Source organism: Pseudomonas sp. LB3P81 (assembly GCF_054897965.1).
The window spans coordinates 4230822-4288492 of record NZ_JBUBVG010000001.1 but is presented as its reverse complement, the minus strand read 5'-3'; the positions used below and the strand labels follow the sequence as shown (position 1 = coordinate 4288492).

Below are 57671 nucleotides of genomic sequence, written 5' to 3'. Positions count from 1 at the left end.
AGCAAGCTCGCTCCTACCGAGGTTTAACGGTGATTACGCTGTGCGCCGGACATGTCCTTGGCTAAACTGCAGAATCACTCGTCATAAAGCAGCTCACCATGCTTCGTTTATTGTTCTGGATCGCCCTGATTGCCGCTGCGGTATGGTTCTGGCGCAAGTTCAAGGGCCAGGCTTCCGTGCCCAAGTCCTCTGCCGAACTGGAAGCCGCGCCCATGGTCCGTTGCGCCCATTGTGGCGTCCACCTGCCCCGCGACCGCGCGCTGAGCCTTCAACAACAGTGGTATTGCAGCCAGGCTCACCTTGAGCAAGGCCCGGGCACCAGTGATCGCTGAGACGTCCAGTCGCGGCAGCAAACAGGCTCAGCGACTGCTGCGCCTTTATCATCTCTACCGTTTAACTGTCGGCATCACCCTGGTGCTGTTGATCTCCAGCGACCTGGACAACCAGTTGCTGACATTTTCCAATGACGATCTGCTGCGCAGTTGCAGTTGGTTGTACCTGGTGCTGAACATTCTGCTGGTGGTCTTCCTTGAGACCCCCCGTCGTCCCGCGCAGCTGTTCAGCCTGTCCCTGATCGATGTCCTGCTCCTGTGTGGCTTGTTCTATGCCGCCGGCGGTGTCGCCAGCGCCATCGGCAACCTGCTGATTGTATCGGTGGCCATCAGCAATGCCTTGTTGCGAAGTCGTATCGGCCTGTTGATTGCCGCCGTTGGCGCACTTGGCATCGTCGGGCTGAGTTTTCTCCTGAGCTTCAGCCATCACGCCAGCCCTAACGATTACCTGCAAGCCGGCACGCTCGGCGCGCTGTGTTTTGCCGCGGCCTTGCTGGTGCAAGGGCTGATCGAGCGTGTGGAGGTCAGCGAAACCCTCGCCGAACAACGGGCCAGTGAAGTCATGGGCCTTGAAGCCCTTAATGCGTTGATCCTGCAGCGCATGCGCACCGGCATCCTCGTGCTCGACGACCAACGCCGAGTGCGACTGGCCAATCACAGTGCCCGGGCCCTGCTGGGCCGGGACAACCTTGAGGGCCAACGGATCGACGACTGCTCCCCCACTCTCGTCGAACGCCTGCACCTGTGGCTGAACAATCCGACGCTGCGCCCCAAAAGCCTGAAAGTCACCAGCAGCGGCCTGGAATTGCAACCGAGCTTCATTTACCTGGACCAAAGCCCACACCACCAAACCCTGGTCTTTCTTGAAGACCTCGCGCAAATCGCCCAGCAGGCGCAACAACTGAAACTCGCCGCCCTTGGCCGCCTGACCGCGGGCATCGCCCACGAAATACGCAATCCACTGGGCGCCATTAGTCATGCCGCTCAGCTATTGCAGGAATCAGAGGAACTGAACAGCGCGGACCGACGTCTGACCCAGATTATTCAAGATCACTCTCAGCGCATGAATCGGGTTATCGAAAACGTCCTGCAACTGTCCCGCCGCCAGAAAACCGTGCCGCAACGACTCGATTTGAAGCCGTGGCTGGAGCAGTTGGTCGCCGATGTCCGGGAAGGGGCGTTCGAACGCCAGCAGATTCACCTGCGTATCGGTTCAGGCGACTTCAAAACCCTGATGGATCCCAACCAACTGACCCAGGTTCTCGACAATCTGATGCGCAACGCCTGGCGCCACAGCGCTCAAAACCACGATCAGGCGCAGGTCTGGCTTGATTTGTTCATCGACTCCGACACCCAGCTGCCGATCATCGAGGTGCTGGACGATGGCCCCGGCGTGGCGCCGGATCAGCAAGTGCATCTGTTCGAACCGTTCTTTACCACCAGCGCCCAAGGCACAGGCCTCGGGCTTTATCTGTCCCGTGAACTGTGCGAAAGCAACCAGGCCCGCCTAGACTTCAAACCACGCCAAGGCGGCGGCTGCTTTCGCATCACTTTTGCTCACGGACGGAAACAACGTTGAACATAAGCCCACAGCAAAAAGTCCTGATAGTCGACGACGAACCGGATATCCGCGAACTCCTGGAAATTACCCTGGGACGAATGAAACTCGACACCTTCAGCGCCCGCAACCTTGACGAAGCCCAGGCGCTATTAAAGCGCGAAACGTTCGAGCTGTGCCTGACCGACATGCGCCTGCCGGACGGCACCGGCCTTGAGCTGGTGCAACACATTCAGCAACGCTACCCCCAACTGCCGGTGGCCATGATCACCGCTTATGGCAGCCTCGAAACGGCAATCAACGCGCTCAAGGCCGGTGCTTTCGACTTTCTGACCAAACCGGTGGACCTCACCCGCCTGCGCGAACTGGTCACCAGCGCACTGCGCATGCCCGCGCCGGGCGCCACCGTCGATCGTCGTTTGCTGGGCGACTCGTTGCCCATGCGCAATTTGCGTAAACAAATCGACAAGCTGGCCCGCAGTCAGGCGCCGGTGTACATCAGCGGCGAATCCGGCAGCGGCAAGGAATTGGTCGCTCGGCTGATCCATGAACAAGGGTCGCGCGCCAACCAGCCGTTTATCCCGGTGAACTGCGGTGCGATCCCGTCGGAACTGATGGAGAGCGAATTTTTCGGGCATCGCAAAGGCAGCTTCAGCGGCGCCATCGAAGACAAACCCGGGCTGTTCCAGGCAGCCCATGGCGGCACGCTGTTCCTCGACGAAGTGGCTGATTTACCGCTGGCGATGCAGGTCAAACTGTTGCGGGCGATCCAGGAAAAAGCCGTTCGCAGCGTGGGCGGGCAACAGGAAACCGTGGTCGATGTGCGTATCCTCTGCGCCACCCACAAAGACCTCGCCGCCGAAGTCGCCGCCGAACGCTTTCGCCAGGATTTGTACTACCGACTCAACGTCATCGAACTACGGGTTCCGCCCTTGCGCGAACGCCGCGACGACATCGAATCGTTGGCTACTTATGTCCTCAAACGTCTGGCAGCCGGCAGCGGCCAGCCCGCCACGAAGCTCCACCCGCAAGCCCTTGAATCGCTGAAGAGCTATCGCTTTCCGGGCAACGTGCGGGAACTGGAGAACATGCTCGAACGGGCTCACACCTTGTGCGAAAACAAGCAGATCGAAGCCAGCGACCTGCGACTGACCGAAGGCAACTGCACCGCAGACAGTGGAGTGCCGGACCTGACGCAGATCGACAATCTGGAAGACTATCTCGACAACGTCGAACGCAAACTCATTCTCCAGGCCCTGGAGGAAACCCGCTGGAACCGCACGGCGGCGGCTCAGCGGCTGAATTTGTCGTTTCGGTCGATGCGTTACAGGCTCAAAAAATTCGGTTTGGATTAAAGGCCCCTTCGCGGGCAAGCCCGCTCCCACAGGATTTGTGTCGATCACAACACTTTCAATCGACTCAAATCCTGTGGGAGCGGGCTTGCCCGCGAAGACGATCTGACAGACTCCGAATATTTCGTGACTAGATCCGCCCGGTCGGCGCATACGGCGCCGGATCAATAATCGGCGCCCTGCCCAGCATCACATCCGCAAACAACTGACACGACGCCGGCGCCAGCACCAAGCCGTTTCGGTAATGCCCGCAGTTGAGCCACAACCCGTCAAAACCCGGCACCCGGCCAATGTAGGGAATCCCTTCCGGCGAACCCGGCCGCAGCCCGGCCCAATGCCCGACCACCTGGGCATCCGCCAGCGCCGGAATCAACTCCACCGCAGAGGCCTTCAGACTCTCCAGCGCAGACCCGGTCGGCGTCTTGTCGAACCCTTCGTGCTCCAGCGTACTGCCAATCAGAATGTGACCATCGCGCCGGGGAATCGCATAACGCCCCTTGGCCAACACCATGCTCGGCAAGAAGTCCGCCGCGCACTTGTAGAGAATCATTTGCCCTTTCACAGGCTCGACCGGCAGTTCCAGACCCAGGCTTTTGAGCAAATCACCGCTCCAGGCGCCAGCAGTCAGCACCACCTGATCACCGTGGACAGCGCCCGCCGAAGTCTGCACGCCGACGACGTTATTGCCTTCACGGATAAACCCGCTGACCTCGCACTGCTCGTGAATCGTCACGTTCGGTAGCGCCAGCAAAGCCGCCTTGAGGGATTTCACCAGCCGCGGATTGCGTACATTGGCCACGTCGGCCATGTAGATCGCCCGGGAAAAACCGGAGCCCAATACCGGCACGGCATCGCGTGCCGCCGAGATATCCACAGCCCGCAGCGGACGGTTTTCCCGCTCGGCCCAGGCCAACGCCTCGGCCTCATCATCCAGATCCAGCCAGTACAGGCCGGTGGTGTGCACCTCGGGATCAACTCCGGTCGCGGCAAACAGCCGCTCGCCCAGCTGTGGATAAAAATCCTGCGACCAGTGGGCCAGTGCGGTGACCGCCGGGCTGTAGCGCCATGGGTAGAGTGGAGAAACGATGCCGCCACCGGCCCAGGACGATTCCTGACCGACATTCGAACGGTCCAGCAGCACAACGCTCTGTACTTCGGACGCGAGATTGAACGCCGTCAGCAGGCCAATCACACCGCCGCCGACAATCACCACTTGCTGTTGCATGGTCATGTTCCGATCCAACCGTTAAATAGACAGAGGGCGCAAAAGGCGCCCGAAAAAGGAAACTCAGCGGCCCCAGCAATCCTTGGTGGTCAGCCCGGTCTTTGCACCGACCATGCTTCTGACACCGGTGTTGGTGATGGTGAAATCGCCACACTTGTCAGTCGCCATGCTGCCGGCCTTGCGTGCAGCGGTCAGCAGGAAGGTCTGGTCGGTCAGGGTCGGGGTGATGGTGTAGTAGTCATTGCCGGTGCTCAGGCCGGTAGCACCGGTGTAGACATTACTCTTCGAGTAAAACCGTTCGAGAATTTGCGCCTGCTCGGAAAGCAGACCGGCCACTTCAGTCCGACGCCCCTTTTTCACGTATTCGGTGAGGCTCGGGTAGCCAATGGTGATGACGATCCCGATGATCGCAATCACGATCATGATTTCAATCAGGGTAAAACCTCGGTTGGATCTGCGCATGCCTCAACTCTCACTTACTGAATTTGTCGCCACATGATGCGACGGCTGCCGCCGCCGGCTTTTTCCACCAGCGTAGTGGGCGTTCCGCTGGAATCGTTCACGATCTTGCGGGCTCCGCCGTTGACGATGGCGTTCAAGACCGGCATCCCTCCAGTAAATATCACTCCACTGGATATCGTGTCCGCACTGTCGACCACCCCGTCGCCATTAGTGTCGAGCACCGCGTAGTTGAGCATCTTACCGCTGAACGCATCCAGTTCGACCAGTTTGCCGGTGCCGAAACTGGCACAAGGATCCGTGGTGTCCACAATGGCCGTGGTAAACACGATTCGCCCAAGCACCAGCGCCGCCTGGTTAATCACCCGCTCACCGGTCAATACGCTGTTGTAGACCAGTGGCAAGTACCAGCCCTTCTCCGCCGGATAAGTCGTTTCGTTCTGGCTCGTAGTAATGAATTGCCCCGAGCTTCCCGAGAACACGCCCGTCACCGACTGGGCCTGCAAACTGGACGTGGTGATCTGTCCGGAGCCGCCGTCCGCGTCCCATACCGCATAGAACGCCTGCAGGTCCTTGTTGGTCTTGTCGACGGTCTCGTTGAACTTGCCGGTGCCGAAAAACACCACTTTACCGCCCAGTGAATTGTCCGCCAGTAACGGCTGCGCAGTGATCGGCTGGGTGGCACCGCCAGCCGTTGTGAACAACGGCTTACCGGAAAACGCCACGCCCCAGGTGTCGGTGGTGGCGCCGCTCAGATCAAACTTCCATAACCGCCCTTTCAGATCTCCGCCATATGCAGCCTGCACCACATTCTGCGAATTGACCTTGAGTTCCACCGAAGACAGGCCGTTGGTGGTCTCCGTGCTGTCGATGACGATTTTCTTGATCAGCGACCCATCGCGAATATCGACCACATACAACGCCGCCACGCCCGATTTGCTGCCATAGCCGTTGGAGATAAACGCCGCCCAACGACCATCGGCCAAGCGTGCCACTTCCGGACGGGCGTAGGCATAACCCAGATCATTGAAAACGTTCGCCGTATTGGCCGTGGCGGGTGCACTGAATTCCCACAACGCCTTGGTCACGTTGCCGGCCGAAGCGTCAAACAGCTGCAGCGCGTAAAACGTCTTGCCACCCGCCCCTGTCCCGCCGATCGACAGGGTTTTCCAGGCACTGTTGAATTGTGCATCGAATACACCGACCTGCCCGTCGACCAGAAACTTGTGGCTGACGCCGTTGATGTAGGCGGTATCGGCGATATAGCGCAACGATGGCAGCACACTGGACGGCATGTAGGCATAGCGCCTCGCGCCGTTACCCGAGTTGATGACGCTGACAAAACCGTCGTTGGCGTTGACCACCAGGCTGGAGTTCATGTTGGTGGCTTTAGTGGCCAGATAGGTGCTGTAGCTGGTGTCACCCACCAGATCGGACGCGGTTTTGTCCGTCGGCGAGGCCAGCACCAAAGGCGAGTTGATAATGTCACCGAGCAACACGCTGCGCACTTTCAACCCGGTCTTGTTGGTGCCCTTGCTCCACTCCACCAGATCGCTGCCGGTGATGCCGGTGGGCAGCCCCTGACTCAACACCGTTTGCTGCGCCGGGGCAAAGTTGGTGTAAGCCAGTGTCACGGGGGCGTTGCTCACGTTGTTCCAGGACTGGTAAATCGGCGCCGTGGCGCCGGGGACGATGGCCGTGTCGGTGGTCCAGAGCAGCGAGGCGGTATTGACCGCGCCAGTGGCGGTGAACCCATAGGATTTTATGGTGCCGCGCCAGTCCTTGGGGTCGTAACTGGTCTGGTAGTAAGAGGAACCAGCCCCGACGATTGCGCTGCTGGTGGTGCCGCTCCCCCCTGAACCGGCTTTCGACGTGATGTCGCTCAGGGCGGATGACAGCGCAGTGTTGAGGCCGGCGCTGTCAGTTGCCTGATAATACCTGCCCTGCCCGTAGCTGGCGGTGTCCGACAACATCTGATTCGCTACAGCGAAGCCTACAGTGTAGGTGTTCATGTTCTGCTTGGGGAAATCTGCGGCGTTCCAGCTTTTGCCGCTGGCGTCGGTACCGGTGGTGCGCATGTCGATGTCGAAGGCGAATTTGGCAATGTCGTCCAGGTACAACGTGTCACCCTCGCCATCACCGGAGAGGTTGTCGCCATCGTTCGCGCTGTTGCCGTCCCAGTTCGGCAAACGGCTGCCACCGAGCGGATCGTTGGTCGGGAAGGTCCGGTCGAACGTAGGCAGGCCATCGGTGACCACCACGCCGTAGTTTTTCTGGCAGCGATACTGGATCGGGCTGGTGTAAGTGGTTGGCGTCGAGTTGTAGTACGGCGCCATGCCGCGCATGTACCGCGTGATCTCGTAATAGGTTTCCGCCAACGGTGTATTGGCGATCGCACTCAAACCATCGATCAATGAAATCAGGTTGTCAAAGTTGGTTTGCGCCTGTCCCTGAGTGGTACTCCCGCCAGCAGATAGATCACTGACAGCGCGGGCGATAAACCCGCCGGGACCGGAATTACTGCCCGAGGGCGGGTTGAATGTCGCAAGCCCGATACGCAGCGCGCGATTACTGGTAACCAGAGTCGTAGAAACATCCTTCGCTACGTTCATTCGGTAATCGTTGGGGATGGCACCAGTGCCAGTGGTGAAGTCCCTGCTCGACCCATTCGCCAGACTCACCAGATAAGACAGATAGCCAGCCGTATAACGCGTGCTTTCATTGCCCACCGGATCGGGCAACTTCAGGCATATCGACGACACCCCCGATCCCCGAAAAAAACCGTACCAGTTACCGTTGTTGGAGCAACCGCCGCGATTAAGGCTCGACAAGGCGATATTGGTATCGCTCATGTCCAGATTCTGACCGCTGGAACATGACGAGTTGGAGCTGCAAATCGCAATTTGTGCACGGTTGATTGTCGGATCGAAACCCGGCGCCCAAATGATGTTGTTCATGCTTCCTGAATCGTCGATCAACAGCATCACGTTTGGCGGCACCGCCGCAGCGCTCAGCAGGGGCGAGTCCGAGGGTGTGAACGCGTACGCAGGGGCTGACAGGTACAGACCCAATGCAACGCCAGAAAGCAACTGCCAGATCCCGGAATACCTATCAGTACTTGGCATAGATGCTCTCCACCACACTGCGAACGTTATTACCCACGATGGCCACTGCCGTGACCCGATAAAGCGTCGCAGAGGTGTTGCTCGGTACATTCACGGCGTTCAACGTGGTGCCGATGTTCTGCACCCCGTAGAAACCGTTCGCGGCGGCGATCCAGGTGACACCCGAAGTGGAGTTGAGCCCCGCGGCGGTGATCGACGACGACTCGACCGGCGGCGCGCATTGCGTGGTGCCGCTACAAACCGCCAATGCATAAGTACTCAGTTGCACTGCACTTTCGCCGATGCGCAACGCAGCTTCGGCGATCTGGAACGACTGATTTCGCAGGGTCACGCTGCTGGCCATTTTTTCCTGCAGAGTGGCGTTCTGCATCGATGAAATGCCGATCAGTGTCAGCAACAGCAGAAACACCAGGCTGACCAGCAATGCCATGCCGCGCTGGGCATGAGAGGTCTTGGAAGAAAAACTCATCGGCCCTCCCTTATGGCAAGCGGTTGCGCAATGCGGCAACCACGTTGAAGGTTTGATCGCGAACGCGACTGTTCGGATCTCTTAGCGTTAGCGTCAGGCGCACGCTACGGATTCGCGCAGGGTCGGACGGGTTGGTGCTGTAACTGGAAGCAGCCGTATCGGTGGCCGACGCAGCCAGGCCGAAGCTCACGTTGAAAGCACTTACGTTGTCGATCAGCACCGCCTGAGTCGGCGTCCCGATGCCATTGCCCATTGTCAGTTGGCCGTTCTTGAGGCTGTAGATCAGTCGTCGAATCGGAAACGCCAATTGTCCTGTGGCGGGAGCCTGCACATTGGAGTAAGCCGTCGCCGTGTTTCGGCAATCCGAAACCACCGTCCAGGTCGGCGTACCTCCACCCGCTCCGACATCGGCGGTCACCAGGGTCAGCTTGAGGTTGGCATTGTCCCAGCTGATCGGCGTTACCTGGCTGGCAGTGAAACTCGCCCCGGCGCTTGCATCAGTAATCGTCCCCAGACAACCAAACATCCCCACCATGCGGATTTCCTGAATCATCTTGCTCAGCACGAAACGCGCATCTTCCTGCAGGTTCGCCGCCGCGCTCTGACTGACGTAGGTGTTCTTGGCCGCGATAAAAATCTGCGCCACGCCAAGTACCACGACCAGGCTCAATGCCAGGGCGATCAGCATTTCGATCAGGCCGAAACCTCGATTGAGACGGATCATGGCGTCGCCACCGGATCGATGGCGGCGCGACTGGTCAGCACAAAGCTGCGACGGGAGTTGGCGGTGTTGGCAGCCCGCGAGTCGTCCCAGGTGATGGTGATCGTGTACACCCGTTGATTAAGGGTGACGCTGCTTGTGGCGGTGCTGCCGAGAATACTGACAGTGTTGGACGTGAAGTCGTACAGGTCCTGATCTCGCGCGACATTCAGGTTGCCCGTCGTCGGTGGCGTGACGGTGTAATCGGCACCGGAGTTGGCGCGGATGCGGTCCATCATGTCGTAGGCAATAAAACTCGCCTGGCTGGTCATTCGCGAGCTGTCGGTGTACTTCAGCGCATTGAGCTGAAACGCCGCCGCCCCCAACAGGCCCACGCTCAGAATCAACAACGCCACCAGAACCTCGATCAGCGTCATGCCTTCCTGTGCACGCTTGCTCCATTCCCTCATCCGCAATTTCCACCCAATAGAATTCGTCCGTTCAAACACACCGTCAGCGTCCTGCTTTGCGCCCCCAGTACGTAGCTGATAACCACCGCCGTGGACGGTGCCGACAGACCGCCCAGATTGTTGAAATCGATGGAGGTCACTCCTGAGGTTAGCGTCAGAGTCGCTCCGCTGCTCATCGCTGGAACAACCCGCAATACATTGGCCGGAGTGCCAGTACTGTCATAAACCGTCAGTTCCCCGGTCCAGACAGTGCCGCCCGCCGTCGGTCGCACCCGGGTGGTAATGCCCCGATCAATGGCTTCAAGCCTGGCGAAATTCAGGCCGCGCTGCAGGTCGCTGATTTCAGTGTCGGCCTTGGTGCCTTGCACCGAACGGGTAAACGCCGGCACCACCAGGGTGATCAGAATCAGAAAGACCGCGAGCGTAATCAGCAACTCGATCAGCGTGAAACCTTTTGTACGATGATCCATCGGTGCCCTCCGTTGCCGTCGGCTATACCTGCTGTTACACGCTAGAACATTCGATGGACAGATGTACGGTTGTTTTGCCATTAGTCGCGCAAGGATTGTGCGAGCTACCGCATTCCAGGGAGGTGATTGCATGCGTCAGCAGGGTTTCAGTCTGGTTGAACTGCTTATGGGACTGACGATTCTCGGGATTGTTCTGTTACTGGTCAGCCCGGCGCTCGCCGCGCTTACCGAGTCGAACCATCGCGAGGAGGCGGCGAAGTCGCTTGCCAGCGGCATGCGTAGCGCCAGAAGCGAGGCGATCACGCGAAACCAGACTGTCGTCATTCACGGGATAAACGACGATTGGGGCCAAGGTTGGCGGATGATTCTGGATTTAAATGGCAAGGGACATGAGGACAGCAGCAATCCGCTGCTGGTCGAGCGCCGAAGTGGCGCTCGGGTGCCGATTGTCGGCAATCGACCGGTCAGGAGTTTTGTGCGATTCAGCGGTCTGGGCGAGCCGCTGTTGCCCAGCGGCGCCTTCCAGGCAGGGACATTGCACATTTGCGCTACCCGTGAGCCGGTGAGTCAACTCCAGGTGGTGCTGGCCCGGACCGGCCTCGTCAGCCTGCGCAGCAAAAAGACTGAACAGACACTGTGCGTGGGAGGAGAAGACTCAGAGCAGCGAACGGACGCGTAACTCTTTAGGCATGGAAAACGTGATGTTCTCCTCGCGACCGGCCAGCTCATCAGCACCGGTAGCGCCCCAGGCCTGCAACTGCTGGATCACGCCACGCACCAGCACTTCCGGCGCAGAGGCACCTGCGGTAATGCCAATGCGCTCGACACCATCGAACCAGCTCTTTTGCAGGTCTTCGGCGCCGTCGATCAGGTAGGCCGGGGTGGCCATGCGTTCGGCCAGCTCGCGCAAGCGATTGGAGTTGGAGCTGTTCGGGCTGCCGACCACCAATACCACATCGCATTCGTTGGCCAGTTGTTTGACTGCGTCCTGACGGTTTTGCGTCGCGTAGCAGATGTCGTCCTTGCGCGGACCACCGATCGCCGGAAAGCGCGTACGCAGGGCGTCGATGACGCGGCTGGTATCGTCCATGGACAGGGTAGTCTGGGTGACGAACGCCAGTTTTTCGGGATTGTGTACTTGCAACGCGGCAACGTCTTTCTCGTCCTCGACCAGATAGATCGCGCCACCATTGCTGCCATCGTACTGGCCCATGGTGCCTTCGACTTCCGGGTGACCGGCGTGGCCGATCAGGATGCATTCACGACCGTCACGGCTGTAACGCGCGACTTCGATGTGCACCTTGGTCACCAGCGGGCAAGTCGCGTCGAACACTTTAAGGCCACGGCCGGCGGCTTCGGTGCGCACAGCCTGGGAAACGCCGTGGGCACTGAAGATCACGATGACGTCATCCGGCACCTGATCCAGTTCCTCAACGAAGATCGCGCCGCGAGCACGCAGGTCTTCAACGACGAATTTGTTGTGGACCACTTCGTGGCGCACATAGATCGGCGGCCCGAAGACTTCCAGGGCGCGGTTGACGATTTCGATCGCCCGGTCCACACCGGCGCAGAAGCCACGGGGGTTGGCGAGTTTGATTTGCATGCTGTGCCTCGTGTCTTGCCCTGTAGGAGCGAGCTTGCTCGCGAAAAACGAGCAGGCACCGCATTTATCCAGGATATAAGCGTTATCGTTAACGACCATCGCGAGCAAGCTCGCTCCTACAGTAAGCCGGTTTGTCAGTTACAACGATTTGACGTTGATGATTTCCACGTCAAAGGTCAATGTCTTGCCAGCCAGCGGATGGTTGAAGTCGATGGTCACTTGCTCGTCATCGAACTCTTTCACCACGCCTGGCAGCTCAGTATTGGCCGCATCGTTGAAGATCACCAGCAAACCCGGTGACAGTTCCATGTCCTTGAACTGCGAGCGCGGGATGATCTGTACGTTTTGCGGGTTAGGCTGACCGAAAGCATTTTCCGGCTGAATCGTCAGCGTACGCTTGTCGCCCGCCTTGAAGCCGAACAGTGCCGCTTCGAAACCTGGCAACAGGTTGCCGTCGCCGACCTGGAAGGTCGCCGGGGCTTTGTCGAAGGTGCTGTCGACGGTGTCGCCGTTCTCCAGGCGCAGTGCAAAGTGCAGGGTGACTTCCGTGTTCTGGCGGATGCGTTGCTCAGCCAATACCTGTTCAGTCATGAACGGCTTCTCCAGTCTTCTTTGATTTGAACATGTCCAGCGCCAGCATCACGGCACCGACAGTAATTGCGCTGTCGGCAAAGTTGAACGCCGGGAAATACCAGCGGTTCTGCCAATGCACCAGAATGAAATCGATCACATGGCCCAGGGCGATGCGGTCATACAGATTGCCCAGCGCGCCACCGAGCACCAGGGCCAGCGCGATGGCAAGCCATGTTTCGTTGCGCCCCAGACGCTTGAGCCACACCACCAGTACCGCACTGACCACAACCGCGATCAGGGCAAACAACCAGCGCTGCCAGCCCGAGCTGTCGGCCAGGAAACTGAACGCCGCGCCGGTGTTGTAGGCCAGGGTCCAGCTGAAGTAATCGGGGATCACCACGATTTGCTGGTACATCGCAAGCTTGCCTTCAAAGTAGAACTTGCTGGCCTGGTCGATGACCAGGACCAGCAAACTCAACCAGAGCCAGCCCAGCCGTCCGAAACGGCCAATGGCATTAGGCATAGTGACGAACCTCGCCAGCGCCGCTGATGTTGTCGACACAACGACCGCAGATTTCCGGATGCTCCGGGTTCACGCCAACGTCTTCACGGCAGTGCCAGCAACGGGCGCACTTGGCGAAGGCCGACTTGACGATTTTCAGCTTCAGGCCGCTGACTTCGGTGACCACCGCATCGGCCGGAGCCTGCACGAACGGCGCAACGCTGGCGGTCGAAGTGATCAGCACGAAACGCAGTTCGTTGCTCAGCTTGGCCAGGTCGGCGCTCAGCGCGTCCTCGGCAAACAGTGTCACTTCGGCTTGCAGGTTGCCACCGACGGCCTTGGCCGCGCGCTGGATTTCCATTTCCTTGTTCACAGCGACCTTCACCGCCATGATCCGCTCCCAGTAGGCGCGGCCCAGTTCAACGTTTTCCGGCAGTTCGGTCAGGCCTTCGTACCAGGTGTTGAGCATCACCGATTCGTTACGCTCGCCCGGCAGGTATTCCCACAATTCGTCAGCGGTGAACGCGAGGATCGGTGCGATCCAGCGCACCAGAGCTTCGGAGATGTGGTACAGCGCGGTTTGCGCCGAACGGCGGGCCTTGCTGTTGGCGCCAGTGGTGTACTGACGGTCCTTGATGATGTCGAGGTAGAAACCGCCCAACTCCTGCACGCAGAAGTTGTGGATCTTGGAGTAGACGTTCCAGAAACGGTACTCGCCGTAGTGCTCTTGCAGTTCGCGTTGCAGCAGCAGCGTGCGGTCCACGGCCCAACGATCCAGCGCCAGCATTTCTTCGGCCGGCAGGATGTCGGTGGCCGGATTGAAACCGGTCAGGTTGGAGAGCAGGAAGCGCGCAGTGTTACGGATGCGCCGGTAGGCGTCCGCACTGCGTTGCAGGATCTGCTCGGACACCGCCATTTCACCCGAGTAATCGGTCGAGGCTACCCACAGACGCATGATGTCGGCGCCCAGGGTGTCGTTGACCTTTTGCGGCGCGATCACGTTGCCCAGGGATTTGGACATCTTGCGACCGGACTCGTCGACGGTGAAGCCGTGGGTCAGCAGCTCGCGGTACGGCGCGTGATTGTCGATGGCGCAACCGGTCAGCAGCGACGAGTGGAACCAGCCACGGTGTTGGTCCGAACCTTCCAGGTACAGGTCGGCGCGCGGGCCGGTCTCGTGGCCCATGGCGTGCGAACCGCGCAGGACGTGCCAATGCGTGGTGCCCGAATCGAACCAGACGTCCAGGGTGTCGCTGATCTTGTCGTACTGCGGCGCTTCATCACCGAGCAACTCGGCAGCGTCCATCTTGAACCAGGCTTCGATGCCTTCGACTTCAACGCGCTTGGCGACCTCTTCCATCAGCTCGGCGGTACGTGGGTGCAGCTCGCCGCTTTCCTTGTTCAGGAAGAACGGGATCGGCACGCCCCAGTTGCGCTGACGGGAGATGCACCAGTCCGGACGGTTGGCGATCATCGAGTGCAAGCGCGCCTGGCCCCAGGCCGGGACGAACTTGGTGTCCTCGATGGCTTTGATTGCGCGTTTGCGCAAGGTGTCGCCAGTGACCGGCTCTTTGTCCATGCCGATGAACCACTGCGCGGTGGCGCGGTAGATCAGCGGGGTCTTGTGACGCCAGCAGTGCATGTAGCTGTGTTCGATGACGGTGGTGTGCAGCAGCGCACCGACTTCGGTCAGTTTATCGACGATGGCAGGGTTGGCTTTCCAGATGAACTGGCCGCCGAAGAACTCCAGCGACGGTACGTAAACGCCGTTGCTTTGTACCGGATTAATGATGTCATCGTTGACCATGCCGTATTTCTTGCAGGTCACGAAGTCGTCTACGCCATAGGCCGGCGAGGAGTGAACCACACCGGTGCCAGCGCCCAGTTCGACGTAGTCGGCCAGGTAAACCGGCGACAGGCGATCGTAGAACGGGTGACGGAAGTTGATCAGTTCCAGCGCTTTACCGGTGGTGGTCGCGATGACCGAGCCTTCCAGGCTGTAACGGGTCAGGCACGATTCGACCAGCTCTTCAGCCAGTACAAGCAGTTTGTCGCCGACGTCGACCAGGGCGTAGTTGAATTCCGGGTGAACGTTCAGCGCCTGGTTGGCCGGGATGGTCCACGGGGTGGTGGTCCAGATCACGATCGAAGCTGTTTTGCCCAGCGATGGCAGACCGAAAGCGGCAGCCAGCTTGGCGTCATCGGCAATCGGGAACGCCACGTCGATGGTCGAAGACTTTTTGTTCTCGTACTCGACTTCCGCTTCAGCCAGAGCCGAACCACAGTCGAAGCACCAGTTCACAGGCTTCAGGCCCTTGAACACGAAACCGCCCTTGACGATTTCGGCGAGCGCGCGGATTTCACCGGCCTCGTTCTTGAAGTCCATGGTCTTGTACGGGTTGGCGAAGTCGCCCAACACGCCCAGACGGATGAATTCGGACTTCTGGCCTTCGATCTGCTCGGTGGCGTAGGCACGGCACAGTTCGCGGGTCTTGTCCGCGCCCAGGTTCTTGCCGTGGGTCACTTCGACTTTGTGCTCGATCGGCAGACCGTGGCAGTCCCAGCCTGGAACATAAGGCGCGTCGAAACCCGACAGGGTTTTCGAGCGAATGATCATGTCCTTGAGGATTTTGTTCAGCGCATGACCGATGTGAATCGTGCCGTTGGCGTACGGAGGACCGTCGTGAAGTACGAACTTCGGACGATCCTTGCCAATTTCGCGCAACTTACCGTACAGGCCAATGCTGTCCCAGCGCTGCAGAATCTGCGGTTCGCGCTGAGGCAGGCCGGCCTTCATTGGGAAGGCGGTGTCCGGAAGGTTTAGCGTGGCTTTATAGTCGGTCATTTATGGCTCTTCATTAGCGATTGGCGCTAGGTGCGACAGGGCACGGGCGGCGGCGACATCCGCATTGATCGCCGTCTTAAGCGCCTCCAGAGAGGCGAAACGCTGCTCTTCACGCAGCTTGTGGTGGAAAACCACCGTCAAACGCCGGTCATACAGATCGCCGGCAAAATCTAAAAGATGCACTTCGAGGTGGGCTTTGCCATCCCCTTGGACCGTTGGCCGCACGCCGATATTGGCGACGCCTGGCCTCGTCTTGCCGTCGATGTCGATGTCGACCAGGTAAACCCCGGTCAACGGCACGCGACGACGCTTGAGTTGTATGTTGGCGGTTGGCGTACCCAGTTGACGCGCCAGCTTCTGGCCGTGCAACACACGCCCGGTAATCTGGAACGGACGACCGAGCAGGCGTTCGGCCAAGGCAAAATCTGCAGCGGCCAGGGCATTTCGCACCTGGGTGCTGCTGACGCGAATGCCGTCCAGCTCAACGGTTTGCGCCGCTTCGACGGTAAAGCCCTGCATGACGCCGGCCTGTTGCAGGAAATCGAAATCCCCTACCCGGTCGCAACCGAAACGGAAGTCGTCACCGACTTCCAGGTGCTGCACGCCGAGGCCGTCCACCAGAATCGTATCGACGAATTCACTGGCGCTGAGCTTGCTCAGGCGCTGGTTGAAGGCCAGGCACAGGACCCGGTCGACACCTTCGTCAGCCAGCAGCTGCAGCTTGTCGCGCAGACGGGCGAGGCGCGCCGGCGCGGTCTCCGGGGCGAAAAACTCCCGGGGCTGCGGCTCGAAAATCACCACGCAGCTGGGTACGCTCAACTCGAGCGCTCGCTCACGCAGCCTCGCCAGGATAGCCTGGTGGCCACGGTGAACACCGTCAAAGTTGCCAATAGTGGCGACACAGCCCCGATGCTGGGGGCGCAGGTTGTGGAGGCCTCGAACCAGCTGCATAACACGCTTCTTGCTCATAAAGTGGTCGATTATAACCACACCCGGCGGCCGACGACAGGCAACACCGTAACCCAAAGTGATCGAGCCGACAAAACTGCCGGCCCGCCCGTGTTTATCGAGGCAAAACCCTCAGCTCAGCGCCTTGCGATTGAAGTCGCGCAAACGGAAGCCCATCAACAGCAACATGCCGAAATAAGAGACTACGCCGGCGCCCACCAGCGCGCCCAGACGCAGGAACCGCTCCAGCATGTGCCCCTGATCCCAGGCCGGCATAAAGTGCATCCCGACCAGCAACACCGCTGACATCACCAACACCGCGATCACCAGCTTGGCGCCAAACTTCGCCCAGCCCGGTTGTGGCTGGTACATCTGCTGCTTGCGCAGTTGATAGAACAGCAGCCCCGCGTTGAGGCAGGCACCGGCGCTGATGGCCAGCGCCAGCCCGGCGTGGGCCAACGGACCGATCAGCACCAGGTTGAACAACTGCGTAACGATCAATGTGAAAATCGCGATTTTTACCGGCGTGCGGATGTTTTGTTGCGCATAAAAGCCCGGCGCCAGCACTTTGATCACGATAATCCCGAGCAACCCGACCGAATAAGCGATCAGCGCCCGTTGAGTCATGGACGCATCAAAAGCGTTGAACTGGCCGTACTGGAACAGCGAAACCGTCAGCGGCTCGGCCAGAATCCCCAGCGCCAGCGAGCACGGCAACACCAGCATGAAGCACAGGCGCAGGCCCCAATCGAGAATCCGCGAATACTCGGCGCGGTCCTTGCTGGCGTAGGTCTTGGCCAGGGTCGGCAGCAGAATCGTGCCCAACGCCACGCCCAGCACCCCGGATGGCAATTCCATCAAACGGTCGGCGTAATACATCCACGACACGGAACCGGCGACCAGGAACGACGCAAAAATGGTGTTGATGATCAGCGAAATCTGGCTCACCGAAACGCCGAGAATTGCCGGCAGCATCTGTTTCATGACCCGCCAGACCCCACTGTCGCGCAGGTTCAGGCGCGGCAGCACCAGCATGCCGATCTTTTTCAGGTGCGGCAGCTGATAGAGCAATTGCGCGAGGCCACCCGCCAGTACCGCCCAGCCCAGCGCCATGACAGGCGGATCGAAGTACGGTGTCAGGAACACCGCGAAGATGATCATGCTGACATTAAGCAGGGTCGGCACGAAGGCCGGCACCGAGAAGCGGTTATAGGTGTTGAGGATCGCCCCGGCCAGTGAAGACAGGGAGATCAGCAAGATATAAGGGAAGGTTACCCGCAACAGGCTGGACGTCAGCTCGAATTTTTCCGGGGTGTTGGTGAATCCTGGCGCTGTCGCCCAGATCACCCATGGCGCCGCGAGCATGCCCAACGCGGTGACCAGCGCCAGTACCAGCGTCAACAGACCGGAGACATAGGCAATAAAGGTGCGCGTCGCCTCCTCGCCCTTCTGGCTTTTATATTCGGCAAGAATCGGCACGAACGCCTGGGAAAAGGCCCCTTCGGCGAAGATCCGGCGCAGCAGATTGGGCAGTTTGAAGGCGATGAAGAAGGCGTCCGTCGCCATTCCCGCGCCAAATGTACGCGCAATGAGGGTGTCACGGACAAACCCGAGAATCCGGGAAAGCATCGTGATAGAGCTGACGGCGGCCAACGATTTGAGCAGATTCATTGAAAGAGTTTGTGCCTGTCGATAAACAGCAGGCGAACAAAGCGCCCACTTATGCGATACTCCGCGCCGCAGCAGCACAGAGCCAAAGCTCGCGAGTTTACAGGTCAAGCGCCGGAAATAAATATCCCGCCTCTTTATACCTACCACTTAGCGGAACGTCTCAACCGCCCTTGACAAGACATCAACTCATCGGCATGATTCGCGGCCTATTTTGTTTGCTATTTCCTAAAAAGTCTTTCGAGGAGCTCGACGGTGGCCAACACACCTTCCGCCAAAAAACGTGCAAAACAGGCTGAGAAGCGTCGCAGCCACAACGCCAGCCTGCGTTCCATGGTTCGTACCTACATCAAGAATGTAGTTAAGGCCATCGACGCAAAAGACGCTGAAAAAGCTCAAGCTGCTTACGTTCTGGCCGTGCCAGTTATCGACCGTATGGCCGATAAAGGCATCATCCACAAGAACAAGGCTGCTCGCCATAAGAGCCGCCTGAATGGCCACGTCAAGGCTCTGAACCTTGCCGCTGCCTAAGTAACACGCTTGTTAAAAAACCGACCTCAGGGTCGGTTTTTTATTGCCTGCGATTTGGTGAAAACACCGCAAAAAAATGTGGGAGCGGGCTTGCTCGCGAAGGCGGCGTGTCAGCTGACATACATGTCGCCTGATACAACGCTTTCGCGAGCAAGCCCGCTCCCACATTTGGATTTTCGCTAGCTTATTGAGCGTGCGCCCACGGCAAAATCGGGATTGCCGTCACCGCGTTTTGCGGGCTGCCTTCGATCAAGCGATCGCTGTAAACCAGATACACCAGCGTATTGCGCTTCTTGTCGAGGAAGCGCACCACCTGCATGGTCTTGAACACCAGCGAGGTACGCTCCTTGAACACTTCCTCACCATCCTTCAACTCACCCTTGAAGTTGATCGGACCGACCTGACGACACGCAATGGACGCCTCAGCGCGATCTTCAGCCAGGCCCAGACCACCCTTCACCCCGCCAGTCTTGGCCCGGGACAGGTAGCAGGTCACGCCTTCGACCTTCGGATCATCAAACGCCTCAACGACGATACGGTCATTCGGGCCGACGAACTTGAACACCGTCGACACCTGACCAATTTCCTCGGCCGAGGCCAGCAGCGGCATTGCCAACAGCAGACCCAACAATCTTTTTGCCACACGCATTCAGGTATTCCTTCAGACCAGGATCAGGTTATCGCGGTGAACCAGTTCCGGCTCCGCCATGTAACCCAACAGACCGACAATCGCCTCAGACGACTGACCGATGATTTTCTGCGCTTCCAGCGCGCTGTAGTTGGCCAGGCCACGGGCAATCTCACGACCATCCGGCGCCACGCACACCACCATTTCGCCACGGCGGAAACTGCCCTGGACCAGCTTGACGCCGACCGGCAACAGGCTTTTGTTGCCTTGGGACAACGCCGTCACCGCACCCGCATCCAGCACCAGCGTACCGCGGGTTTGCAGATGGCCGGCCAGCCATTGCTTGCGCGCTGCCAGCATGCCGCGCTCAGGCGACAGCAAGGTGCCGATGCGCTCGCCCGCTTTCAGGCGGTCCAGCACACGCTCAAGGCGCCCACCAACGATGATGGTGTGCGCACCTGAGCGCGCCGCCAGACGCGCCGCACGCAATTTGGTTTGCATACCGCCGCGCCCCAGCGCACCACCAGTACCACCAGCCACGGCGTCCAGCGCCGGATCATCGGCACGCGCCTCGTAGATCAGCTTGGCATCGGGGTTGTTGCGCGGATCGGCGTCGAACATGCCGTCGCGATCGGTGAGGATCACCAGTAAATCAGCTTCGACCAGATTGGCCACCAGCGCTGCCAGCGTGTCGTTGTCGCCGAAACGGATCTCGTCAGTAACCACGGTGTCGTTTTCGTTGATCACCGGGATCACTTTCAACTCGACCAAGGCACGCAAGGTGCTGCGGGCGTTCAGGTAGCGCTTGCGGTCGGACAAGTCGTCGTGCGTCAGGAGAACCTGCGCAGTGTGCCGACCATACTCGGCAAAGCTCGACTCCCAAGCCTGAACCAACCCCATCTGACCGATGGCGGCAGCCGCCTGCAGCTCGTGCATCGCACTGGGTCGTACGGTCCAGCCCAGACGGCTCATGCCCGCTGCCACCGCCCCGGAGGACACCAACACCAGCTCGATGCCCGCTTCATGCAAGGCCACCATCTGCTCGACCCAGACACCCATTGCCGCGCGATCCAGACCCTTGCCGTCCGCCGTCAGCAACGCGCTGCCGATTTTCACGACCCAACGCTGCGCACCTGTCACCTTGCTCCGCATCATCTTCAACCTTAGCTTGAGGACAGCGCGACCCAGCGCTGTCCGTAACGTTATTCGTGACTACCGATTTCCAGATACCAAAACGCCGCTCGATTGAGCGGCGCTTAAGTTTACTGCAACGAATCAGTCGCGCACGTAAATGATTTCCGGACCATCTTCATCATCCACGTCTTCTTCGTCCCAATCATCGTCGCCGATGTCATGGACCGACTTCACGCCACTGCGACGCAGGGCACGCTGGTCATCCAGCGCCTGCAACTGGGCGCGGGCTTCGTCTTCGATGCGCTGATCGAGCTCGGCCAGCTCTTCTTTGTAGGCCGGATCGTTAGCCAGACGGTCAGCACGATCTTCCATGTAACGCATGATGTCGTGGCACAGACGCTCGGTGCCGAGCTTGGAAATGGCGGAGATCACGTAAACCGGACCAGTCCATTCCAGGCGATCGACGATTTCCTTGACGCGAGCATCGTGCTCTTCTTCGAGGATCTGGTCGCACTTGTTCAGCACCAACCAACGATCACGCTCAGCCAGAGACGGACTGAACTTGGTCAGTTCGCTGACAATCACTTCAGCTGCATCCGGGGCGCTGGTGTCATCGAGCGGCGCCATGTCGACGAGGTGCAGCAGCAAACGGGTACGCGACAAGTGCTTGAGGAAGCGAATCCCCAGGCCCGCGCCATCGGAAGCGCCTTCGATCAGACCCGGAATGTCCGCGACCACGAAGCTTTTCCAGCGATCGACGCTGACCACGCCCAGGTTCGGCACCAGCGTGGTGAACGGGTAGTCGGCGACTTTCGGCTTGGCAGCCGATACCGAACGAATGAAGGTACTTTTGCCAGCATTCGGCAAGCCCAGCAGACCGACGTCCGCCAACACCTTCATTTCCAGCTTCAAATCGCGCGCCTCACCCGGTTTACCCGGAGTGGTCTGACGCGGAGCGCGGTTGGTACTGGATTTGAAACGGGTGTTGCCCAGACCGTGCCAGCCGCCGTGAGCCACCAGCAGTTTCTGACCCGCCTTGGTCAGGTCGCCGATCACTTCTTGAGTGGCGGCGTCAATGACCGTAGTGCCAACCGGAACACGCAGCACCAGCTCTTCACCTTTCTTGCCGGTGCAGTCGGTGCTTCCGCCGTTGGAACCGCGCTCAGCATCGAAATGCCGGGTATAGCGGTAGTCGACCAGGGTGTTGAGGTTTTCGTCGGCGATCATGTAGACCGAGCCGCCATCACCACCATCACCGCCGTTCGGACCACCGTTCTCGATGAATTTCTCGCGACGGAAGCTCATGCAACCGTTGCCGCCGTCACCGGCCTTTACTCGAATCGATACTTCATCAACAAACTTCATAACAAAACGCCTCTCGCCATACGGACGAGCCGAAAAAATCCAGACATAAGACTCTTGCAAAAATGAGCGCAGCGACCTCAATCAACGACCGCAAATCCAGCGCTGGAGCCCATTACAAACAGCTTTGCAAGAGACTCACCCCACAAACGAAAAAGCCCCGTCGCAAGACAGGGCTTTTCCAGCATCTACGTAATTATGCCGCGACGACTTCAGTCTTCGGGACAATGCTCACGTAACGGCGATTGAAAGCGCCTTTTACTTCGAACTTGATCACGCCGTCGATTTTAGCGAACAGAGTGTGATCTTTACCCATGCCAACACCGTAACCGGCGTGGAATTGGGTGCCGCGCTGACGCACGATGATGTTGCCCGGAATGATAACCTGGCCGCCATACATCTTCACGCCAAGGCGTTTGGCTTCTGAGTCGCGACCGTTACGGGTACTACCACCAGCTTTTTTGTGTGCCATGAGTCAATTCTCCTAGTGAGGAATTAGGCTGAAATTAAGCCTGAATACCGGTGATTTTGATCTCGGTGTACCACTGGCGGTGGCCCATACGCTTCATGTGGTGCTTACGACGACGGAACTTGATGATGCGGACTTTATCGTGACGACCTTGGGAGATCACTTCAGCCACAACGGTAGCGCCGGCAACAACTGGAGCGCCGATGTTCACGTCATCGCCATTGGCGACCAACAGAACGCGATCAAAAGTAACGGATTCGCCAGTAGCGATTTCCAGTTTTTCGATCTTCAGGTATTCACCTGGGGCGACCTTGTATTGCTTGCCACCAGTAACAATTACTGCGTACGACATGGTATTTCTCCGATAATCCTGCTCACCCAGCTCTTTATAAGAAGAGGTATTGGCTGGCATGGCTGCATAGGGCTGGAAGGCCTGTTTGCAATTGCGTAAGGCAGGTGCTGCCCAGGAAGTTCAGGGTGCGCGATTGTACGCAAGCTGCCGGAGCGATGCAAGAGGCCGTCCATCGCGCCTTGACACCCGCCGACGTGGGTCCTAGCATGCCGCGCAACCCTTCTGGAGCAACTGTCGCTGATGCAACCCCAAGCTTTCTACCGCGCGGTGGCGGACGATTTTAGCGCCGTCGACGGCATCATCAAGAAGCAGCTGACTTCCCGAGTGCCGCTGGTATCGAAAATCGGCGACTACATTACCTCGGCTGGCGGTAAACGCCTGCGTCCTTTATTGGTGCTGCTGTGTGGCAAGGCCCTTGGCCGCGAAGGCGACGACCTGCGTCTGCTGGCCGCGACCATCGAGTTCCTGCACACCGCCACCCTGCTGCACGACGACGTGGTCGACATGTCCGGCATGCGCCGTGGCCGCTCGACCGCCAACGCCATGTGGGGCAATGCGCCAAGCGTACTGGTGGGCGACTTCCTGTATTCGCGTTCCTTCGAAATGATGGTCGAACTGGGCTCCATGCCGGTCATGAAGATCCTTTCGCAAGCCACGCGCATCATCGCCGAAGGCGAAGTGTTGCAGCTGTCGAAGGTTCGCGACGCCAGCACCACCGAAGAAACTTACATGGAAGTCATCCGCGGCAAGACCGCGATGCTCTTCGAAGCCTCGACCCACAGTGCGGCGGCCCTGTGCGAAGCGACGCCGGAACAGGTCGAAGCCCTGCGCACCTTTGGCGATCACCTGGGCGTGGCCTTCCAACTGGTCGACGACCTGCTGGACTACAAGGGCGACGCGGAAACCCTGGGCAAGAACGTCGGCGACGATCTGGCCGAAGGCAAGCCGACCCTGCCGCTGATCTACACCATGCGCGAAGGCACTCCGGAACAGGCGGCACTGGTGCGCAAGGCGATCCAGAAAGGCGGCATTGAGGACCTGGAAAGCATCCGTGAGGCCGTTGAGGCTTCCGGTTCCCTCGAGTACACCGCGCAACTGGCCCGCGACTATGTGGCCCGCGCGATCAAATGCCTCGATGCGCTGCCGGCCAGTGAATACCGCGACGCATTGGTGGAATTGAGCGAGTTTGCGGTCGCCCGCACGCACTGATATTCAAAGCAAGATCAAAAGATCGCAGCCTTCGGCAGCTCCTACAGGTGTACACAAAACCTTGTAGGAGCTGCCGCAGGCTGCGATCTTTTGCTGTCAGCCCCTCATTCGAATAAAACCCTATACAATGTGCGCTTTTTAGCGATCCTGAATCCAAGGAGCCTTAGTGAGCACGTTGCCACCCTGCCCGAAATGCAATTCCGAATACACTTACGAAGACGGCGCGCAGCTGATCTGCCCCGAGTGCGCCCACGAGTGGTCCGCCAGCGGCGAAGCTGAAGCAGCGTCCGATGACACCGTGAAAAAGGATTCCGTAGGCAATGTCCTGCAGGACGGCGACACCATCACCGTGATCAAGGACCTCAAGGTCAAAGGCACGTCGCTGGTGGTCAAGGTTGGCACCAAGGTCAAGAACATCCGTCTGTGCGATGGCGACCACGACATCGACTGCAAGATCGACGGCATCGGCCCGATGAAGCTCAAGTCCGAGTTCGTCAGAAAAGTCTGAACCTGCTGTACTCCATCCCGCGCCCGGCGTGGGATGGCGCTTATCCCTCCCCCGCTTCATCCAGCATTTCCTCGCAGTAGCCAAACGCCAGCCGTTTTGACCCTACGCAATCTTTACCCGGAAAAAATCACAAACCGCCAATAGGCCCTTGCTATTTAATGAATAAGAATTATTCTCATTGAAATCCATCAATGGAGATGAGACACATGACTTATTTGATCGATGCCTGGCTGGACCGCCCACACCCTTACCTCAGGATTCTGCATCGGGAAACCGGGGAAGTCTGTGCGGTGCTTGAAGAAGAAGCCTTGAACGAGCTGCAGGATCAGGGTGATCTGGACGTCAACGGCTTGAGTTCCAGCGAGCCGGTGGTGCTCAAGGAACTGGTGCGCAATCTGTTTCTGTTCTGCTATGCCCGGGCGCTGCGCCCGTCGAGTGAACTGCACCACAAGATCGAAATATGAAGCGTACACGCAAGATGTCGGAGCAGGCCCTGTGGGAGCGGGCTTGCTCGCGAAAGCGATCTGACATTCAACACTAATGTTGCCTGACACTCCGCCTTCGCGAGCAAGCCCGCTCCCACATTTACCGGGCCACTCCCACACTCGGGCCTTACAGAACGTCGAGCAGCTCGACGTCGAAGACCAGTACGCTGTGCGGCGGAATGCTGCCAACGCCTTGAGCGCCGTAAGCCAGTTCGCTCGGCACGTACAGACGCCATTTGCTACCGGCGTTCATCAGTTGCAGGGCTTCGGTCCAGCCAGCGATCACGCCGCCCACCGGAAATTCTGCTGGCTGACCACGATCGTAGGAGCTGTCGAACACAGTGCCGTCGATCAGGGTGCCGTGGTAGTGAGTACGCACGGTGTCTTCACGGGATGGCTTGGCGCCTTCACCGGCGGTCAGCACTTCGAATTGCAGACCGGAAGCCAGGGTGGTGATGCCATCGCGCTTGGCATTTTCAGCCAGGAAGGCCAGGCCTTCGCCCGCGGCTGCTTCAGCTTTGGCAGCGGCTTCGGCTTGCATGATTTCGCGAATGACCTTGAAGCTGGCGGACATTTCTTCCTGACCTACGCGGCTTTCCTTGCCGGCGAACGCGTCGGTCAGGCCTGCCAGGATCGCGTCCAGGCTAACGCCCGGTGGCGGGTTGTCGCGCAGTTGGTCGCCCAACTGACGGCCAATACCGTAGCTGACGCGGGTTTCGTCGGTGGACAGATTTACTTCGGACATGACACTGCTCCGCTGTGCGGACGGCCCTGGAACTTGCCGTGCGTGCACAGCGCGTCCCGGAGCGCCCGGAACCAAAAGGGCCAGCAGACTAGCACAGATGTCGTTGCGCTGATGAGGGGCGTCAGTGTCGCCAGGCAGAACCGATGTTGATCGGCACCTTCAGGCTTTCCTCTGCATTTGCACCCAACCCGCACATTTCATCATGAACCGAGGTGTGCACAAGGTTGAACGGCAAGGTGGGAAAGGCATGAAGCACTTCACGCGCATGCTCGACCGAACGCAGGTGAATGGCCTGGCCATGGGCATCATTCAAGGGGTACGCAGAACCATGCATGCGCGCCTCCAGCAGGTAGATTCCGCCTTCCATGGAGATCAGGTTCAGCTCATCGACCTTCCCGGCGATGGCGTAAGCACGTAACTCTACGAAGTTCATGGAACGCACCTCACACAGTGGCGAGACAACATGCTTACAGGCATAGGCCTCAGCGCATCAAAGTACAAGCCAAAAACGGCACCGCCCGTCTGTTTCACAAACGTGTGGGAGCGGCGGTGGGACGATTCGACTTGCTCGCGAAGGCATCACCTCGGTCTGACGGTAAACCGCGGTGCTGCCTTCGCGAGCAAGCCCGCTCCCACAGAGACAGTGCGAATCAGTGCTTGGTGAGTTTGTCCAGGTAACCCATGGCAAAGGCCGACACCACGAAGGTCATGTGAATGATCACGTACCACTTCAAATGCTCGGGATCGATGTTCTTGGCGTCCATGAAAACCCGCAGCAGGTGAATGGACGAAATCGCCACGATGGACGCCGCGACCTTCATCTTCAACGAAGACGAATCCATGGTGCCCAGCCAGTTGAGCTTCTCTTTGCTGTCGTCGATATCCAGCTGAGAGACGAAGTTCTCGTAGCCGGAAATCATCACCATCACCAGCAACCCGCCCACCAGCGCCATGTCGATCAGCGACAGCAGCACCAGGATCAGGTCCGATTCAGCCATCGAGAACACGTTGGGAATGACGTGGAAGACTTCCTGGAAGAATTTCAACGCCAGAGCCAGCAGACCGAGGGACAGGCCGAAGTAGATCGGCGCCAACAGCCAGCGGGAGGCGTACATTGTATTTTCGATAAAGCGTTCCATTGAATCTCACACGTGGACTGGAAATGGCCGCGAGTATACCAGCCACCTGTTGCACCCAGAAACCGTCGGAAAATCCGTCACCTGCGCGTGTGTGACAAGGTTTTTCTGCTAGTGTCCAAACCATTGACAGCTCAGCGACATCGGACAGGAAGACTGGGAATGGATGTGCGATTGCCTTTAACGAGCGCCGCAATTGGCTTGGTTCTGCTGATGAGCGGCTGCTCACCCGGCGAAGACAAACGTCAGGTCAGCCTCGAGGAAAAGATCGCGCAGTTCGAGAAGTCCCTGGAGGCCATTCAGGACCCGAAACTCAAGGATGCCGTGGCCGAACTGGGTGGCTCGCTGCTGTTACTCGAGCGTGCACAACTCAAACTCGACAGCAAACCCGTGGCAACCGAGTACGGCGAAGACGTCCTTGCCGTGCTCAAGCACTATCCCACGCCCCAGGCCCTGGTCGACACGTACATCAACGGCCTGATGGTGCTGCACAAGGATTCCAGCTCCGATTACCTGACTGACCTGCAACCGGTGTTCCCCTTCAACTTCGACATTCCGGCCACGTTTCTCTTTCCCCATGGCCTGGAATGGCAGTCGGTGACCCTGAGCAACAAACGCGTGATTGCGTTTCAGCCGGAATGGTCGGAAACCGATCCGGGCATCCAGCTCAGCCCGTCGAGTTCCAATCTGACCAACCCCGATGACCTGACAGTTACGTATCCGTTCATCGATGGCCTGGACGTGGAAAACAAGAACCAGCCGCAGCCCGTCAGCCTGCAAGGCAAGGTGGAAGTCATCGCGCCGCGCAGGCTTTATAGCTTCGACCTGACGAAAAAGGACGTTGGACAGACCCACACCAACGACAACCTCAGCGTCACCTTGCTGAAGCTGGCAAACAACTACGCCGAAATCGAGTTCAACAACAGCGCACCGCTGGCACCCGAGGTCGGCGAAACGCCACTCAACCCGCTGATCGTTCAGGCGAGGGACGCCACCGGGCAACTTCTTTTGCGTTCGGGTTCGATCAACGAAACCGCCGCGCAAATTGCCTTCTATCAAAAACAGCTCGCAAAAATGCAGCAGCAAAAGGCCTGGAGCGAGACGTTCGAAAAACAGCTCGACGAAGAGCAGCGCGCCTTTGAGAAGCAACAAAAAAACCATTACTCCAAGGTCTATTTCAACGGGCCGATCGAGACCCTTGAAGTCAGCCTGCTCGACTTCTCGACGGCCACGGTCACACGCAAGGATCTGGACCTGCCAGTCCGTCGCTTCGACCAGCACACCACCGAAAAAACCATCCAGCCACTGACCTTGCCGGTGGTGGTCTACGACGATCAGGCCCCGACCTGGCTCAAAGGCGCGACGCTGAGCGAGGAGCAACTGAAAAAAAGCGTCAACATCCGGCAATCGGTCGATGACCCGAGCGCCGCGCGCATCGAGTTCGATCACACCCGAAGTTTCAACGATGAACTGCTGGGCACTTCCTTCAACCCCGGCGATAGCCCGGTCAGTTTCTTTACCGAGGACAGCAGCGGTAAACGCGATGAACCGATCGAGTTGCCGCCGGAGGCGTATCAGATCGATCCCCTGCGCGGCATCATCACTTACGATCTGAACCTGTTTGCGCAAACGCCGGCCTACGCGGTGGGCTCCATGCCGCTGTTCCTGGCGACGGTGGACAAGCAGACACTCGACGCCCACCAACTGCCCAAAGGCCTGGAATTGAAAGGCAATGCGCTGGTGGTTGATCTCAAGCTGTTTCCCGCCCAGGAATGGCGCTTTTTCGCCACGGACGACAGCGGTCACTACCTCAAGGAGATTCTTTCGGTCATTCACGACGCGAGCGCAGAAGGCCCGGCGCTATTCGGCGTGCATTACTTCTATGGCCTGCCCACACGCTTGGAAACCTACCAGCGAACCGACCTCACCACCGTGCAATATGGTTTCGAGGTCAAGCTGGACTAGGCTGACACTTCCAGCCTTGCCCAATAGCCCACTCAATGGTCGGGGCGAAACTCGAAGCCCAGGTTGCGGCAACGACCACCATTGATTTCCCGCAGCTGTGCTTGCAGGTGCAGGCACCAGATTTGCGGATCGTCGGCCAGCTCGTAGCCGTGCAGGGTCAGGCTTTCAACAATGGTGTCGAGGATTGATTCAGCCACGAAGGGACCATGAAACGGGCCTTGGGCTTTGATGGCTGACGGTTGTTCGCCGGCCATTCCGGCGGCGAAGAGTAAGGTCCACATGCCCGTATCCCCCGCCAAAGGGCGGATGGCACACTCGATACGGGTCACAAGACCCAGGCATTGACGGGTGAGGCAGAGGTTGCGCGACATGGCAGCGACCCTCGTTAGATCCGGTATTCAGCCCCCACGGGAGAGCTGTCTCGATCCAGTGATAACTGTCGATATCCTAGAGCTCAGAATAGAAGAAAAGTCTGACCAGCACGTCAACTGAGACCAGAATGCGCCGAATGGTCACTGCGTGAGGTTTGAAGTCAGAGTGATGGCACGTTCTTTGGCGCAACACAAAATCAAAATGTGGGAGCGGCGGTGCGACGATTCGACTTGCTCGCGAAAGCGGTGTGTCAGGCGACATTGATGTCAACTGACACTCCCTATTCGCGAGCAAGTCGAATCGTCGCACCGCCGCTCCCACAGTGGATCGGTGTGACTCTCAGAGTTGCGTCAGGCCGGCTTGGTTTCCACCAACGCTTCCTGCGCAGCCTCTTTCTCGGCTTCCTTGAGGTCTTCTTCGCTGATCATTTCCGCAATGACCCGCAAGCGTTCCACCACCCGCGCATTCACGCTGCCTTCAGGGAACTCGCCATTCTCATCCGGCGCACCGGCAGGCTCGCCGACCAACAGGCTCAACGCCTCATCGGCCTGACGCACCGCATAGACATGGAACTGCCCCGCGCGCACCGCCGCCAAAACCTTCTCGTCCAGCATCAACGTGGTGACGTTGGCCTGAGGAATGATCGCCCCCTGCTCACCGGTCAGCCCGCGGGCTTCGCAAAGGCGGAAGAAGCCTTCGATCTTCTCGTTGACCCCGCCCACCGCCTGCACTTCACCGAACTGGTTGATCGAGCCGGTGATGGCAAAGCATTGCTTGAGCGGTGTTTTCGACAAGGCCGAAATCAACGTGCACGCCTCACCCAGCGACGCACTGTCACCATCGACGTAACCGTAGGACTGCTCCAGCGCGATGCTCGCAGAAATCGCCAACGGAAATTCCTGGGCGTAACGGCTGCCCAGATACCCGGTGAGGATCATCACGCCTTTGGAGTGAATCGGCTGGCCGAGGTTAACTTCGCGCTCGATGTCGACAATGCCGCTGCCGCCCGGATAGACCGTGGCGGAAATCCGCGCCGGTACACCGAACGCCGAGTCGCCCACCTCCAGCACCGTCAGCCCGTTGCACTTGCCGACCGCCGCGCCATCGGTGTCGATCAGGATGATCCCGGCCAGCATGTCATCGAGAATCCGCGCCGAAACGCGCCCGGTGCGGGTGGCCTTGGCCTTGAGCGCACGCTCGATGTGCCCGGCGTCGGTCATTTCGTCGCCCGCGAGGTGACGAATGAAATCCGCCTCGCTGACCAGTTGGAACAGGTCACCGATCCGCGCCGACAAACGTCCCTGATGCTCAGCCAGACGCGCACTGTACGTCGCCACACGTGCCACAGCATCGGCAGTCAGCGGCGCCATACCCTCTTCGGAGGTGCGGGTTTTCAGTAACTGGGCGAACTGTTCCAGGCTCTCATCGACCATCGGGATGTCTTCGTCGAAATCCACCAGAACGCGGAACATCTCCTGGAAGTCCGGATCGAGGTCTTGCAGCGTGTAATACAGCTGACGTGCGCCGATGATGACGACTTTGACCTGCAACGGGATGTGCTGCGGTGTCAGGGTAACGGTGGCGAATCGGCCCATCTCGCCGAGTGGCGATTCCATTTTCAGCTTGCGCGATTGCAGGGCGCGCTTGAGCGCATCCCACACGAACGGTTCGCTGAGCATTTTTTCCGCTTCGAGGATCAGGAAACCGCCGTTGGCACGGTGCAGTGCGCCCGGTCGCAATTGACGATAAGTCGTGAAGAGCGCGCCCTGATCGGTGCTGTATTCGATGCGACCAAACAGGTTTTCGTAGGTCGGGTGCGGTTCGAACACCACCGGCGCACCGCCGCTGGCCGAATGACCGACCACCAGGCTCGGCGCGTATTGCTCTTCCAGCATCTTGCGGGCAACGGCATCGACCTTGCTGTCGTCCACCAGTTGCTCGACCACGGTTTTCAGCAGATAAACCTGCATCGCCTGCAGGTAACCGCACACCGCCGCGTTCTCGGCGTACTTCTCCGACAACGGCGACAGCAGCGGCTGCAAGGCCAACGTGATGGTTTCTTCGTTGAGGTGGCGCAGTTGATTGCTCGACTCACGCTTCCATTGCGGCAGGCTGGCGAGTTCTTCGTTCAGGCGCTCTTCCAGACCGGAAATGTCTTCGTGAAAACGCTCGCGATCGGCTTCCGGCAACTGAGCGAATTCCGCTTCATCCAGCGCCTTGCCTTCGCTCATCGGCGTGAACGCGATGTTGCTCGCGTCGCGGTAAAGCGCGACTTCTTTCTCCAGCGCCAGGCGCTCGATGATGTCCAGCGCCTTGTCGTAGCGCTGGTTGAAAGCGCGGTCGATCGCACTTTTCTTCTGCTGATAGGACGGGTGTTCAAACACTGCGGGGAACGTCGCCACCAGGTTGTCGATCAACGTGTTGATATCACCGATAAACGCGCTGGCCGTTCCCGAGGGCAATTCCAGGGCACGAGGCTCGCGCGGCTCATCGAAATTGTTGACATAGACCCAGTCCGCCGGGGTTTGCAGGCGTTTGCCTTCGGCTTTCAGGTAGCGTTTGACGAACGAAAACCGGCCGGTGCCAGGTTCGCCCATGACAAATACGTTGTAACCGGGGCGTGGCATGGCCACACCGAACTGCAAGGCCTCGACCGCACGTTCCTGGCCAAGCACACCGCGAAAGGGCTCCAGATCATTGGTGGTAGAGAAGCTGAACTGTTCAGCGGAAAACGGACGGGTCAGCGCTTCGGGCGCTAGACGCAAGCTGGCAGCAACAGGATCAGGCATCGGGCTTCCTTACATCAGGCGGGGCAGATAGCGGCATTCTGGCGCTGCCCCTACCTCACTTGCAAGGTGCGCCTTTAGCCAAAGCATAGCCAAACCGCCATCTCCAGGCGGGCCGGGTCTAAATCAACGCTTTCAACGAATATTTCGCAAAAAATCACGGAACCCCTGGATCGTGCCTAAACTCCAGACTGCGCGGCTGGAACAATAACCGGCTCACTGGCGCCAGATCGGGCCAGACCCCTCGTCCATTGGTATGCACATAAAGAGAACAAAGCTATGAAACGGATTCTTCTCGGTACTCTCTTCACCGTTGTATCCCTCAACGCCATGGCACAAGCGCCAGGCGGCCCGGATTGCGGTTGGGGCAACATGCTGTTCGAAGGTCAGCGTGGCACCCCGGCTCACTTCCTGGCATCCACCACCAACGGCACTTCCGGTAACGCAACCTTCGGTATGACCTCCGGTACCAACGGTTGCTCGACTAATGCGTCGCTGACCTATGGCGGCAAATCCTGGATTGCCATGAATGGCATGATGAACGAGCTGTCCGAAGACATGGCCAAAGGTAACGGCGAAGCGCTGACTACCTACGCCGTGGTCCTGGGCGTGGCGCCGGAAGACCGTGCGCACTTCGCCGCCGTGACTCACGAGCACTTCCAGCAGATCTTCAGCAAGGCTGACGTGACCGCTGATGATGTGCATACCAACACCCTGGCCGTTTTGAAGGCCGATCCCCGTCTGGCCAAGTACGCAACTCAAGCATAAGCTCGACCCGCCCGTTCCTTTCGGGGAGCGGGTTTTATTTTTTGGACCTGCTCCTCTTTGGGTCTTTATTCTCGAACTTCTAAGTTGCCCACTATGCTCAAACGCCTTGCCTGGCTGGCGCTCTGTGTCTGTGCCCCGCTGTCCGCCGCGCCACACATCGACAATCAACGTTTGCAGCAACTGGCCAATGATCCCTTCTGGATTTCCCTCGGTCATTACGAAACCGCCAAGCTCGGCGGCTGGCGCAGCTATGTCAGCGACAGGAAGTTCTTTCTGGCGCCCGACGGCAACGAACATCCCGATCGCGAACTGGCCGCCACCGTTCAGGCGCTGTACGCCCCGGCCAGTGCGGGCGAAAAGCACGCGCAATGCGTCTACCCGGCGCGTACTCGCTGGCTCAAGGCACAACTCAATCTGACCGGTCTGCCGACACTGGACTGCACCGAATTCAAGCAATGGTTCAAGGATGTCTCGCCCCACAGCGCGGTGATGATTTTCCCGGCGGCCTATCTGAACAGCCCGTCCTCAATGTTCGGCCACACCCTGCTGCGCATCGACCAGGCAAATGTGCAGAGCGACAAAACATCTTTGCTCAGCTACGCGATCAACTTCGGCGCCTATATCGAAGGTTCGGACAACAGCATCCTGTACGCCTGGAAGGGCTTGATGGGCGGCTATCCGGGCCTGTTTGCGCTGGTGCCGTATCAGGAAAAACTCTCGGAATACCGCAGCCTCGAAAACCGTGACCTGTGGGAATACCGGCTGAACCTGACGCAGCAAGAAACCGAGCGCATGGTCGAGCATGTCTGGGAACTGAAACAGATCCAGTTCGACTATTTCTTCTTCGATGAAAACTGCTCCTATCGCCTGCTGGAACTGCTGCAGGTAGCGCGCCCGAGCCTGCGTCTGACCGAACAATTCCCGCTGACCGCGATTCCAACCGATACCGTCAAAGCGGTGAAAGAAGCAGGCCTGGTGGAATCCATTCAGTATCGGCCCTCCCGCGAGCGTGAGCTGCTGAGCCGCGCCGAGCCGCTCACCGATGAAGAACAGCAGTGGGTATTGAAAGTCAGCGCCGACCAGAAACTATTGCAGGAACCGGCGTTCAAGGCGCAACCACGCGAGCGTCAGGCGCTGATCATCGACGCGGCTTACCGACTCGAACGCTACCGCGCCAACGGCCAGGAGCGCGACCCGCAACGGGCTCAGCGCAGTTTCGAATTGCTGCGGGCGATCAACCAGAACCCGGCACCGGAGCTGGACATTCCGCAACCCGGCCTGCCCGAGGACGGCCATGAATCCCGTACCTGGCAGGCCGGCATCGGCACCCGGGGCGACAAGGCGTTTGGTGAATATGGCCTGCGCATGGCCTATCACGATCTCAACGACAACTCCGAAAGCTTTCCCCTCGGCGCACAGATTGAAATCCTGCAGATGAAACTGCGCCAGTACGAAGGCAATCACTGGCAGTTGCAGCAACTGGATCTGGCGACCATTCGCTCCCTGACCCCGCGCAACGAGCTGTTGCAACCGCTGTCGTGGCAAGTCACCGGAGGCCTGGAGCGCGTGCCGGGCAAACATGACGATGAAACCCTGGTCAGTCACGTCAACGGCGGTGGCGGCGGCACCTGGCAATTGAGTGAGGACATGCTCGGTTTTGCCTTGGGCACGGTGCGCGTTGAGCACAACAACGACTTCGCTGGTTTCATTGCCCCGGCGGCAGGTTTCAACAGCGGCGTGCTGTGGAACAACCCGCTGGGCAACTTCAGCCTGGAAGCCAAAGGGGATTTTTTCACCAATGGCGAAGTGCGTCGTAGCGTGAGTCTGAACCAGCAGTGGGAATTGTCGCGCAACCTCGGTCTGCGCCTGAGCGCCCATCGCGAATTCAGCCACCTCGCCTCGCCCGAAAACGAAGTGATGCTCGAGGTGAAGTGGTATCACTACTAGATCAAAAGATCGCAGCTCCTACATGAGATCGCGTTCCCCTAATGAAATGGCTACCCCCACCGCCCCCTGTGATCGCCCACTAACCTTCACAGGGGGCTCATCGGAGATCATTGCCATGAACAACGTAGCTATCGCCGCCATCGACCTGGGAAAACATACCTTTCACCTGCATGCGCAAGATGATCGCGGCCATGAGCTTTACCGTAAAAAATTTACGCGGGTGGCGCTCACGCAGCACCTCGCAAATCTCGCGCCCTGCACCGTCGTGATGGAAGCCTGTGGCGGCGCCCACTTCATGGCGCAAGAGGTCGCCAGGCTCGGGCATACACCCAAGCTCATTGCCCCTCATCTGGTGCGTCCTTACGTAAAAAGCAACAAAAACGACTTCGCTGATGCCGAAGCGATCTGCGAGGCGGCGACCCGGCCCACGATGCGTTTTGTACCACCCAAAACCCAAGCCCAGCAGGCGCTGGCCATGGCCAATTCGCTACGTGAGTCGTTCATTAAAGACCGCACGGCGACCGTCAATCGGATTCACGCCGCCCTGCTGGAGGTGGGCGTCAGTCTCGCCGCCGGCTTCAAAGCCATCAAAGAGCTTCCAGCGTTGCTTGAGGTGAGTTCATTTTCTGAACGCATCAAGAAAAATCTGATGCTGCTGCATGGGCACTTCAATTACCTGGATGGGCAGGTCAAAGCGCTGGATAAAGACGTGGAATGCCAGGCCGCTGAAGATGATCTGGCGGCGCGTTTGATGACCATGCCGTGTGTCGGCCCGATCACCTCCAGCGCCCTGGCTGCCGAGCTCGGTGATGGCAAGCAGTTCAAATGCGGGCGCGGCTATGCGGCCTCCATCGGATTGGTGCCCAAACAACATTCCACGGGCGACAAAACCGTGCTGCTGGGTATCAGCAAACGTGGCGATCGAAACCAGCGACGCCTGCTCATCCAGTGCGCCCGCGTGTACTTGATACAGCTGGATCGACAAAAAGGCGCTTTGGCGGACTGGGTCCGCCAGCTCTTGGCGTCCCGCCATCACTCCAACCTTGTGGTCTGTGCGTTGGCCAACAAGCTGGCCCGAATCGCTTGGGCGATTGCAGCCCACCACACTGAATTCGATGCGGGGCCAGCCGCGATGAACGCCTGACCCCGCTGTCACCCGAGCACCACCCACCTGGTTTTGCGATGCTGGATAACTGATGACGTGAACGGCCAACCGGCCTGACGACAACCCTGGGCTCCTACACGGCTGAAAGGCCGTTCCACTAATTAGGGTCGTTGGGCATCGATTCTCATCGAGGCGCGGGGACACCCCCCCACTCAGACGCCGGATAGATGAAAGCAAGCCAAACACGTATCAAAAACAGTATTGCAGAAAAGGGGGTAACCATAGATGTAGGAGCTGCCGCAGGCTGCGATCTTTTGATCTTTCTTTCACGCCCCGTCGACAAATCCGCACCTAGACTTCACCTATAGGCCGTTAAACGGCCGGGAGTCCGAGATGTGGCGTTGCGTGGGTGTGGTGGGATTGTTGCTGTTGTGCGCGGGTTGCCAGACGACCCACGAAGATCTGATTGCCAAGGGTTATCCACCTGCGTTCGCCGATGGCTTCGATGACGGTTGCAGCAGTGGCCGGCAAGCTGCCGGGGCGATCACCGGCGAGTTTCGCAAGAACGTCCCCCGCTACCTCAAGGACAAGCAATACGCCGAAGGTTGGAGCGACGGTTTCCGCCAATGCCAGGCCATGCGCGAAAGAGAAGACCGCGAGGACTATCGCAGCCACCATTGGGACGAGCGTGAAAAAGCCTGGCAGCAACAGAAAGACCAGGACGCCGCCCGTGCGTTTCGCTCGCAATGAGTCGCTTCCAGACATCCGTCGAAACTAAAAGACAGTCACCATGGCCCAACCCCTATAACGGGAGAAAACCATGAGTCGCGCCTTCGTCAATGAAGATAACGCTGCTGCGCAAGCCGATCAGCCCGTCGAACGGCAGGTCAGCGCGCAACCCAATTACGTCACACCCGCCGGACTTGCCCAGTTGCAGGCGAAAGTCGTTGAGGTGCAAAACTTGCTCAATGAGCAAAGCGCAAAAGGTGATCTGGCCGACAAACAACGCCAGGCCGACCTTGAGCGTGATTGGCGGTATTTCAACCAACGCGTGCAGAGCGCTCAATTGGTCACGCCCGCTTCCTCCACCGATAAAGTGCAGATCGGCAGTTGGGTGACCTTTGCCGATGTTCAGGGTAACGAACAGCGCGTGCAGTTGGTGGGCGAGGATCAGGCGGATGCCGCCAGCGGGTTGGTCAATTGGGGCTCGCCGCTGGGCCGGGCCTTGCTGGGCGCGCAGGTGGGGGATGAGGTGGTGTGGAAGCGGCCGGTGGGGGATTTGGTGATTGAGGTTTTGTCGATAGCGATCGGCTAATTTTGAGGACGCCTTCGCGAGCAAGTCGAATCGTCGCACCGCCGCTCCCACATTTGGAATGCATTCCCCTGTGGGAGCGGGCTTGCTCGCGAAGGCCGCGCCGCGGTGATACTGAAATCACAAAAAAAAACGGAGCCCCGAAGGCTCCGTTTTTCATGCAACCAACCTGAAATCAGGCCAGTTTCTTGTAGCGTACCCGGTGTGGCTGGGCAGCGGCTTCGCCAAGGCGCTTGCGACGATCGGCTTCGTACTCGGTGTAGTTGCCTTCGAAGAACACCGCTTGCGAGTCGTCTTCGTACGCCAGGATGTGCGTCGCGACGCGGTCAAGGAACCACCGATCGTGAGAGATCACAATGGCGGCGCCCGGGAAGTCCAGCAGGGCTTCTTCCAGGGAACGCAGGGTTTCAACGTCGAGGTCGTTGGACGGTTCGTCGAGCAGCAGGACGTTGCCGCCCTCTTTCAGGGTCAGGGCCAGGTGCAAGCGACCGCGCTCACCACCGGACAGGTCCTTGACGAACTTCTGCTGATCGCCACCCTTGAAGTTGAAGCGGCCGACGTAAGTGCGCGACGGAATCTCGTAGTTGCCGATGCGGATCTGATCCGAACCGTCGGAGATTTGCTGGAACACCGTCTTGCTGCCGTCCAGGTCTTCGCGGCTCTGATCGACACACGCCAGTTGCACGGTTTCGCCGACTTCGATGCTGCCCGAATCCGGAGTTTCCTTGCCCATCAGCATGCGGAACAGGGTCGATTTACCGGCACCGTTACCGCCGATCACGCCAACGATGGCGCCTTTAGGCATGGAGAACGACAGGTTGTCGATCAACACGCGATCGCCGTAGCCCTTGGAGACGTTCTTGAACTCGATGACCTTGTCACCCAGGCGCGGACCGGCCGGGATGTAGATCTCGTTGGTTTCCGAACGCTTCTGGAATTCCTGCGATTGCATTTCTTCGAAGCGTTGCAGACGAGCCTTGGATTTCGACTGGCGGGCCTTGGCGCCTTTGCGCACCCACTCCAGTTCTTCCTTCATGGCTTTTTCGTGGGCCGACTGCTGCTTGGATTCGGCAGCGAGACGATCGGACTTGGCTTCAAGCCAACCCGAATAGTTGCCCTCGTAAGGAATCCCCGCGCCGCGGTCGAGTTCCAGAATCCAGCCGGCAACGTTGTCCAGGAAGTACCGGTCGTGCGTGATCGCTACCACGGTGCCCGGGAAATCGTGCAGGAAGTGCTCCAGCCAGGCGACGGAATCGGCGTCCAGGTGGTTGGTTGGTTCGTCGAGCAGCAGCATGTCGGGGGCGGACAGCAGCAGGCGGCACAGGGCGACACGACGCTTTTCACCACCAGAGAGGAATTCGACCTTGGCGTCCCAGGCCGGCAGACGCAGCGCATCGGCGGCGACTTCCAGCTGGCGATCCAGGTTGTGACCGTCGCTGGCTTGCAGGATGGCTTCGAGCTTGGCCTGTTCGGCTGCCAGTTTGTCGAAGTCGGCATCTTCATCAGCGTAAGCCGCGTAGACCTCGTCCAGGCGCGCCTGGGCGTTCTTGATCACGCTGACCGCTTCCTCGACCACTTCACGCACGGTTTTGGTCGGGTCCAGGATCGGCTCTTGCGGCAGGTAGCCGATGTTCAGCTCCGGCATCGGACGGGCTTCGCCCTCGAACTCGGTGTCGACGCCGGCCATGATTTTCAGCAGCGTGGATTTACCCGAACCGTTGAGGCCGAGCACGCCGATCTTGGCGCCAGGGAAGAAGGACAGTGAAATGTTTTTCAGGATTTCCCGCTTCGGCGGAACAACTTTGCCCAGCCGATGCATGGTGAAGACGTATTGAGCCATGGAGAACCTTGGGTCAGTGACAGATGAATGATTGAAGCGCGGGCGATGCCCGGCCAGGCCGTGCGCGTCGTCCGATAGATGGCTATCAATAAGGACGCGCTGAAAAAGCCTGATTCTAGGAGCTGGAACGCTCCCGCGTAACCGGCAAAGCTACCTGAATGACGAGAGGCAGTCCAGCCGGGAGGGACTGGCACTTTGCTACAACTCAAGGCATGCTAGCCGCCCTACGGGCGTCCGGCTTATAGTGCACGTCGCGCCAGTCCAGCCCAACCGCAGGATTACAGTTTGTCCAATGTCACTCCGCCGCTGACCCCCCGTGCACCTACTGTTGCGCTTGGCTCCCCCCTGCCCGGAACCCTGAAAGGCGCGCTGGCGACACTCGTGCTGTTGCTGCTCGCCCTGCTGTTCTGGCAACTGCTGGATCAGCTGCGCGAAACCCAGAAAAACCAGCGTCAGTACACGATCGACTACACCGCCGATCTGGCCGCGCAAGTCAGCCTGAACATGTCGCTCAATGCGCAGATCGCCCTCAACCTGCTACCGATCGTCGAACAGCCGCAAAACGCCGACGAACAGCAGGAGCTGCTTCGCAAGCTGCAAAAATCCTTGCCCGATCTGCGCAGCCTCGTGCTGTTGAGTCCCTCCGGCAAAGTCCTCAGTGACAGCGCGGCTGACAGCGACGACGCCGACTACCTCGTCGAGCTGGTTCGTCGCAGCCGTGCCCAGGGCCACTTTTTCAGCAACTCCGATAACGGTTCGATGGTGCACTTGCTGCTGCATCAAGCCAGCGGCAGCATTCGTGGCTACTGGGCCCTGCGTCTGAAGCCGGGCTTTTTCTCATCACTGACCAAACAGAACGAGACCGGCATCCGTCCGCTGTGGCTGGTGGAAAACCGCTTCAATCACCAGGTCATCAGCCGCGATGAATCGCAGCCCTTGGTCAGGCCGAGCGAACTGACCGAAGACGATGTGGCCAACAGCGTACTGACGGTTCCCCTGAGCAACAGCGACTGGCAATTGCGCGGCTTGTTCGACCGCAAACGCGTGATTGAAGAACTGCTGCCCGCGTTCATCGGCAAATGCCTGTTGGGGCTGGCGTTCTCCCTGCTGCCGCTCTTTGCCCTGCTGGGCATGCGCCGCCGTCAGCACCAGGTGACTGAAGGTCGTCGACGCTATCAGGATATTTTCGAAGGCACCGGCGTCGCGCTGTGTGTACTTGACGTGTCGGGACTCAAGAGTGCGTTCGACAAAGCCCGGCTGCACAACAGCGAACAATTGCGTGGCTGGCTGGAGTCTGCGGAACAGCGGCAGCAATTGCTGCAGGAACTGCGCATCACCGAGGTCAACCAGGTTGCCCTGCAACTGCTCAACGTCAACACCTGCGAACAAGCCTGGAAACTGCTGATCGACGGCAATCCGCTGGACGGCACCGCCATCGGCAATCAAATGCTCGAAGCGGTGCTCAACCAGCAGAAACAGCTTGAGCTGGAGATAAAACTCCCGGACGCCAATGGCCGCGACCAGCACTTGTGGCTGGTGCTGCGCCTGCCGGAAAACCAGGATGACTATAAAGCGGTGATCCTGAGCATCAACGACATCACCAGTCGCAAGCTCGTCGAACTGTCGCTGCTCGAGCGTGAAGGGTTCTGGTCCGATGTGGTGCGCACGGTGCCGGATCATCTGTACGTGCAGGACGTGATCAGCCAGCGCATGATCTTCAGCAACCATCACCTGGGCCAGACGCTCGGCTACAACCGTACCGAGCTGCACCAGATGGGCGAGTACTTCTGGGAAATCCTCCTGCACCCCGAAGATGCCGACTACTACCACCGTTCGCGCCAGGCCCAGCGTCACGCGGGCTACACCCAATTGCTGCACTGTCAGCTGCGCTTCCGTCACCAGGACGGCAGATGGCGGTGTTTCGACATTCGTGAGCAGGCGCTGGCGCGTGACAAGCATGACCAGGTCACGCGGATCATCGGTGTGGCCAAGGACATCACCGAGCAGATCGAGGCCAGCGAGTCCTTGCGCGACAGCGAGCAGCGTTACCGGATGCTCGCCGAAAGCATCAGCGACGTGATCTTCTCCACCGACAGCAAACTCTCGCTCAACTACGTCAGCCCGTCGGTGCAAGCGGTGCTGGGCTACGACGCCGACTGGATCTTCCAGAACGGCTGGCAGACAATCATTGCCAACCCTCAGCAATTATCCGGCATCCACGGCCTGATGGAGCGCGTCAGCAAAGCGGCGGATAAACCCGACCAACTGGCGCTGCTGCGCAGCCAGGTGCAGACCCAACTCTTCCTGTTCGACTGCCTGCGGGCCGACGGGCGCAAGATTCCTATCGAGTTGCGTCTGGTGCTGGTCTGGGATGAACACGGCGCCTTCGAAGGCGTGCTCGGTGTCGGTCGCGACATCAGCCAACAGCGCCGCGCCGAGAAAGATCTGCGCATGGCGGCCACGGTATTCGAACACTCGACCTCGGCAATCCTGATCACCGACCCGGCGGGCTACATCGTCCAGGCCAACGAAGCGTTCAGTCGCGTGAGCGGCTATGCGGTGGAGCAAGTGCTCGACCAGTTGCCAAACATGCTGACCGTCGACGAGCAGCAGGAAGCGCATTTTCGGTATGTGCTCAAGCAATTGAATCAACACAACACCTGGGAAGGCGAAGTCTGGCTCAAGCGGCGCAATGGCGAGCATTACCCGGCGTGGGTCGGCATCACGGCGGTGCTCGACGATGAAGGCGACCTGGCCAGTTACGTGTGTTTCTTCAGCGACATCAGCGAGCGCAAGGCCAGTGAACAACGGATTCACCGCCTCGCCTATTACGACGCCCTGACCCACCTGCCCAATCGCACGCTGTTCCAGGATCGCCTGCACACCGCGTTGCAATCGGCGGAACGGCAGAAGTCCTGGGTGGTGCTGATGTTCCTCGACCTGGACCGTTTCAAACCGATCAACGACTCCCTGGGCCACGCCGCCGGCGATCGCATGCTCCAGGAAATGGCCACGCGCCTGCTCGGTTGCGTCGACGATGACGACACCGTGGCGCGCATGGGCGGCGACGAATTCACCTTGCTCCTGCAACCGCGCATCAACCGGGAAATCGCCCTGAACCGGGCGATTCACGTGGCGGAGCAGATCCTCGCCAGCCTGGTGACGCCGTTCGTGCTCGAAGGCCGCGAGTTTTTCGTCACCGCCAGTATCGGCATCGCCCTGAGTCCGCAGGATGGCAGCGAGCTCAGTCAGTTGATGAAGAACGCCGACACCGCGATGTACCACGCCAAGGAGCGCGGCAAGAACAACTTCCAGTTCTATCAGGCGGACATGAACGCCAGCGCCCTGGAGCGCCTGGAGCTGGAAAGTGACTTGCGCCATGCTTTGGAACAAGACGAATTCGTCCTGTACTACCAGCCGCAATTCAGCGGCGACGGCAAGCGCCTGACCGGCGCCGAAGCCTTGCTGCGCTGGCGTCACCCGCGCCGCGGACTGGTGCCGCCGGGGGATTTCATTCCGGTGCTCGAAGAACTCGGGCTGGTGGTGGATGTCGGCGACTGGGTGATCAGCGAGGCCTGCCGTCAGCTCAAGACCTGGCATCAGGCCAAGGTGCGGGTGCCGAAGGTGTCGGTGAACATCTCCGCGCGGCAGTTTTCCGATGGCCAGCTCGGCACGCGGATCGCCACCATCCTCAAGGAAACCGGCCTGCCGCCGGCGTGCCTGGAGCTGGAACTGACCGAAAGTATCCTGATGCGCGAAGTCAGCGAGGCCATGCAGATTCTTGCCGGGCTGAAAAACCTCGGGCTGAGCATTGCAGTCGATGACTTCGGCACCGGTTATTCATCGCTCAACTACCTCAAGCAATTCCCGATCGACGTGCTGAAAATCGACCGCACCTTTGTCGACGGATTGCCGTCAGGTGAACAGGACGCGCAGATTGCCCGGGCGATCATCGCCATGGCCCACAGCCTGAACCTGGCGGTGATCGCCGAAGGTGTGGAAACCCATGAGCAGCTGGACTTCCTGCGTGAGCATGGTTGCGATGAGGTTCAGGGTTACCTGTTCGGGCGTCCGATGCCGGCGGGCCGGTTTGAAGCGCAGTTCAGTCATGATGCGTTGTTCGTGTTCGACTGAAGAGCAACCACTGTGGCGAGGGAGCTTGTCGGAACGCCGCACCGTCCCGCTTGAGTGCGCAGCGCTCACAAGATTTTGGGGCCGCTTCGCAGCCCAGCGGGAGCAAGCTCCCTCGCCACAGACACCGCTGATCCCGTCATGAAGCCCACTTGTCTGCGACATGATCTCCTTTCATATGCCATCTAAAACCCATTGGGTTAGAATGCCCCCCTTTTCTGCCCCGATCCTTGAGGACCGCCATGTTCAGCCGTGATTTGACTATTGCCAAGTACGACGCCGATCTCTTTGCCGCCATGGAGCAAGAAGCTCAGCGCCAGGAAGAGCACATTGAGCTGATCGCTTCGGAAAACTACACCAGCCCTGCGGTGATGGAAGCTCAAGGCTCGGTACTGACCAACAAGTACGCCGAAGGCTACCCGGGCAAGCGCTACTACGGTGGTTGCGAGTTCGTCGACATCGTCGAGCAGCTTGCAATTGATCGAGCTAAAGAGCTGTTCGGCGCCGACTACGCCAACGTTCAGCCGCACGCCGGTTCGCAAGCCAACAGCGCCGTTTACCTGGCTCTGCTGCAAGCAGGCGACACCATCCTGGGCATGAGCCTGGCTCACGGTGGTCACCTGACCCACGGTGCCAGCGTTTCGTCCTCCGGCAAGCTGTACAACGCCGTTCAATACGGTATCGACGCCAACGGCCTGATCGACTACGACGAAGTCGAGCGTCTGGCGGTTGAGCACAAGCCGAAAATGATCGTGGCCGGTTTCTCTGCCTACTCGCAGATTCTGGACTTCCCGCGTTTCCGCGAAATCGCTGACAAGGTTGGCGCCTACCTGTTTGTTGACATGGCTCACGTAGCCGGTCTGGTCGCCGCTGGCGTCTACCCGAACCCGGTACCGTTCGCTGACGTCGTGACCACCACCACGCACAAGACCCTGCGCGGTCCACGTGGCGGCCTGATTCTGGCGCGCGCCAACGCCGACATCGAGAAGAAGCTGAACTCCGCGGTATTCCCGGGCGCCCAGGGTGGCCCGCTGGAGCACGTGATCGCCGCCAAAGCGATCTGCTTCAAGGAAGCGCTGCAGCCTGAGTTCAAGGCCTACCAGCAACAAGTGGTGAAAAACGCCCAGGCCATGGCCAGCGTATTCATCGAGCGCGGTTTCGACGTAGTTTCCGGCGGTACTGAAAACCACCTGTTCCTGCTGTCGCTGATCAAGCAGGAAATCTCCGGTAAAGACGCTGACGCCGCTCTGGGCAAAGCATTCATCACCGTGAACAAGAACTCCGTGCCAAACGATCCACGCTCCCCGTTCGTGACTTCCGGTCTGCGCTTCGGCACTCCGGCTGTGACCACTCGCGGCTTCAAGGAAGCAGAGTGCAAGGAACTGGCCGGCTGGATCTGCGACATCCTGGCTGACCTGAACAACGAAGCGGTGATCGACGCCGTTCGCGAGAAGGTCAAGGCCATCTGCAAGAAGCTGCCGGTATACGGCGCCTGATTGCACCGCTGAACTGCGGCAATAAAAAAACCGGCCAGTGATGGCCGGTTTTTTTTCGTCCGGGTTTTGTTGCTCAGGCAGGCATCGGTCTCGCGAACTCCAGCGACAACACGTCAGGCAAACCGGCGTCCACGGCATGCAGCAGAGCCTGACCGACACCCGTGATGCCTAGCATCATGCCCAGATCAGGGATGTTGCGCTCAACCAGATAGTCTTCATTGAAGAAATTATGGGCCACTTGGGAAAGCGCACGTTTTACCTTCGCAATGCCCTGCTCATTGTTTGTCTCGCGGTAGAGTTTAAGCAGGCACATCAGGTTGCCAAAATCACCATGGCACAGGCTGTAACCAGACCCAAGCCCCTGCTCCCAGAGATGACGCTCGCAGCGTTCGGCGTCCTGCTCAAGGACCGTTCTGGTTTCGGCGTCCAGCGCGTCCCCCATCGTTTGAATCAGCCAACGCCGGGAAAGGAGAATACCGCCATCGCCATGGCACCACTTGATGGTGGATGAAGACTTCGCGTTTTCTCGCAGATCAAGCCAGAAGCCATCGACCGTGAGGCGGTTTTCTGCCTGCAACCACTGTGCAATCAGCTCGGCGAGCAAAGGATCTTTCGTTACCTCCCAAGCCTTGCCGATTGCCTGCAACACTCCGGAAATGCCATGAGAAAAGCCGGTCCACAGCGGTTTACCCGTTGAATTGAGCCGCAGTGTTCCGTTGTCCAGTGTCAGTGCCGATTGAATGGCATGGGAGAGCTTTTCAATCAGGGAGCGCAATGCTTCACGCTCTTCGAGCTGATAGAGATTCACCAGAACAGTCAGAGCGCCACACCAGCCATGAATGAAATCGAATTCATCGCCTTCGCGTGGAAAGTCGGCCAGTTTCAACAACAGTTCTTCAACGGTCGCCCGATAGGTCTGGCGGCCAGTCATTAGCTGATAATTGATCAACACATAGAGATAGGAAGTCAGACCGAAATAGGCACTGACCGTCAGCTCGCTTGCAAAATGACCATGGGATTGACTCATCCCACACAGAATTCGCTCGGCCTCATCCCGATGGCACGTTGTCCCACTGACCCGGAACAGGCTCAGGTAGAAAATCGCCAAGCCTCCCATCCCGTCGTACAAGCCGCTGTTCATGGGTGACAGGAAGTTACGCCGGGTCCGCGGATGCGCATCCATGAACGTCCAGCCAACATCACCCTCCTCGCCTTCCATGCGCAGTCTTTCGATGACCAGGGCAATGCTCAGCGCGCGTTCAAGGTATTGCGCGTGACTCATGTCCGCGACTGCTTTGAGATGATGTTCCCGGTTGAGTGGCAAAGCGTCATTGGCCACGGGAAACAGGCACATCTCCAATATATGCATCTGAAAGGCTTTATCTCTGGGCGAAAGGTTGTCGAGCTTACGGCGGCAACTGTCAAACGGACGCTCGATCGGCAAAGGGGCGACGGCCACGCCGTGAGCGTCGGTCAAGCCATTGGAAAGCAAAGACAGGGTGAAACAGGGAATGTTCGCCTTCTCCAGATCCTTGATTTCATAAGCTGGAATGCCGTAGCCGACGAGCGTCTCATTCAGATCCGACCACAGCGTCGCCAACAGCATTTCATGCCGGACCTTGCATTGGGTGAATCGCGGATGAAGCATCATGCTGATGAAGTCTGCGTAGCGTTGAGTGTTCTTGATCAGCACTCGGGTTTTCAACGCCCCGGCATGTTGCTCAAGCAGCTCAAGTACCGAACTGCGGCGATTCATGACTTCATCGTAGCCGTGCTCGAAACCGAGGAGAAATGCGCTTTTGAAGTCAATGACCGAACGCGCCGCACCTTCGAAAACAGGCAGGTGTCGCAGGGTCGGCTGATGTTCAACGATCACCTGTTTCAAGCGATAGAAGCCTTGCTCGCGAACCAGTTGTTTTTTTTTGGCCACAAATTGCTGCTGTCGGCTCAGGCCGCTGTAGTCATTCTGGGAATCTGGGGAATAAGGGACGAAACCGCTTGAGTAGACCGATTGGCTATTGAACTTGATGGCTTTGAAGAGCGCGCGCCCATGGGGCAGATTGACTTTCAAGTCGGCCATGGCCGAGGTGAACAGACACTCCAGATCGATCATCACCGGGCTGCTGCCGCAGGCAATAATGTTTTCGTAGTGGAAGTCGATCCCGTTCAAGGCGTGAATCACCGCGACCTGAGCGCCGAGTCGCTGAAAGAAAAGCACCAGATCACTGTCGCTTTCACACGCCTGGTTTTCGATTTTTTCAATCCAGCAGCGATTGTCCAAAGACACCATGATCGGTGAATAAACCGAAAAACAGGCTTTGCCACTCCGTTCATGAAAGTGGTCGAGCAAAGCGTTGTAGAACACTGCTTCTCGGTTACTCCTTGGTTTGTACATCAGGGACTTTTCGCCGACGCTGAGGCTACAAACGGTTTCGCCATTGGCATGGGAATCCCCCAGGCCGAGATTGATCGAATCGATCTGCCCGCCGGTCAATCCAAAAGTGCCCTCCAGACGACTGATATCTTCGACAAAATGCTCGATCACCTTGTAGAGGTAAGCCACTGTGTCTTTGAGCTGGTCCAGCAACAGGCGGGTCAGGACGGGGTATGACGTCAGAAAAGGGACCAGCGCATCGTCGCCCAGCTCCAGGTTAAACGCTTCGAGATCCAGAACGTCGCCATCAGCGATGCGGCTGTTCAGTTGATGGACCAGAGATTTTTCCGATAAGCCTTTAACAAGGGAAATGATATACGGAGAAACACTCGGCAGAAATGTATCGACATTAACCCACTTGCATAACAAGTTGAATTTAAGATCACTTTCGAACACATATTTAAAATACGCAGACCAGCGCGCGTAAAAACAACTGAACCCTTCCTGATCCGGACATTGAAACGGCAGCGAATTTACGACTTTGATTTCCTGATCAAGCGCCTCAACAACGGGAGCTACATTATTATCAGAATGAGCAGATTGTTTAAGCTGGATTAACAGCTCCTGCCGACTGCAGCCAAAATAATGCAGAACGGCTTTATCATCCTTATGCAAAAGCTCAAGGCACTTGCGCATTGTCTCGTGATCGGTTGCGACGCCTACGGAACTACGCTCATTGAAATTCAGAACATCATTCAACATCTGTCACCGCCCTAGACGAGCAGAGCGGGTCAATGACCCACCCTGCATTACAGAAGGATCAGCAGCAGCCGAGAACGGTGCAAGCCAGGGTTTCGCACTTGATAATGGTGCACATGGTGCCACCACCGTCTACACGAGTACTACCGGAATCTGCATACGCCTCGAACTCGGCTTCCAACTCACCTGACAGATCCATGATGTGTTCTTGCATGGGATTACTCCTAATAAAAATATAGTCGCCTTAGTTGGCGAAAATAAAAGTTATCACTGACCGACCGCATCCGCTCCCCTTAAATAAAACCAAATGTAAGCTACCCGCGCGGTGCATCACTCACAAAAAAACCCAGACCTAAATTCAAAGCCTTCACAACTCACACACAAACTAACAATTCAATACAGCGCCAGCTGAACCGACCAATGAAATCAGAACCTGGTACTGTTTTCTGAATTTAACAAGAACAAGACTTCACCTCTTATACCTTCCAGCCGAGAAAACCGGTTGCCCCGGCGCATCAGCAGGAATTTTAAACAACGTGTGCCTGCCTACGGGCAGGCACATTTATTCAGCAATGCCCTCAAGCAAAGGGCCGAGGTGTTGCGCAACTCCCCCGAGCATCTGACTGAACGTCTCGAAGAGAACGAAGCCGTGGTGCGCGCGATTCGCAGCGCCCAGGCCAGTGCCGAGATGCATCGCCATATCCTTCGCGAAGGACAGCGGATGGGTATCGAATTGAATATTCCGGACGACAACCTCGGCAGTTGAAACCCATTGAAACCGGAGACAGGCCATGAACAGCTTCGCTTCGCCGCCAACTCTTGTTGCCCTGCCCTTTTCCCCGCTGGCGGATGATCTCTACTCGCAAGTCTTCGACGCCATTCTCGAGCAACGCCTGCATGCGGCCAGCCGCTTTACTGAGGAAAGCCTGGCGCAGATGTTCGGAGTTCGCCGCAGTGAGATTCGCGGGGTGTTGACGCAACTGTCTCATCAGCAGGTCGTCGTGCTGCGCACTCAACATCGCCCTCGCGTCGCAATGCTCGATGACGAGCAGATCCGGCAGACGTTGCATGCGCGGCGACTGACTGAAACCATGGTGATGCGGCGATTCTGTTGGCGGGAGCGTTTCATTTGCAGTTGGCGGAAATGGCAGGGAATGCACCGTTGGCGCATTTTCTTGGCAATCTGGTGCCGCTGACGTCGCTGGCAGTTGCGCAGTTTGAGGTGCAGTCGGAGGGGTATTGCGATTGGCAGGTGCATGAGGAAATTGTAAATGCGGTGGAGCATGGGGATGCCCTGAAGGCAGAGGCATTGCTGAGCGGACATCTGGATTATCTTGAAGAAACATTACTGAATGCCGGACCGGTTCCGAGCCAGAATTGTGTTGCCGGGTAGATCGTCTTCGCGAGCAAGTCGAAGGCGGCATCAAACTCGCTGAAGATGTCAGGCCTTACTCCGCTGCCACCCGCGCAAATCCTTCCCGAATCTTCTCTTCCGGCAGGTCATCAGCAATAAACACAATCACGCTTTCACGCGCCTCGCCTTCCGCCCACTCCGTATCCCAGTCGAATCCGTACAGTTTCAGCACACCCTGAAACACCATGCGCCGCGGCTCGCCAAGGATGTTCAGCACGCCTTTGTAGCGCAGCAGTTGCTTGCCATGGTCTTCCAGCAGTTCGTTCATGAACTCGCTGAGCTTGTCGATATCCAGCGGCTTGTCAGTGCGCAGCACCAGGCTGGAAATGCGGTCGATGGAAGGCGCTTTGCTCACTGGGCGCAAACTCACGCCACCACCGAGGTCGGCATTCAGGTTGAAGCCGCGCACATCAAGCAGTTCGGCCAGATCGATCTGGCCGTGGTCGACCACGCGGATGGGCGCACGACGGTTGATGCGGGTCAGGCGTTCGCTCAATGCTGTGAAGGTCGGCTCGTCCACCAGATCGCGCTTGCTCACCAGCAAGCGGTCGGCGAAACCGATCTGCGCCTGAGCGATGGTTTGGGTCAGATGAGTGTCGGCGTGCGCCGCGTCGACCAGGGTGATGATGCCATCGAGGATGTAACGCTCGCGCAGCTCTTCGTCGATGAAAAAGGTTTGCGCCACGGGTGCCGGATCGGCCAGGCCGGTGCACTCGATCACCAGACGGTCGAAGGCGATTTCACCGCTGTCCAGGCGTTCGAGCAACAGGTAAAGCGCCTTGGTCAGGTCGGTGTGGATGGTGCAGCAGACGCAGCCGTTGGACAGCGTCATCACTTGCACCGGCTCATCACCCAACAGTTGGGTGTCGACGCCGGCGTCGCTGAATTCGTTCTCGATCACGGCGATTTTCAGGCCGTGCTCGGCTTTGAGCAGGTGGCGCAGCAGCGTGGTCTTGCCGGCGCCGAGGAAGCCGCTGAGGATCGTGACTGGAATTGGAGAGGACAACGGAGAGTCTCCTGTTTCACAAAGTTAAAAAACAACACAAAACAAATGTGGGAGCGGGCTTGCTCGCGAAGGCGGTGTGTCAGTCAGCATAAAATTTGACTGACAGATTGCATTCGCGAGCAAGCCCGCTCCCACAGGGAATTGCATCAAGCCGGCTGTTGCATCAACAGCACTTCGGCCCACCCTTGCCACCGTAACGAGCTTCCTGACGCTCCCGGAAGAACATCTCATAACTCATCACCGGTTTGTCCGGGTGTTTGGTTTGCATATGCTCGACGTAGTTGTCGTAGTCGGGCATACCGACCATCAGGCGCGCGGCCTGACCGAGGTATTTACCGAGGCGACTCAGGTCATTGAACATGCTGCACTCCTCGATCAGGCATCCGGCAGGGCCTGGAATGGCGCTTCTTTATCCGTACGTTCTTTTTGACCCCAGGCGGCAATACCGACCTTGAGCGCATAGAACAGGATACTGAAGACCACGAACAGGAACAGCGCCGTCAGCGTTGCGTTGGTGTAGGCGTTGAAGATCACGTGTTGCATCTGGGTGATGTCCTTGGCCGGGGCGAGGATCTGACCGTTGGCCAGCGCATCGCTGTATTTCTTCGCCAGCGACAGGAAGCCGATCGCCGGGTTGGCGTCGAACAGCTTGATGAAACCGGCGGTGGTGGTGCAGATCAGCAGCCAAACCGCTGGCAGCATCGTGACCCAGACGTAACGCTGGCGTTTCATTTTGATCAGCACGACGGTGCCAAGCATCAGCGCGATACCGGCCAGCATCTGGTTGGAGATACCGAACAGCGGCCACAAGGTGTTGATGCCGCCCAGCGGATCGATCACGCCCTGATACAGCAACCAGCCCCACATCGCCACACAACCGGCGGTGGCGATCAGGTTGGCGGTCCAGGATTCGGTACGTTTCAGCGCCGGCACGAAGGAGCCGAGCAAATCCTGGAGCATGAAGCGTCCGGCACGGGTGCCGGCATCGACCGCGGTCAGGATGAACAGCGCTTCGAACAGGATCGCGAAGTGGTACCAGAACGCCATGGTGTTTTCACCCGGCAGCACACTGTGCAAGATCTGCGCGATACCGACCGCCAGGGTCGGCGCGCCGCCGGCGCGAGCCAGGATGGTGGTTTCACCGATGTCCTTGGCCACCGCTTGTAGCGCTTCCGGGGTTATTGCAAAGCCCCAGCTGCTGACGGTTTGTGCCACTGCCACCACGTCACCGCCGACAACGGCGGCCGGACTGTTCATGGCGAAATACACACCTGGCTCGATCACCGACGCGGCAACCATCGCCATGATGGCCACGAAGGACTCCATCAGCATGCCGCCGTAACCGATGTAACGAGCGTTGACCTCGTTATCCAACAGCTTGGGCGTGGTGCCGGAAGAGATCAGCGCATGGAAACCCGAAACCGCGCCACAGGCGATGGTGATGAACAGGAACGGGAACAGACCGCCCTTCCACACCGGGCCAGTGCCATCGATGAACTGGGTCAATGCCGGCATTTTCAGCTCGGGCATGGTGATCAGAATGCCGATCGCCAAGGCGACGATGGTGCCGATTTTCAGGAACGTCGACAGGTAGTCTCGTGGCGCCAGGATCAGCCAGACCGGTAACGAGGCGGCCACGAAACCGTAACCGATCAGCATCCACGTAATCTGCACGCCAGTGAAGGTGAACGCCTTGGCCCACACCGGATCCGCGGCAATCTGCCCGCCGAGCCAGATCGAACCCAGCAGCAGCAACACGCCGACCACCGAGATTTCACCGATGCGGCCCGGACGGATGTAGCGCATGTAGATGCCCATGAACATCGCGATCGGGATGGTCGCCATCACCGTGAAAATGCCCCATGGGCTTTCGGCCAGGGCTTTGACCACGATCAGCGCCAGCACCGCAAGGATGATGATCATGATCAGGAAGCAGCCAAACAGCGCGATGGTGCCGGGAATGCGGCCCATTTCCTCACGGACCATATCGCCCAGGGAGCGGCCGTTGCGGCGGGTGGACATGAACAGGACCATGAAGTCCTGAACCGCACCGGCCAGCACCACGCCGGCAATCAGCCACAGCGTGCCGGGCAGATAGCCCATCTGCGCCGCCAATACCGGACCGACCAGCGGACCTGCGCCAGCGATGGCCGCGAAGTGGTGACCGAAGAGGATGTGTTTGTTGGTCGGCACGTAGTCCAGACCATCATTATTGAGTACAGCGGGAGTGGCTCGATTGGGGTCGAGTTGCATCACCTTGTTGGCGATGAACAGGCTGTAGTAACGGTACGCAACCAGGTAGATGGCCACGGCAGCGACCACAATCCACAAGGCGTTGATCGCCTCGCCTCGGCGCAATGCCACTACGCCAAGGGCGCACGCGCCTACGATTGCCAGCATCAGCCAGGGTAAGTGGCGTAGCAGGCTATTATTATTTTTCATTTTTTTATTCCAGCCAGGGTGGACAAGAAAGACAGCCATCGCGAGTTTAGCTCTCCTGACGGCAAAGGCCATACCCCGACATTGATCTAGCCGCCTTCTCTGGCTGGCAGGCTTTAACAATGCGGGTCTATAGTCAGTGAACATTTTCGAGGATTGCGCCATGAGCGAACACCCTGCCGAGCGCCGCCGCTTCAAGCGTATTGCGTTCGATGCCCGAACCGAGCTGAGCCAAGGGGAATTCATCTGGCCAGTGAAGTTGATCGACTTGTCGCTCAAGGGATTGCTGATCGAGCGGCCCGAGCCGTGGCTGGGCGACCGGGAAAAGATTTTTTCAGTCGACATTCATCTCAGTAACGACATCGAGATCAAGATGGATGTGCAACTGACGCACGCCGATCACGACCAGCTAGGTTTCGTTTGCCGATACATCAGCCTGGAATCCATAGCGCGCCTGCGGCGGCTGATCGAGCTCAATCTGGGTGATCCGAAGGAACTGGAACGCGAGTTGGGCGCACTGATCGGAACCTGACGGCCCTACACCGTTTAAATGTGGGATCGCCGCACCGCCGCTCCCACAAGGATTGTGTTCTACCGACAAATTTATTCGAAGAGTGCGTCGAGGGCCTGCTCCAAACGCGTCACCGCAATAATCTGCAACCCCGCCGGAGCCTCCTTCGGCGCATTGCCCTTGGGCACGATGGCCCGTTTGAAGCCATGCTTGGCGGCCTCTTTCAAACGCTCCTGACCGCTGGGCACCGGGCGCACCTCGCCAGACAATCCGACTTCGCCGAACACCAGCAGATCATGGGGCAATGGCCGGTTGCGCAAACTGGACATGACCGCGGCCATCAGCGCCAGGTCAGAAGCGGTTTCCAACACCTTCACACCACCCACCACATTGAGGAACACGTCCTGATCATGGGTCGGAATGCCGCCGTGTCGGTGCAGTACCGCCAGTAACATCGCCAGCCGGTTCTGATCCAGACCCAGCGTAACCCGACGCGGGTTGGCCAGATGGCTGTCATCCACCAACGCCTGGACTTCTACCAGCATCGGCCGGGTCCCCTCCCACGTCGCCATGACCACACTGCCCGGTACTTCTTCCTGAGCACGAGTCAGGAAAATCGCCGACGGGTTGGAGACCTCCTTCAGACCCTTGTCAGTCATGCCGAACACGCCCAGTTCGTTGACCGCGCCGAAACGGTTTTTCACCGCCCGCAACAAGCGCAAGCGACCATCGGATTCGCCCTCGAAATACAGCACGGTGTCGACCATGTGCTCAAGCACTCGCGGCCCGGCCAATGCGCCCTCTTTCGTCACGTGGCCGACCAGGAAAATCGCCGTGCCGCTCTGCTTGGCGTAGCGCACCAGCAAGGCCGCGCTCTCCCGAACCTGGGACACCCCGCCCGGTGCCGATTGCAGTTGTTCGGTGAAGATCGTCTGAATCGAGTCGATCACCATGACCTTGGGCTTTTCGACCCGGGCGGTGGCGATGATGGTTTCGATACAGGTTTCGGTCATGACCCGCAGTTGATCCTGCGGCAACCCCAGACGGCGGGCGCGCATGGCCACTTGTTGCTGGGACTCTTCGCCGGTGACATACAGTGCCGACATGCTTTTGGCGAGGTTGCACAAGGTTTGCAACAGGATGGTTGATTTGCCGATGCCGGGATCACCGCCGATCAGCACCACCGAGCCGTCCACCAGGCCGCCGCCCAAAACGCGATCCAGCTCGCTGGAGGCGGTGGAAAAGCGCGGTACTTCTTCGACGCTGACTTCGGCCAGGGTCTTGATCTGCGCCTGCTGGCCGGTCCAGCCGGTGCGACCGCTGGGGGCCGCAGCACCGCCGCTCTCGACCATGGTCTCGGTCAGGGTATTCCAGGCCCCGCACTCGCCGCACTGGCCGGCCCACTTGGGGAACGTTGAGCCGCACTCGGTGCAGCCGTACATGCGCTTGGCCTTGGCCATCTGAACTCCCGGCAAAAAAACGCGATGATAGCTCAGCTGGACTGGATCGGCGCGAAGCAGTTGCCCCATGAAACTTCAGCCGTAACTTGTCCAATTGCCCGAAGCGTAATCGTCGAGTAACAGCTCACAGGATTTGTACAACTATTCGCATCGACAGCCCAATCCAGATCTGGATCGGATCCACCTATAAACAACAAAAGCTGTACAAACCTTTTATATCTCGACGAGAGAACGTACAGCATAATTTCCACAAATTATATTTCAACAAGCCAAATCAACTTACCGGCAATTTAGTGGCACCCATAACTTATCCGGAACCGATGACCTGTACATTAAAATTAACTATGTAAAAGCTCTGAATCCATATTACTCCTTGCAACAAGCCAACATTACATTCAACTGTTCCCCCTTCAAACTTTCAAACGCCCCGCACTTGCGGTGAGCAGAGGCGAAGGGTGACGGACAGAATGCGCTGCGCTGATAGAGCACTCCCCCCCAGAATGATGGGATCAGTACGGACAAATCGCGCAGGGATGATGGCGTTTTGTAAACTTTTATCCGATGACCCGGTCGATAGCAGGCAAACTCTGTAAGCAGTTGTTTCGGGCGAGAAGTCTTTGGCTGATTTACACTGCGTTACCAACCTCATCTGTAACAAGGAAATAACCTATGGGCGTGATAAGTGAGTTCAAGGCCTTCGCGGTCAAGGGCAATGTGGTCGACATGGCCGTCGGTATCATCATCGGCGCCGCCTTCGGCAAGATCGTTTCGTCGTTTGTCGGCGACGTGGTCATGCCGCCTATCGGCCTGCTGATCGGTGGGGTGGATTTCGGTGACCTGGCCATTACGCTCAAGGCAGCCAACGGGGATATCCCCGCAGTGGTGCTGGCGTACGGCAAATTCATCCAGAGCATGATCGACTTCATCATCGTCGCGTTCGCGATCTTCATGGGCGTCAAAGCCATCAACCGCTTGAAACGCGAAGAGGCCGTTGCGCCAACACTGCCGCCTGTTCCGACCAAGGAAGAAGAGTTGCTGAGCGAGATTCGCGATCTGCTGAAGGCCCGGGACAATCGGCCTGAGTGACGTGATGCATTCAAGAACGGCGCCTTCGGGGCGCCGTTTTTTTACCAGTAGTTTTCCACTGCTACATGCCCGGGGCGTCGGCTGAGGCTCAAGTGCATGCCGCGCTGTTTAAGCAGTTGGCGCGTGTCATCGATCATCTGCGGATTACCACAGAGCATGACCCGCGAATGCTCGGCCGTCAGTGCCACACCCGCCACCCGCTCAAGTTCGCCATTGTCTATCAGCGTCGTGATCCGGCCACTCAAGGCGCCCGGATGCTCCTCGCGCGTGACGGTGACGATGAACTGCAGCTTATGCGCGTACTCGGCCAGATAGTCACGTTGCGCCAACCCCGAGATCAGCTCCTGATAAGCCAACTCCCGGGCTTCGCGCACGCTGTAGACCAGGATGATTCTTTCGAATTTTTCCCAGACTTCGAAGTCCTGCAGGATCGACAAGAACGGCGCCACGCCCGTGCCTGTGGATAACAACCAGAGATCACGCCCGTCAGCAAAACGGTCAAGCGTCAGGTAACCAAAGGCCTGACGGTCGACCAGCAGGGTATCGTCCACACCCAGCCGACTCAGCTCACTGGTGAACTCGCCCCCCGGTACCACAATGGAAAAGAACTCAAGGAACTCGTCATAAGGTGAAGAGACCATGGAATAGGCACGCCACACAGTGCTGCCATCGGCCTTGGTGACCCCCAACCGGGCGAACTGCCCGGCACGAAAGCGAAAGCCCGGATCCCGAGTCGTACGCAGAGTGAACAGGCTCGGGGTCAGCGGCTGGACGTCGAGCAGGGGCTGGCGTGTGAATTTTTCTGCGCTGGCGGTCATGGGGCGTTCCATTGAACAAGTGGTTCCAGTGTCCCGCAAAACATGCGAATTAAACACCTACGATTTGTAATGCCTTTAACATGAGTTATCAAACGGCAAAAATTACAATAGACCTTTCACATTTTTTCACACACTACCCAATTAAAACACTGAACCCCGCCCAATAACATTAAGATCGACATTCATACTTTTATGCTTAGACCTTTTTATTAGAACTGGATACTTAGTTTTTAATACGTTAGCAAAGCTAAAAAATCTCACTCTGCATGTAGGATCCATCCTACACTCGATGCGTGCTGGATCTCGGATCCAAGTAGCACCCCTGAGAAGGTTGGATAATGGAGATACATGATGGAGAAGTGGAAGGAGTCACAGCTTAACCGACTGGCGGATACGACGGATTTAGATAACGCGTACCAGATAGCACTTGGATTTGCTAAAAATATCGGGTTTAAATTTTTCGCTTTTTCAACTACTTATCAAACAAAAAACAACCAATGTAATACTGTCCGACGAAACAATTATCCTGCCGGCTGGAACGAAGAATATGAACGAAAGAATCTGAGATCAGTAGACCCGGTAGTAGCCCATTGCAATCACTCCATGCTGCCCGTTCTGTGGAGCGCAAACCTTTTCTCCAAGGTTCCTTGGCTGTGGGAAGCCCTTGAAGCGCAAGGTTTGCAGCACGGCTGGTCACAATCGTTGAACGACGAAGAGAACGACTTGTGCAGCATTCTGAGTCTGGCCAGGAGCCATTGTCCGATCACGGCGTTGGAGCTGTATGAGAATCTCGGTTTCTCAGTGTTCATGTGCCGTCATCTGCATGCATTGGTTGCACAATCGCTGCCCAAGCGCCTGACGAAACCGTCAACCCCCCATCTGTCACCTCGCGAAATCAAAGTACTGGAACTCGCGGCAGTCGGTAAGACGGCAGATGAGAGCGCCAGAATTCTCAATCTCAGTGCGCGCACCATCCATTTCCACATTCAAAGCGCCATCGAGAAGCTCGGCGTCAACAACAAGATTTCGGCAATCATCGCCGCCATCAAGAAAGGCTACCTGGACAGCACCACGATACGTTGATCATTAAAACCTGCGAGTAATCCAAAAGAAAAAAACGTACCATCTGCGACGCCTCCAGAGTGTTGACGTGTGAACCTTCACGACGCAGTACACTTGGACGGTCTCGCCCGCTTCAACGCCCCTGGGCCGCGGGAAACCCGT

The 57671-nt window shown here is 58.4% G+C and carries 50 protein-coding genes and 2 pseudogenes; 21 read left to right on the top strand and 31 right to left on the bottom strand.

The genetic code is table 11. From position 1 onward, the window contains the following. Positions 1 to 98: 98 nt before the first annotated feature. The 3 genes from ACYZTL_RS19825 to ACYZTL_RS19815 are packed head-to-tail and all read left to right on the top strand — an operon-like array spanning position 99 to position 3245. Complete coding sequence (locus ACYZTL_RS19825; RefSeq protein ID WP_461953179.1) at positions 99 to 332, top strand: PP0621 family protein; 234 nt, start codon at positions 99 to 101, stop codon at positions 330 to 332. Beyond that, positions 322 to 1911 carry an ATP-binding protein gene (locus ACYZTL_RS19820; protein WP_461953178.1) on the top strand — a complete coding sequence of 530 codons (1590 nt, stop codon included), beginning with the start codon at positions 322 to 324 and terminating at the stop codon, positions 1909 to 1911. Before ACYZTL_RS19825 ends, ACYZTL_RS19820 begins: the two co-directional genes overlap by 11 nt. Further along, positions 1908 to 3245 carry a sigma-54-dependent transcriptional regulator gene (locus tag ACYZTL_RS19815; RefSeq protein WP_461953177.1) on the top strand — a complete coding sequence of 446 codons (1338 nt, stop codon included), beginning with the start codon at positions 1908 to 1910 and terminating at the stop codon, positions 3243 to 3245. Before ACYZTL_RS19820 ends, ACYZTL_RS19815 begins: the two co-directional genes overlap by 4 nt. Before the next feature lie 127 nt (positions 3246 to 3372). Here the strand turns inward: ACYZTL_RS19815 and thiO are convergent, their stop codons facing one another. Genes thiO through ACYZTL_RS19780 form a run of 7 tightly spaced genes read right to left on the bottom strand, consistent with a single transcriptional unit; the run spans position 3373 to position 10160 of the window. Further along, positions 3373 to 4473 (bottom strand): glycine oxidase ThiO, encoded by a 1101-nt coding sequence (thiO, locus tag ACYZTL_RS19810; protein ID WP_461953176.1) that lies wholly within the window; start codon positions 4471 to 4473, stop codon positions 3373 to 3375. Positions 4474 to 4530: 57 nt separating this feature from the next. Next, entirely contained in the window at positions 4531 to 4929 is a 399-nt protein-coding gene (locus ACYZTL_RS19805; protein ID WP_461953175.1) for a type IV pilin protein, read from the bottom strand. 14 nt (positions 4930 to 4943) lie between these two features. Then, positions 4944 to 8051, bottom strand: coding sequence for a pilus assembly protein (locus tag ACYZTL_RS19800; RefSeq protein ID WP_461953174.1), 3108 nt, complete (start codon positions 8049 to 8051; stop codon positions 4944 to 4946). Continuing rightward, positions 8038 to 8520 (bottom strand): pilus assembly PilX family protein, encoded by a 483-nt coding sequence (locus ACYZTL_RS19795; protein ID WP_461953173.1) that lies wholly within the window; start codon positions 8518 to 8520, stop codon positions 8038 to 8040. The genes ACYZTL_RS19800 and ACYZTL_RS19795 overlap by 14 nt, the downstream gene beginning before the upstream one ends. A 10-nt stretch (positions 8521 to 8530) precedes the next feature. Then, positions 8531 to 9244, bottom strand: a complete 714-nt coding sequence (locus tag ACYZTL_RS19790; RefSeq protein ID WP_461953172.1) for a PilW family protein — start codon at positions 9242 to 9244, stop codon at positions 8531 to 8533. Continuing rightward, entirely contained in the window at positions 9241 to 9690 is a 450-nt protein-coding gene (gene pilV / locus ACYZTL_RS19785) for a type IV pilus modification protein PilV (protein WP_461953171.1), read from the bottom strand. The genes ACYZTL_RS19790 and pilV overlap by 4 nt, the downstream gene beginning before the upstream one ends. Continuing rightward, a complete protein-coding gene (locus ACYZTL_RS19780; RefSeq protein ID WP_461953170.1) occupies positions 9687 to 10160 on the bottom strand; it encodes a GspH/FimT family pseudopilin in 474 nt (157 codons plus the stop codon). The genes pilV and ACYZTL_RS19780 overlap by 4 nt, the downstream gene beginning before the upstream one ends. Before the next feature lie 130 nt (positions 10161 to 10290). On the opposite strand from ACYZTL_RS19780, the gene ACYZTL_RS19775 reads away from it, so the two are divergent. Next, positions 10291 to 10839: a GspH/FimT family pseudopilin gene (locus ACYZTL_RS19775; protein ID WP_461953169.1), complete on the top strand. Its 549-nt coding sequence runs from the start codon at positions 10291 to 10293 to the stop codon at positions 10837 to 10839. Here ACYZTL_RS19775 and ispH read toward each other — a convergent pair. From ispH to murJ, 6 genes are all read right to left on the bottom strand, one after another. Continuing rightward, positions 10816 to 11763: a 4-hydroxy-3-methylbut-2-enyl diphosphate reductase gene (gene ispH / locus ACYZTL_RS19770; protein ID WP_461953168.1), complete on the bottom strand. Its 948-nt coding sequence runs from the start codon at positions 11761 to 11763 to the stop codon at positions 10816 to 10818. The two genes, ACYZTL_RS19775 and ispH, sit on opposite strands and share 24 nt — an antisense overlap. 138 nt (positions 11764 to 11901) lie before the next feature. Next, positions 11902 to 12339, bottom strand: a complete 438-nt coding sequence (gene fkpB, locus ACYZTL_RS19765) for an FKBP-type peptidyl-prolyl cis-trans isomerase (RefSeq protein WP_178128963.1) — start codon at positions 12337 to 12339, stop codon at positions 11902 to 11904. A 7-nt stretch (positions 12340 to 12346) separates the two neighbouring features. Beyond that, positions 12347 to 12859, bottom strand: coding sequence for a signal peptidase II (lspA, locus tag ACYZTL_RS19760; protein WP_461953167.1), 513 nt, complete (start codon positions 12857 to 12859; stop codon positions 12347 to 12349). Then, complete coding sequence (gene ileS, locus ACYZTL_RS19755; protein WP_461953166.1) at positions 12852 to 15683, bottom strand: isoleucine--tRNA ligase; 2832 nt, start codon at positions 15681 to 15683, stop codon at positions 12852 to 12854. Before ileS ends, lspA begins: the two co-directional genes overlap by 8 nt. Next, on the bottom strand, positions 15684 to 16634 hold the full coding sequence (gene ribF, locus ACYZTL_RS19750; RefSeq protein WP_461953165.1) for a bifunctional riboflavin kinase/FAD synthetase: 951 nt from the start codon (positions 16632 to 16634) through the stop codon (positions 15684 to 15686). A gap of 129 nt (positions 16635 to 16763) precedes the next feature. Then, positions 16764 to 18302, bottom strand: a complete 1539-nt coding sequence (gene murJ, locus ACYZTL_RS19745; RefSeq protein ID WP_461953164.1) for a murein biosynthesis integral membrane protein MurJ — start codon at positions 18300 to 18302, stop codon at positions 16764 to 16766. 252 nt (positions 18303 to 18554) lie between these two features. Between murJ and rpsT the strand changes: the two genes are divergently transcribed. Further along, positions 18555 to 18830, top strand: a complete 276-nt coding sequence (gene rpsT / locus ACYZTL_RS19740) for a 30S ribosomal protein S20 (protein WP_008028826.1) — start codon at positions 18555 to 18557, stop codon at positions 18828 to 18830. Positions 18831 to 19014: 184 nt separating this feature from the next. Here rpsT and ACYZTL_RS19735 read toward each other — a convergent pair whose 3' ends face one another. The 5 genes from ACYZTL_RS19735 to rplU all read right to left on the bottom strand — a co-directional run bounded on the left by ACYZTL_RS19735 (position 19015) and on the right by rplU (position 22775). Further along, positions 19015 to 19479, bottom strand: a complete 465-nt coding sequence (locus tag ACYZTL_RS19735) for a CreA family protein (RefSeq protein ID WP_461953163.1) — start codon at positions 19477 to 19479, stop codon at positions 19015 to 19017. 12 nt (positions 19480 to 19491) lie between these two features. Beyond that, the gene (gene proB / locus ACYZTL_RS19730) at positions 19492 to 20610 is read right to left on the bottom strand and encodes a glutamate 5-kinase (protein ID WP_461954338.1); all 1119 of its coding nucleotides are present in this window, start codon (positions 20608 to 20610) and stop codon (positions 19492 to 19494) included. A 123-nt stretch (positions 20611 to 20733) separates the two neighbouring features. Further along, positions 20734 to 21957 (bottom strand): Obg family GTPase CgtA, encoded by a 1224-nt coding sequence (gene cgtA, locus ACYZTL_RS19725; RefSeq protein ID WP_008037904.1) that lies wholly within the window; start codon positions 21955 to 21957, stop codon positions 20734 to 20736. 193 nt (positions 21958 to 22150) lie between these two features. Further along, positions 22151 to 22426 (bottom strand): 50S ribosomal protein L27, encoded by a 276-nt coding sequence (gene rpmA, locus ACYZTL_RS19720; protein ID WP_003215862.1) that lies wholly within the window; start codon positions 22424 to 22426, stop codon positions 22151 to 22153. 34 nt (positions 22427 to 22460) lie between these two features. Beyond that, entirely contained in the window at positions 22461 to 22775 is a 315-nt protein-coding gene (gene rplU, locus ACYZTL_RS19715) for a 50S ribosomal protein L21 (protein ID WP_003176051.1), read from the bottom strand. A gap of 240 nt (positions 22776 to 23015) precedes the next feature. Between rplU and ACYZTL_RS19710 the strand changes: the two genes are divergently transcribed. The 3 genes from ACYZTL_RS19710 to ACYZTL_RS19700 all read left to right on the top strand — a co-directional run bounded on the left by ACYZTL_RS19710 (position 23016) and on the right by ACYZTL_RS19700 (position 24956). Further along, positions 23016 to 23984 carry a polyprenyl synthetase family protein gene (locus ACYZTL_RS19710; protein WP_461953162.1) on the top strand — a complete coding sequence of 323 codons (969 nt, stop codon included), beginning with the start codon at positions 23016 to 23018 and terminating at the stop codon, positions 23982 to 23984. Between the two features lie 166 nt (positions 23985 to 24150). Further along, on the top strand, positions 24151 to 24492 hold the full coding sequence (locus ACYZTL_RS19705) for a zinc ribbon domain-containing protein YjdM (RefSeq protein WP_010467527.1): 342 nt from the start codon (positions 24151 to 24153) through the stop codon (positions 24490 to 24492). Positions 24493 to 24698: 206 nt separating this feature from the next. Next, positions 24699 to 24956 carry a PA4570 family protein gene (locus ACYZTL_RS19700; RefSeq protein ID WP_461953161.1) on the top strand — a complete coding sequence of 86 codons (258 nt, stop codon included), beginning with the start codon at positions 24699 to 24701 and terminating at the stop codon, positions 24954 to 24956. A 148-nt stretch (positions 24957 to 25104) separates the two neighbouring features. Here ACYZTL_RS19700 and ACYZTL_RS19695 read toward each other — a convergent pair whose 3' ends face one another. The 3 genes from ACYZTL_RS19695 to ACYZTL_RS19685 form a co-directional block, all read right to left on the bottom strand. Continuing rightward, complete coding sequence (locus ACYZTL_RS19695) at positions 25105 to 25722, bottom strand: FKBP-type peptidyl-prolyl cis-trans isomerase (protein WP_461953160.1); 618 nt, start codon at positions 25720 to 25722, stop codon at positions 25105 to 25107. Between the two features lie 121 nt (positions 25723 to 25843). Further along, complete coding sequence (locus ACYZTL_RS19690) at positions 25844 to 26155, bottom strand: DUF6482 family protein (RefSeq protein WP_461953159.1); 312 nt, start codon at positions 26153 to 26155, stop codon at positions 25844 to 25846. A gap of 217 nt (positions 26156 to 26372) precedes the next feature. Beyond that, complete coding sequence (locus tag ACYZTL_RS19685) at positions 26373 to 26861, bottom strand: TIGR00645 family protein (RefSeq protein WP_461953158.1); 489 nt, start codon at positions 26859 to 26861, stop codon at positions 26373 to 26375. A 159-nt stretch (positions 26862 to 27020) separates the two neighbouring features. On the opposite strand from ACYZTL_RS19685, the gene ACYZTL_RS19680 reads away from it, so the two are divergent. Then, complete coding sequence (locus tag ACYZTL_RS19680) at positions 27021 to 28823, top strand: hypothetical protein (RefSeq protein ID WP_461953157.1); 1803 nt, start codon at positions 27021 to 27023, stop codon at positions 28821 to 28823. Between the two features lie 32 nt (positions 28824 to 28855). Here ACYZTL_RS19680 and ACYZTL_RS19675 read toward each other — a convergent pair whose 3' ends face one another. Beyond that, positions 28856 to 29194 (bottom strand): PA4575 family protein, encoded by a 339-nt coding sequence (locus ACYZTL_RS19675; RefSeq protein WP_461953156.1) that lies wholly within the window; start codon positions 29192 to 29194, stop codon positions 28856 to 28858. Positions 29195 to 29545: 351 nt separating this feature from the next. Next, the gene (locus ACYZTL_RS19670; protein WP_461953155.1) at positions 29546 to 31984 is read right to left on the bottom strand and encodes a Lon protease family protein; all 2439 of its coding nucleotides are present in this window, start codon (positions 31982 to 31984) and stop codon (positions 29546 to 29548) included. Positions 31985 to 32260: 276 nt separating this feature from the next. On the opposite strand from ACYZTL_RS19670, the gene ACYZTL_RS19665 reads away from it, so the two are divergent. From ACYZTL_RS19665 to ACYZTL_RS19645, 5 genes are all read left to right on the top strand, one after another. Next, complete coding sequence (locus ACYZTL_RS19665) at positions 32261 to 32749, top strand: DUF3015 domain-containing protein (RefSeq protein WP_461953154.1); 489 nt, start codon at positions 32261 to 32263, stop codon at positions 32747 to 32749. Positions 32750 to 32842: 93 nt separating this feature from the next. Next, the gene (locus tag ACYZTL_RS19660; RefSeq protein ID WP_461953153.1) at positions 32843 to 34696 is read left to right on the top strand and encodes an Lnb N-terminal periplasmic domain-containing protein; all 1854 of its coding nucleotides are present in this window, start codon (positions 32843 to 32845) and stop codon (positions 34694 to 34696) included. Positions 34697 to 34811: 115 nt separating this feature from the next. Beyond that, entirely contained in the window at positions 34812 to 35840 is a 1029-nt protein-coding gene (locus tag ACYZTL_RS19655) for an IS110 family RNA-guided transposase (protein ID WP_461950982.1), read from the top strand. Positions 35841 to 36194: 354 nt separating this feature from the next. Next, positions 36195 to 36551 (top strand): hypothetical protein, encoded by a 357-nt coding sequence (locus ACYZTL_RS19650; protein ID WP_461953152.1) that lies wholly within the window; start codon positions 36195 to 36197, stop codon positions 36549 to 36551. A 70-nt stretch (positions 36552 to 36621) separates the two neighbouring features. After that, positions 36622 to 37116 carry a GreA/GreB family elongation factor gene (locus ACYZTL_RS19645; RefSeq protein ID WP_461953151.1) on the top strand — a complete coding sequence of 165 codons (495 nt, stop codon included), beginning with the start codon at positions 36622 to 36624 and terminating at the stop codon, positions 37114 to 37116. 172 nt (positions 37117 to 37288) lie between these two features. On the opposite strand, the gene ettA is transcribed toward ACYZTL_RS19645, so the two are convergent. Continuing rightward, on the bottom strand, positions 37289 to 38953 hold the full coding sequence (ettA, locus tag ACYZTL_RS19640; RefSeq protein WP_461953150.1) for an energy-dependent translational throttle protein EttA: 1665 nt from the start codon (positions 38951 to 38953) through the stop codon (positions 37289 to 37291). A gap of 285 nt (positions 38954 to 39238) precedes the next feature. On the opposite strand from ettA, the gene ACYZTL_RS19635 reads away from it, so the two are divergent. After that, positions 39239 to 43087, top strand: coding sequence for a sensor domain-containing protein (locus ACYZTL_RS19635; RefSeq protein WP_461953149.1), 3849 nt, complete (start codon positions 39239 to 39241; stop codon positions 43085 to 43087). 239 nt (positions 43088 to 43326) lie between these two features. Continuing rightward, positions 43327 to 44580, top strand: coding sequence for a serine hydroxymethyltransferase (gene glyA / locus ACYZTL_RS19630; RefSeq protein WP_017340875.1), 1254 nt, complete (start codon positions 43327 to 43329; stop codon positions 44578 to 44580). Positions 44581 to 44653: 73 nt separating this feature from the next. On the opposite strand, the gene lanM is transcribed toward glyA, so the two are convergent. Continuing rightward, complete coding sequence (lanM, locus tag ACYZTL_RS19625) at positions 44654 to 47716, bottom strand: type 2 lanthipeptide synthetase LanM (protein WP_461953148.1); 3063 nt, start codon at positions 47714 to 47716, stop codon at positions 44654 to 44656. A 58-nt stretch (positions 47717 to 47774) separates the two neighbouring features. Further along, complete coding sequence (locus tag ACYZTL_RS19620; RefSeq protein ID WP_461953147.1) at positions 47775 to 47927, bottom strand: hypothetical protein; 153 nt, start codon at positions 47925 to 47927, stop codon at positions 47775 to 47777. A gap of 354 nt (positions 47928 to 48281) precedes the next feature. Between ACYZTL_RS19620 and ACYZTL_RS19615 the strand changes: the two are divergent. Both ACYZTL_RS19615 and ACYZTL_RS19610 read left to right on the top strand, forming a co-directional pair. After that, positions 48282 to 48479 (top strand): annotated as a pseudogene (locus ACYZTL_RS19615) (GntR family transcriptional regulator); the annotation flags it as partial. Positions 48480 to 48504: 25 nt separating this feature from the next. Then, positions 48505 to 49106 (top strand): annotated as a pseudogene (locus ACYZTL_RS19610) (GntR family transcriptional regulator). Positions 49107 to 49161: 55 nt separating this feature from the next. Here the strand turns inward: ACYZTL_RS19610 and yjiA are convergent. The 3 genes from yjiA to ACYZTL_RS19595 form a co-directional block, all read right to left on the bottom strand. Beyond that, on the bottom strand, positions 49162 to 50133 hold the full coding sequence (yjiA, locus tag ACYZTL_RS19605; RefSeq protein ID WP_461953146.1) for a GTPase: 972 nt from the start codon (positions 50131 to 50133) through the stop codon (positions 49162 to 49164). Positions 50134 to 50296: 163 nt separating this feature from the next. Beyond that, complete coding sequence (locus ACYZTL_RS19600) at positions 50297 to 50494, bottom strand: YbdD/YjiX family protein (protein ID WP_007895266.1); 198 nt, start codon at positions 50492 to 50494, stop codon at positions 50297 to 50299. Between the two features lie 14 nt (positions 50495 to 50508). Next, entirely contained in the window at positions 50509 to 52575 is a 2067-nt protein-coding gene (locus ACYZTL_RS19595; protein WP_461953145.1) for a carbon starvation CstA family protein, read from the bottom strand. 160 nt (positions 52576 to 52735) lie between these two features. Between ACYZTL_RS19595 and ACYZTL_RS19590 the strand changes: the two genes are divergently transcribed. Continuing rightward, positions 52736 to 53104, top strand: a complete 369-nt coding sequence (locus ACYZTL_RS19590) for a PilZ domain-containing protein (RefSeq protein ID WP_461953144.1) — start codon at positions 52736 to 52738, stop codon at positions 53102 to 53104. Between the two features lie 71 nt (positions 53105 to 53175). Here ACYZTL_RS19590 and radA read toward each other — a convergent pair whose 3' ends face one another. Further along, on the bottom strand, positions 53176 to 54543 hold the full coding sequence (gene radA, locus ACYZTL_RS19585) for a DNA repair protein RadA (protein ID WP_461953143.1): 1368 nt from the start codon (positions 54541 to 54543) through the stop codon (positions 53176 to 53178). Positions 54544 to 55212: 669 nt separating this feature from the next. Between radA and mscL the strand changes: the two genes are divergently transcribed. After that, complete coding sequence (gene mscL / locus ACYZTL_RS19580; RefSeq protein WP_461953142.1) at positions 55213 to 55629, top strand: large-conductance mechanosensitive channel protein MscL; 417 nt, start codon at positions 55213 to 55215, stop codon at positions 55627 to 55629. Between the two features lie 41 nt (positions 55630 to 55670). Here the strand turns inward: mscL and ACYZTL_RS19575 are convergent, their stop codons facing one another. Then, the gene (locus tag ACYZTL_RS19575; RefSeq protein ID WP_461953141.1) at positions 55671 to 56447 is read right to left on the bottom strand and encodes a ferredoxin--NADP reductase; all 777 of its coding nucleotides are present in this window, start codon (positions 56445 to 56447) and stop codon (positions 55671 to 55673) included. Between the two features lie 351 nt (positions 56448 to 56798). Between ACYZTL_RS19575 and ACYZTL_RS19570 the strand changes: the two genes are divergently transcribed. After that, complete coding sequence (locus ACYZTL_RS19570) at positions 56799 to 57530, top strand: helix-turn-helix transcriptional regulator (protein WP_461953140.1); 732 nt, start codon at positions 56799 to 56801, stop codon at positions 57528 to 57530. Positions 57531 to 57671: the final 141 nt, after the last annotated feature.

Coding starts and splice junctions, on each gene's coding strand:
- pilV (WP_461953171.1), bottom strand. CDS start 9,690: ATGAGGGAATGGAGCAAGCGTGCACAGGAAGGCATGACGCTGATCGAG.
- ACYZTL_RS19675 (WP_461953156.1), bottom strand. CDS start 29,194: ATGTCGCGCAACCTCTGCCTCACCCGTCAATGCCTGGGTCTTGTGACC.
- ACYZTL_RS19665 (WP_461953154.1), top strand. CDS start 32,261: ATGAAACGGATTCTTCTCGGTACTCTCTTCACCGTTGTATCCCTCAAC.
- ACYZTL_RS19700 (WP_461953161.1), top strand. CDS start 24,699: ATGACTTATTTGATCGATGCCTGGCTGGACCGCCCACACCCTTACCTC.
- lspA (WP_461953167.1), bottom strand. CDS start 12,859: ATGCCTAATGCCATTGGCCGTTTCGGACGGCTGGGCTGGCTCTGGTTG.
- ACYZTL_RS19710 (WP_461953162.1), top strand. CDS start 23,016: ATGCAACCCCAAGCTTTCTACCGCGCGGTGGCGGACGATTTTAGCGCC.
- ACYZTL_RS19670 (WP_461953155.1), bottom strand. CDS start 31,984: ATGCCTGATCCTGTTGCTGCCAGCTTGCGTCTAGCGCCCGAAGCGCTG.
- ribF (WP_461953165.1), bottom strand. CDS start 16,634: ATGCAGCTGGTTCGAGGCCTCCACAACCTGCGCCCCCAGCATCGGGGC.
- rplU (WP_003176051.1), bottom strand. CDS start 22,775: ATGTCGTACGCAGTAATTGTTACTGGTGGCAAGCAATACAAGGTCGCC.
- lanM (WP_461953148.1), bottom strand. CDS start 47,716: ATGTTGAATGATGTTCTGAATTTCAATGAGCGTAGTTCCGTAGGCGTC.
- ACYZTL_RS19805 (WP_461953175.1), bottom strand. CDS start 4,929: ATGCGCAGATCCAACCGAGGTTTTACCCTGATTGAAATCATGATCGTG.
- ACYZTL_RS19595 (WP_461953145.1), bottom strand. CDS start 52,575: ATGAAAAATAATAATAGCCTGCTACGCCACTTACCCTGGCTGATGCTG.
- proB (WP_461954338.1), bottom strand. CDS start 20,610: ATGCGGAGCAAGGTGACAGGTGCGCAGCGTTGGGTCGTGAAAATCGGC.
- ACYZTL_RS19795 (WP_461953173.1), bottom strand. CDS start 8,520: ATGAGTTTTTCTTCCAAGACCTCTCATGCCCAGCGCGGCATGGCATTG.
- ACYZTL_RS19790 (WP_461953172.1), bottom strand. CDS start 9,244: ATGATCCGTCTCAATCGAGGTTTCGGCCTGATCGAAATGCTGATCGCC.
- mscL (WP_461953142.1), top strand. CDS start 55,213: ATGGGCGTGATAAGTGAGTTCAAGGCCTTCGCGGTCAAGGGCAATGTG.
- murJ (WP_461953164.1), bottom strand. CDS start 18,302: ATGAATCTGCTCAAATCGTTGGCCGCCGTCAGCTCTATCACGATGCTT.
- ACYZTL_RS19800 (WP_461953174.1), bottom strand. CDS start 8,051: ATGCCAAGTACTGATAGGTATTCCGGGATCTGGCAGTTGCTTTCTGGC.
- rpmA (WP_003215862.1), bottom strand. CDS start 22,426: ATGGCACACAAAAAAGCTGGTGGTAGTACCCGTAACGGTCGCGACTCA.
- ettA (WP_461953150.1), bottom strand. CDS start 38,953: ATGGCTCAATACGTCTTCACCATGCATCGGCTGGGCAAAGTTGTTCCG.
- cgtA (WP_008037904.1), bottom strand. CDS start 21,957: ATGAAGTTTGTTGATGAAGTATCGATTCGAGTAAAGGCCGGTGACGGC.
- ACYZTL_RS19825 (WP_461953179.1), top strand. CDS start 99: ATGCTTCGTTTATTGTTCTGGATCGCCCTGATTGCCGCTGCGGTATGG.
- ACYZTL_RS19775 (WP_461953169.1), top strand. CDS start 10,291: ATGCGTCAGCAGGGTTTCAGTCTGGTTGAACTGCTTATGGGACTGACG.
- radA (WP_461953143.1), bottom strand. CDS start 54,543: ATGGCCAAGGCCAAGCGCATGTACGGCTGCACCGAGTGCGGCTCAACG.
- thiO (WP_461953176.1), bottom strand. CDS start 4,473: ATGACCATGCAACAGCAAGTGGTGATTGTCGGCGGCGGTGTGATTGGC.
- ileS (WP_461953166.1), bottom strand. CDS start 15,683: ATGACCGACTATAAAGCCACGCTAAACCTTCCGGACACCGCCTTCCCA.
- ACYZTL_RS19575 (WP_461953141.1), bottom strand. CDS start 56,447: ATGACCGCCAGCGCAGAAAAATTCACACGCCAGCCCCTGCTCGACGTC.
- ACYZTL_RS19690 (WP_461953159.1), bottom strand. CDS start 26,155: ATGAACTTCGTAGAGTTACGTGCTTACGCCATCGCCGGGAAGGTCGAT.
- ACYZTL_RS19660 (WP_461953153.1), top strand. CDS start 32,843: ATGCTCAAACGCCTTGCCTGGCTGGCGCTCTGTGTCTGTGCCCCGCTG.
- ACYZTL_RS19695 (WP_461953160.1), bottom strand. CDS start 25,722: ATGTCCGAAGTAAATCTGTCCACCGACGAAACCCGCGTCAGCTACGGT.
- ACYZTL_RS19735 (WP_461953163.1), bottom strand. CDS start 19,479: ATGCGTGTGGCAAAAAGATTGTTGGGTCTGCTGTTGGCAATGCCGCTG.
- ACYZTL_RS19590 (WP_461953144.1), top strand. CDS start 52,736: ATGAGCGAACACCCTGCCGAGCGCCGCCGCTTCAAGCGTATTGCGTTC.
- ispH (WP_461953168.1), bottom strand. CDS start 11,763: ATGCAAATCAAACTCGCCAACCCCCGTGGCTTCTGCGCCGGTGTGGAC.
- ACYZTL_RS19570 (WP_461953140.1), top strand. CDS start 56,799: ATGGAGAAGTGGAAGGAGTCACAGCTTAACCGACTGGCGGATACGACG.
- ACYZTL_RS19655 (WP_461950982.1), top strand. CDS start 34,812: ATGAACAACGTAGCTATCGCCGCCATCGACCTGGGAAAACATACCTTT.
- ACYZTL_RS19645 (WP_461953151.1), top strand. CDS start 36,622: ATGAGTCGCGCCTTCGTCAATGAAGATAACGCTGCTGCGCAAGCCGAT.
- ACYZTL_RS19680 (WP_461953157.1), top strand. CDS start 27,021: ATGGATGTGCGATTGCCTTTAACGAGCGCCGCAATTGGCTTGGTTCTG.
- ACYZTL_RS19685 (WP_461953158.1), bottom strand. CDS start 26,861: ATGGAACGCTTTATCGAAAATACAATGTACGCCTCCCGCTGGCTGTTG.
- ACYZTL_RS19620 (WP_461953147.1), bottom strand. CDS start 47,927: ATGCAAGAACACATCATGGATCTGTCAGGTGAGTTGGAAGCCGAGTTC.
- ACYZTL_RS19780 (WP_461953170.1), bottom strand. CDS start 10,160: ATGGATCATCGTACAAAAGGTTTCACGCTGATCGAGTTGCTGATTACG.
- glyA (WP_017340875.1), top strand. CDS start 43,327: ATGTTCAGCCGTGATTTGACTATTGCCAAGTACGACGCCGATCTCTTT.
- ACYZTL_RS19650 (WP_461953152.1), top strand. CDS start 36,195: ATGTGGCGTTGCGTGGGTGTGGTGGGATTGTTGCTGTTGTGCGCGGGT.
- ACYZTL_RS19600 (WP_007895266.1), bottom strand. CDS start 50,494: ATGTTCAATGACCTGAGTCGCCTCGGTAAATACCTCGGTCAGGCCGCG.